This window comes from Musicola paradisiaca NCPPB 2511 (assembly GCF_000400505.1).
Classification (GTDB): Bacteria; Pseudomonadota; Gammaproteobacteria; order Enterobacterales; family Enterobacteriaceae; genus Musicola; species Musicola paradisiaca.
The window spans coordinates 3406401-3464071 of the sequence record NZ_CM001857.1 but is presented as its reverse complement, the minus strand read 5'-3'; the positions used below and the strand labels follow the sequence as shown (position 1 = coordinate 3464071).

At 50.1% G+C, this 57671-nt stretch carries 57 protein-coding genes (2 of these 57 cut by a window edge); 41 read left to right on the top strand and 16 right to left on the bottom strand.

All coding sequences use genetic code 11. The features are described from left to right. Nucleotides 1-105 carry the end of a murein transglycosylase A gene (gene mltA / locus DPA2511_RS15420; RefSeq protein WP_023638427.1) on the top strand. Its footprint begins 1035 nt before the window's first position, so the window shows 105 of its 1140 coding nt (coding positions 1036-1140); its start codon lies beyond the left edge, outside the window; the stop codon is at nt 103-105. A 48-nt stretch (nt 106-153) separates the two neighbouring features. Here mltA and DPA2511_RS15415 read toward each other — a convergent pair whose 3' ends face one another. The 4 genes from DPA2511_RS15415 to DPA2511_RS15400 are packed head-to-tail and all read right to left on the bottom strand — an operon-like array spanning nt 154 to nt 2676. Beyond that, a complete protein-coding gene (locus DPA2511_RS15415) occupies nt 154-660 on the bottom strand; it encodes a GNAT family N-acetyltransferase (RefSeq protein WP_015854678.1) in 507 nt (168 codons plus the stop codon). A gap of 56 nt (nt 661-716) precedes the next feature. Next, complete coding sequence (locus DPA2511_RS15410) at nt 717-1196, bottom strand: GNAT family N-acetyltransferase (protein WP_015854677.1); 480 nt, start codon at nt 1194-1196, stop codon at nt 717-719. 35 nt (nt 1197-1231) lie between these two features. Then, nucleotides 1232-2212, bottom strand: coding sequence for a D-2-hydroxyacid dehydrogenase family protein (locus DPA2511_RS15405; RefSeq protein ID WP_015854676.1), 981 nt, complete (start codon nt 2210-2212; stop codon nt 1232-1234). Beyond that, entirely contained in the window at nt 2209-2676 is a 468-nt protein-coding gene (locus tag DPA2511_RS15400; protein ID WP_015854675.1) for a GNAT family N-acetyltransferase, read from the bottom strand. Before DPA2511_RS15400 ends, DPA2511_RS15405 begins: the two co-directional genes overlap by 4 nt. Before the next feature lie 193 nt (nt 2677-2869). Here DPA2511_RS15400 and tcdA point away from each other — a divergent pair, with 193 nt between their 5' ends. After that, on the top strand, nt 2870-3697 hold the full coding sequence (gene tcdA / locus DPA2511_RS15395; RefSeq protein WP_015854674.1) for a tRNA cyclic N6-threonylcarbamoyladenosine(37) synthase TcdA: 828 nt from the start codon (nt 2870-2872) through the stop codon (nt 3695-3697). Between the two features lie 186 nt (nt 3698-3883). Here the strand turns inward: tcdA and csdE are convergent, their stop codons facing one another. Beyond that, nucleotides 3884-4327: a cysteine desulfurase sulfur acceptor subunit CsdE gene (csdE, locus tag DPA2511_RS15390; protein ID WP_015854673.1), complete on the bottom strand. Its 444-nt coding sequence runs from the start codon at nt 4325-4327 to the stop codon at nt 3884-3886. Nucleotides 4328-4331: 4 nt separating this feature from the next. Next, on the bottom strand, nt 4332-5537 hold the full coding sequence (csdA, locus tag DPA2511_RS15385) for a cysteine desulfurase CsdA (protein WP_015854672.1): 1206 nt from the start codon (nt 5535-5537) through the stop codon (nt 4332-4334). A gap of 173 nt (nt 5538-5710) precedes the next feature. Here csdA and DPA2511_RS15380 point away from each other — a divergent pair, with 173 nt between their 5' ends. The 4 genes from DPA2511_RS15380 to rlmM all read left to right on the top strand — a co-directional run bounded on the left by DPA2511_RS15380 (nt 5711) and on the right by rlmM (nt 8732). Continuing rightward, complete coding sequence (locus DPA2511_RS15380) at nt 5711-5932, top strand: YgdI/YgdR family lipoprotein (RefSeq protein ID WP_015854671.1); 222 nt, start codon at nt 5711-5713, stop codon at nt 5930-5932. Between the two features lie 343 nt (nt 5933-6275). Beyond that, on the top strand, nt 6276-7202 hold the full coding sequence (locus tag DPA2511_RS15375; protein WP_015854670.1) for a transcriptional regulator GcvA: 927 nt from the start codon (nt 6276-6278) through the stop codon (nt 7200-7202). Between the two features lie 41 nt (nt 7203-7243). Then, nucleotides 7244-7630, top strand: a complete 387-nt coding sequence (locus DPA2511_RS15370) for a DUF423 domain-containing protein (RefSeq protein ID WP_015854669.1) — start codon at nt 7244-7246, stop codon at nt 7628-7630. Between the two features lies 1 nt (nt 7631). Next, entirely contained in the window at nt 7632-8732 is a 1101-nt protein-coding gene (gene rlmM, locus DPA2511_RS15365; protein ID WP_015854668.1) for a 23S rRNA (cytidine(2498)-2'-O)-methyltransferase RlmM, read from the top strand. Nucleotides 8733-8737: 5 nt separating this feature from the next. Here the strand turns inward: rlmM and xni are convergent, their stop codons facing one another. Both xni and ppnN read right to left on the bottom strand, forming a co-directional pair. Further along, on the bottom strand, nt 8738-9499 hold the full coding sequence (gene xni / locus DPA2511_RS15360) for a flap endonuclease Xni (protein ID WP_015854667.1): 762 nt from the start codon (nt 9497-9499) through the stop codon (nt 8738-8740). 57 nt (nt 9500-9556) lie between these two features. After that, on the bottom strand, nt 9557-10930 hold the full coding sequence (gene ppnN / locus DPA2511_RS15355) for a nucleotide 5'-monophosphate nucleosidase PpnN (RefSeq protein ID WP_015854666.1): 1374 nt from the start codon (nt 10928-10930) through the stop codon (nt 9557-9559). Nucleotides 10931-11195: 265 nt separating this feature from the next. On the opposite strand from ppnN, the gene syd reads away from it, so the two are divergent. From syd to DPA2511_RS15335, 4 genes are all read left to right on the top strand, one after another. Continuing rightward, nucleotides 11196-11744 (top strand): SecY-interacting protein, encoded by a 549-nt coding sequence (syd, locus tag DPA2511_RS15350; RefSeq protein WP_015854665.1) that lies wholly within the window; start codon nt 11196-11198, stop codon nt 11742-11744. A 633-nt stretch (nt 11745-12377) separates the two neighbouring features. Continuing rightward, nucleotides 12378-12701 (top strand): YqcC family protein, encoded by a 324-nt coding sequence (locus tag DPA2511_RS15345; RefSeq protein WP_015854664.1) that lies wholly within the window; start codon nt 12378-12380, stop codon nt 12699-12701. Between the two features lie 4 nt (nt 12702-12705). Then, complete coding sequence (gene truC / locus DPA2511_RS15340; protein ID WP_015854663.1) at nt 12706-13491, top strand: tRNA pseudouridine(65) synthase TruC; 786 nt, start codon at nt 12706-12708, stop codon at nt 13489-13491. Nucleotides 13492-13509: 18 nt separating this feature from the next. Next, nucleotides 13510-13959 (top strand): flavodoxin, encoded by a 450-nt coding sequence (locus DPA2511_RS15335; RefSeq protein WP_015854662.1) that lies wholly within the window; start codon nt 13510-13512, stop codon nt 13957-13959. Between the two features lie 66 nt (nt 13960-14025). On the opposite strand, the gene DPA2511_RS15330 is transcribed toward DPA2511_RS15335, so the two are convergent. The 4 genes from DPA2511_RS15330 to map all read right to left on the bottom strand — a co-directional run bounded on the left by DPA2511_RS15330 (nt 14026) and on the right by map (nt 19024). Further along, nucleotides 14026-14412, bottom strand: a complete 387-nt coding sequence (locus tag DPA2511_RS15330) for a DUF3461 family protein (protein ID WP_015854661.1) — start codon at nt 14410-14412, stop codon at nt 14026-14028. Nucleotides 14413-14519: 107 nt separating this feature from the next. Further along, nucleotides 14520-15344 (bottom strand): 2,3,4,5-tetrahydropyridine-2,6-dicarboxylate N-succinyltransferase, encoded by an 825-nt coding sequence (gene dapD / locus DPA2511_RS15325; RefSeq protein WP_015854660.1) that lies wholly within the window; start codon nt 15342-15344, stop codon nt 14520-14522. A gap of 97 nt (nt 15345-15441) precedes the next feature. Then, entirely contained in the window at nt 15442-18114 is a 2673-nt protein-coding gene (gene glnD, locus DPA2511_RS15320; RefSeq protein WP_015854659.1) for a bifunctional uridylyltransferase/uridylyl-removing protein GlnD, read from the bottom strand. Between the two features lie 115 nt (nt 18115-18229). Next, complete coding sequence (map, locus tag DPA2511_RS15310; RefSeq protein ID WP_015854658.1) at nt 18230-19024, bottom strand: type I methionyl aminopeptidase; 795 nt, start codon at nt 19022-19024, stop codon at nt 18230-18232. Between the two features lie 374 nt (nt 19025-19398). Between map and rpsB the strand changes: the two genes are divergently transcribed. The 19 genes from rpsB (at nt 19399) to tilS (ending at nt 40868) form a co-directional block, all read left to right on the top strand. After that, nucleotides 19399-20124, top strand: a complete 726-nt coding sequence (gene rpsB, locus DPA2511_RS15305) for a 30S ribosomal protein S2 (protein WP_015854657.1) — start codon at nt 19399-19401, stop codon at nt 20122-20124. 112 nt (nt 20125-20236) lie between these two features. Continuing rightward, nucleotides 20237-21094, top strand: a complete 858-nt coding sequence (gene tsf / locus DPA2511_RS15300) for a translation elongation factor Ts (protein ID WP_015854656.1) — start codon at nt 20237-20239, stop codon at nt 21092-21094. 143 nt (nt 21095-21237) lie between these two features. Beyond that, nucleotides 21238-21969 (top strand): UMP kinase, encoded by a 732-nt coding sequence (pyrH, locus tag DPA2511_RS15295; RefSeq protein WP_015854655.1) that lies wholly within the window; start codon nt 21238-21240, stop codon nt 21967-21969. Nucleotides 21970-22107: 138 nt separating this feature from the next. Then, complete coding sequence (gene frr, locus DPA2511_RS15290) at nt 22108-22665, top strand: ribosome recycling factor (protein ID WP_015854654.1); 558 nt, start codon at nt 22108-22110, stop codon at nt 22663-22665. 195 nt (nt 22666-22860) lie between these two features. Continuing rightward, nucleotides 22861-24054 (top strand): 1-deoxy-D-xylulose-5-phosphate reductoisomerase, encoded by a 1194-nt coding sequence (ispC, locus tag DPA2511_RS15285; protein WP_015854653.1) that lies wholly within the window; start codon nt 22861-22863, stop codon nt 24052-24054. A 184-nt stretch (nt 24055-24238) separates the two neighbouring features. Continuing rightward, nucleotides 24239-25000: a (2E,6E)-farnesyl-diphosphate-specific ditrans,polycis-undecaprenyl-diphosphate synthase gene (gene ispU, locus DPA2511_RS15275; protein ID WP_015854651.1), complete on the top strand. Its 762-nt coding sequence runs from the start codon at nt 24239-24241 to the stop codon at nt 24998-25000. Between the two features lie 9 nt (nt 25001-25009). Further along, the gene (cdsA, locus tag DPA2511_RS15270) at nt 25010-25867 is read left to right on the top strand and encodes a phosphatidate cytidylyltransferase (RefSeq protein WP_015854650.1); all 858 of its coding nucleotides are present in this window, start codon (nt 25010-25012) and stop codon (nt 25865-25867) included. Between the two features lie 22 nt (nt 25868-25889). Then, nucleotides 25890-27245, top strand: a complete 1356-nt coding sequence (gene rseP / locus DPA2511_RS15265) for a sigma E protease regulator RseP (protein ID WP_015854649.1) — start codon at nt 25890-25892, stop codon at nt 27243-27245. Nucleotides 27246-27279: 34 nt separating this feature from the next. Beyond that, nucleotides 27280-29703, top strand: coding sequence for an outer membrane protein assembly factor BamA (gene bamA / locus DPA2511_RS15260; protein WP_015854648.1), 2424 nt, complete (start codon nt 27280-27282; stop codon nt 29701-29703). 150 nt (nt 29704-29853) lie between these two features. After that, nucleotides 29854-30351 carry a molecular chaperone Skp gene (gene skp, locus DPA2511_RS15255; protein ID WP_015854647.1) on the top strand — a complete coding sequence of 166 codons (498 nt, stop codon included), beginning with the start codon at nt 29854-29856 and terminating at the stop codon, nt 30349-30351. Nucleotides 30352-30354: 3 nt separating this feature from the next. Further along, entirely contained in the window at nt 30355-31377 is a 1023-nt protein-coding gene (gene lpxD / locus DPA2511_RS15250; protein ID WP_015854646.1) for a UDP-3-O-(3-hydroxymyristoyl)glucosamine N-acyltransferase, read from the top strand. A gap of 149 nt (nt 31378-31526) precedes the next feature. Next, the gene (fabZ, locus tag DPA2511_RS15245) at nt 31527-31982 is read left to right on the top strand and encodes a 3-hydroxyacyl-ACP dehydratase FabZ (RefSeq protein WP_015854645.1); all 456 of its coding nucleotides are present in this window, start codon (nt 31527-31529) and stop codon (nt 31980-31982) included. 4 nt (nt 31983-31986) lie between these two features. Continuing rightward, a complete protein-coding gene (gene lpxA, locus DPA2511_RS15240) occupies nt 31987-32775 on the top strand; it encodes an acyl-ACP--UDP-N-acetylglucosamine O-acyltransferase (RefSeq protein WP_015854644.1) in 789 nt (262 codons plus the stop codon). Nucleotides 32776-32779: 4 nt separating this feature from the next. Then, entirely contained in the window at nt 32780-33928 is a 1149-nt protein-coding gene (gene lpxB, locus DPA2511_RS15235) for a lipid-A-disaccharide synthase (protein ID WP_015854643.1), read from the top strand. Then, the gene (rnhB, locus tag DPA2511_RS15230) at nt 33925-34521 is read left to right on the top strand and encodes a ribonuclease HII (protein WP_015854642.1); all 597 of its coding nucleotides are present in this window, start codon (nt 33925-33927) and stop codon (nt 34519-34521) included. The genes lpxB and rnhB overlap by 4 nt, the downstream gene beginning before the upstream one ends. 66 nt (nt 34522-34587) lie before the next feature. Then, nucleotides 34588-38070 carry a DNA polymerase III subunit alpha gene (gene dnaE / locus DPA2511_RS15225; protein ID WP_015854641.1) on the top strand — a complete coding sequence of 1161 codons (3483 nt, stop codon included), beginning with the start codon at nt 34588-34590 and terminating at the stop codon, nt 38068-38070. Nucleotides 38071-38082: 12 nt separating this feature from the next. Further along, nucleotides 38083-39042 carry an acetyl-CoA carboxylase carboxyl transferase subunit alpha gene (gene accA / locus DPA2511_RS15220; protein ID WP_015854640.1) on the top strand — a complete coding sequence of 320 codons (960 nt, stop codon included), beginning with the start codon at nt 38083-38085 and terminating at the stop codon, nt 39040-39042. Between the two features lie 100 nt (nt 39043-39142). Then, nucleotides 39143-39532 (top strand): VOC family protein, encoded by a 390-nt coding sequence (locus DPA2511_RS15215; protein ID WP_015854639.1) that lies wholly within the window; start codon nt 39143-39145, stop codon nt 39530-39532. After that, nucleotides 39522-40868 carry a tRNA lysidine(34) synthetase TilS gene (gene tilS, locus DPA2511_RS15210; protein ID WP_015854638.1) on the top strand — a complete coding sequence of 449 codons (1347 nt, stop codon included), beginning with the start codon at nt 39522-39524 and terminating at the stop codon, nt 40866-40868. Before DPA2511_RS15215 ends, tilS begins: the two co-directional genes overlap by 11 nt. A gap of 258 nt (nt 40869-41126) precedes the next feature. On the opposite strand, the gene rof is transcribed toward tilS, so the two are convergent. Both rof and DPA2511_RS15200 read right to left on the bottom strand, forming a co-directional pair. Further along, the gene (gene rof, locus DPA2511_RS15205; protein WP_015854637.1) at nt 41127-41387 is read right to left on the bottom strand and encodes a Rho-binding antiterminator; all 261 of its coding nucleotides are present in this window, start codon (nt 41385-41387) and stop codon (nt 41127-41129) included. After that, entirely contained in the window at nt 41374-41574 is a 201-nt protein-coding gene (locus DPA2511_RS15200) for a YaeP family protein (RefSeq protein WP_015854636.1), read from the bottom strand. Before DPA2511_RS15200 ends, rof begins: the two co-directional genes overlap by 14 nt. Nucleotides 41575-41871: 297 nt before the next feature. Here DPA2511_RS15200 and DPA2511_RS15195 point away from each other — a divergent pair, with 297 nt between their 5' ends. Then, nucleotides 41872-42426 (top strand): YaeQ family protein, encoded by a 555-nt coding sequence (locus tag DPA2511_RS15195; RefSeq protein ID WP_015854635.1) that lies wholly within the window; start codon nt 41872-41874, stop codon nt 42424-42426. Between the two features lie 54 nt (nt 42427-42480). Then, entirely contained in the window at nt 42481-42996 is a 516-nt protein-coding gene (locus tag DPA2511_RS22450) for a copper resistance protein NlpE N-terminal domain-containing protein (RefSeq protein ID WP_015854634.1), read from the top strand. 84 nt (nt 42997-43080) lie between these two features. Here DPA2511_RS22450 and mutS read toward each other — a convergent pair whose 3' ends face one another. Continuing rightward, nucleotides 43081-45645 carry a DNA mismatch repair protein MutS gene (gene mutS, locus DPA2511_RS15185; protein ID WP_015854633.1) on the bottom strand — a complete coding sequence of 855 codons (2565 nt, stop codon included), beginning with the start codon at nt 45643-45645 and terminating at the stop codon, nt 43081-43083. 147 nt (nt 45646-45792) lie between these two features. Between mutS and DPA2511_RS15180 the strand changes: the two genes are divergently transcribed. Genes DPA2511_RS15180 through DPA2511_RS15165 form a run of 5 tightly spaced genes read left to right on the top strand, consistent with a single transcriptional unit; the run spans nt 45793 to nt 51731 of the window. Next, nucleotides 45793-47256, top strand: a complete 1464-nt coding sequence (locus DPA2511_RS15180) for a tyrosine-type recombinase/integrase (RefSeq protein ID WP_015854632.1) — start codon at nt 45793-45795, stop codon at nt 47254-47256. Nucleotides 47257-47258: 2 nt separating this feature from the next. Next, a complete protein-coding gene (locus DPA2511_RS24275; protein ID WP_226376607.1) occupies nt 47259-47636 on the top strand; it encodes a hypothetical protein in 378 nt (125 codons plus the stop codon). Nucleotides 47637-47695: 59 nt separating this feature from the next. Then, a complete protein-coding gene (locus tag DPA2511_RS24270) occupies nt 47696-47902 on the top strand; it encodes a hypothetical protein (RefSeq protein WP_226376606.1) in 207 nt (68 codons plus the stop codon). A 2-nt stretch (nt 47903-47904) separates the two neighbouring features. Next, a complete protein-coding gene (locus DPA2511_RS15170; protein ID WP_015854630.1) occupies nt 47905-49884 on the top strand; it encodes an ATP-dependent nuclease in 1980 nt (659 codons plus the stop codon). Then, complete coding sequence (locus DPA2511_RS15165; protein ID WP_015854629.1) at nt 49884-51731, top strand: UvrD-helicase domain-containing protein; 1848 nt, start codon at nt 49884-49886, stop codon at nt 51729-51731. The genes DPA2511_RS15170 and DPA2511_RS15165 overlap by 1 nt, the downstream gene beginning before the upstream one ends. Nucleotides 51732-51764: 33 nt before the next feature. Here DPA2511_RS15165 and DPA2511_RS15160 read toward each other — a convergent pair whose 3' ends face one another. Then, complete coding sequence (locus DPA2511_RS15160) at nt 51765-52340, bottom strand: hypothetical protein (protein WP_015854628.1); 576 nt, start codon at nt 52338-52340, stop codon at nt 51765-51767. A gap of 344 nt (nt 52341-52684) precedes the next feature. On the opposite strand from DPA2511_RS15160, the gene DPA2511_RS15155 reads away from it, so the two are divergent. The 5 genes from DPA2511_RS15155 to DPA2511_RS15135 all read left to right on the top strand — a co-directional run. Beyond that, nucleotides 52685-53965, top strand: a complete 1281-nt coding sequence (locus DPA2511_RS15155) for a tyrosine-type recombinase/integrase (protein WP_023638425.1) — start codon at nt 52685-52687, stop codon at nt 53963-53965. Further along, on the top strand, nt 53916-55271 hold the full coding sequence (locus DPA2511_RS15150; protein ID WP_015854626.1) for a site-specific integrase: 1356 nt from the start codon (nt 53916-53918) through the stop codon (nt 55269-55271). Before DPA2511_RS15155 ends, DPA2511_RS15150 begins: the two co-directional genes overlap by 50 nt. 5 nt (nt 55272-55276) lie before the next feature. Further along, nucleotides 55277-56935 carry a hypothetical protein gene (locus DPA2511_RS15145; RefSeq protein WP_015854625.1) on the top strand — a complete coding sequence of 553 codons (1659 nt, stop codon included), beginning with the start codon at nt 55277-55279 and terminating at the stop codon, nt 56933-56935. After that, entirely contained in the window at nt 56919-57302 is a 384-nt protein-coding gene (locus tag DPA2511_RS15140) for a hypothetical protein (protein ID WP_015854624.1), read from the top strand. Before DPA2511_RS15145 ends, DPA2511_RS15140 begins: the two co-directional genes overlap by 17 nt. Before the next feature lie 102 nt (nt 57303-57404). Then, on the top strand, nt 57405-57671 hold the 5' portion of the coding sequence (locus tag DPA2511_RS15135) for a hypothetical protein (RefSeq protein WP_015854623.1). Its footprint extends 162 nt past the window's final position; the window shows 267 of its 429 coding nt (coding positions 1-267); the start codon lies at nt 57405-57407; the stop codon falls past the right edge of the window.

Sequence of the window (57671 nt, the reverse complement as noted above, 5' to 3'; positions counted from 1 at the left end):
TATAACCACTATGGTCGGGTTTGGGTGCTGCGTAATGCGCAGGCGCAGAGCGGGATGCTGTTCAGCGCCAATGCCGGAGAGGCGCTATCCCCACAAAGCAATTGATGAATATGCATCAGGCGCTGGATATGCCCGCGCCTGTTAATCGTCGGATTATGTATATCTGTCCGGGCGTATTCTCGCCATGTGGAAAGCATCAACGTAGCGACCGTCACGAAACGCATAGTCTTTGGATTCCCCTTCAACGATAAAGCCGAATTTTTTGTATAGCGCTTGCGCCGGCAGGTTGTCGCAATAAACCGTCAGTTCGATACGACGGATATTCAGCCAGTTATCGGTCAGGTTCACCAGTGCGGCCAGTAACGCGCTGCCGATGCCCCGGCCTTGATAGTCGTCTCTGACGCCCATGCCGAGAGTGCCGACATGGCGTCGGCGCGGGTTGCTAAAGATTTCGAAACGCAAATTGCCGACGAGTTCTCCGTCGGATTCCGCGACAAACGCATATATGTTGTCCGGGATCTTGCCAAGACGGGCTTCCCATTGGGTTGGCGAGGGATAGGGTAATTGCAGCGTTCCGGAATAGGCGTGAATGCCGCTATAGATACGAGCAACGGCGGCGGCATCTTGGGCTTCCGCCCTTCTGATGATTATTTCTTTCATGGCTTCCCCGGCGATGAAATAACGGAACGATCAGAATAACAAGTTAACGCGAAGTGTCAGCCGATACTTTTGATCATCGGGATGCAAGGTAGTGAAAAGCCTCTGGGTGAATGGTATAGACTGGTTTTTTCACCTGAGAAGCCCTGGGCGCGGTAAAACGGCGCGGCATTCAGGGATGCGTCGAGCCGGACTTCCCTCAGCCCTGCGGTGTGGGCCAGTGTTTCCAGATGATGAAGCACTTGTTTGCCGACGCCTTTTCCCATCACCTCCGGTTTGACGAATAGGGCATCAATCATGCCGGTATAAAGGTTGATCATGCCGGTGGCCACGACAACGCCTGTGATTTCAGCAACGTAAAAATGGTGGGTAACAGTATTGGCAAATCCTTCGCTAAGCGGGCCGTCTGTCCAGCGTTGCAGTTGTTCCGCAGAATAATCATTGCGGCAGCCGTGCCGGATAGCGCGATTGCGGATATCAAATGCTGCCGGCGCATCATCCCGGCGTGCTTTTCTTATCGTGATAGTTTGGTGCTTCATCGCCGCTCCCGTCTGTGAATTATCGCAAGCTGAGCTCATTGCCTAAGGCTATCGCCGTTGACCAGATGTTGCGCACGCCCCTCGGCGAATGCGTTGACGTTCTCAAATGCGGTTTTGAAGTACAATTCGTAGCTGTTTTGTTCCACGTACCCGATATGCGGAGTCGCCAGTACGTTCGGTAGCGACAGCAGCGGTTCGACGTCGGGGGTGGCCGGCTCATGGTCGAAAACATCCAGCGCCGCCATCCGGCCGGGGTGTTCTTGCAGTATGCGTAACAGCGCGCCGGATTCGATGAGTTCAGCCCGGCTGGTATTGACGAACAGCGAATCCGGTTTCATTAGCGCCAAATCTTCATAAGCCACGCAGTGGCGGGTGGCTGCGTTCAGACGCAGGTGTAATGACAGTACGTCCGCCTGCCTGAAAAAATCGGCCTTATTCTCGGTGGTCAACAACCCGTGTTGTTTAGCCAGAGCCTTTGAGGATTCACTGCCCCATATGATTACTTTCATCCCGAAGGCTTGAGCGTAACGGGCGATGCGCTGCCCTATTTTACCGTACCCCCAAATGCCGAGTGCCAGGCCCTCCAGCGAGCGCCCCAGCCGATGCCCGCCATTTTGTTGCCATCGCGCGGCGGCCAGTTGGGAAACATACTGCGGCAGGCGGCGCGACGCCGCCATGATCAGCGCCCAGCACAATTCGGACGGTGCCACCGGTGAGCCGGTACCTTCCGCGACCGCGACGCCATAACCTGAACACAGGTCGATATCCAGATGGTTGCTTATCTTCCCGGTCTGGCTGATCAGCGCCAGCTTGGGAAGGCGGGAAAGCAGTTCATCGGTAATGCGGGTTCTTTCCCGAATCAGAACCAGCGCATCGACATTACGCAGTTTATCCGCCAGGGCAGCGGGATCGGCATAACTCTGGTTCAATATTTGTACGTGATGGCCGCTCAGCAGCGAGAAGCAGGAGAGATGCCGAACGGTATCCTGATAGTCATCGAGTATGGCGATGTTCATGCGCTTTCTCCTGCGGCGGCAGAGTCGTCCGGCGTGCGGGTCATGATGAACTCCTGTGCGCCTTCCGAGGTAATACGAAAGCCGAGTCGTTCATAGAGCTTTCTGGCCGGATTGCTTTTCAGCACGCTCAGCACCACGGGATGGTTATGCTTGGCCGCGCGGGCGATCACATCGCTAATCAGCATGCCGCCAATGCCCCGATGCTGATAGTCGGGGTGGACCTGAATTTGCAGCAGATACCAGTGTTGTTGTTCTGCAATGAAGTGGTATTTGAACAGCCCTGCGCGTTGACCGTTTACCATGATGATATTGGCGTGCGCAAACTCATGGCGGATGCGTTGCAGGAAGGCTTCCTTATCGGTTGGCGCGCCGACATCTTCCAGGTAGCGCTTCATCGTCAAGGTTCTCAGATGAAGCAGATAGTCGATGTCGGATTCGGTGGCCGGCAGCAGCTCGAGGTGCATAATCTTCTCCGTTAACAATGACCATTTACGTTGCCACAGCGCCGATTGTGTCGCAATTCTTCGCTGAAGATAAAGGCATATCGCCGCATCGTGTTATGAAATGCGAGCATGATTCCCGATACGGCAATTTTCTCTGCAATTTTTAGCGGCTGGGGTATCATCCCTGCCGTTTGTGGCCGAGTGAAGGTGGTGTATGAGTACGCAATTATCCGAAAGCTATCTGCAACGTTTTGGCGGAACGGCGAGGCTGTATGGTCAAAAGGCGCTGACGTTGTTCGCCGATTCCCATGTTTGTGTGATTGGCATCGGCGGCGTGGGATCCTGGGCGGCGGAAGCATTAGCCCGAACCGGCATTGGCGCGATTACCCTGATCGATATGGATGATGTGTGCGTAAGCAATACCAACCGGCAGATCCATGCTCTGCGTCAGCATACCGGCCAGCCGAAGACGGAAGTGATGGCCGAGCGTATTCTGGCGATTAACCCGGAGTGCCGGGTGACGTGTGTGGATGATTTTATTACCGCCGATAACGTTCAGACGTTGCTCGATCAGCATTTCAGTTACGTTATTGATGCCATCGATAGCGTGCGTCCGAAAGCGGCGCTGTTGGCCTGGTGTCGCCGCAACAAGGTGCCGGTAGTGACGACCGGCGGCGCCGGCGGGCAGATCGACCCCACCCGGATTGACGTCGCCGACCTGGCCAAAACCATCCAGGATCCACTGGCCGCCAAGCTGCGCGAGCGACTGAAACATGACTTCAACATCGTGAAGAACAGCAAGGGCAAATTGGGTATTGACTGCGTGTTTTCCAGCGAGCCGCTGGTTTATCCGCAACCGGACGGCTCGGTTTGCGCATCCCGCAGTACGGCCGATGGCGTCAAACGGATGGACTGTGCCGCCGGTTTTGGCGCCGCCACCATGGTGACTGCTACGTTTGGTTTTGTCGCGGTGTCCCATGCGCTGAAAAAAATGATGGCGAAGGCACAACGGCAGGCGTTATCTGAGACCGGCGTTGCCTGAAATTGGCATTGTCCTGCCGATATGTAGCCGCAATTGGGCTTAACGAACCGGATAGCCAGGTGAGAAATCGGTGGTGGAGGTTGAGGGTTGAGGGTTGAGGGTTGAGGGTTGAGGGTTGAGGGTTGAGGGTTGAGGGGATGCAATGGGGCCGCCGCGGGTAATCGCTAGCCCCACCGTTGAACGTCGCTAGTCTTCCTGGCCGGCGATATCGCGGACTCTGGCGGCCAGCGCCGCCAGCCCGCCGGCGCGGGATGCGCTGAGCTGCTGTTTCAACGCCAGGCGTTCAAACAGCGCCAGTGGGTTCATCTGGCGCAGTTCGGCGGCGGTTTTGCCTTCCACCGAGGTGAGCAGAATGGCGAGCAGGCCGCGGACGATACGGCCATCACTATCGCCATAAAAATGCAGCGTGCCGTCGGTACGCCGTTCGTAGCCCAGCCAGACTCTGTTCTCGCAGCCTGAAAGCGCAATCTGCTCCTGCCGGTATTCATCCGCCAGCGTCGGTAAGGTTTTAGCCAACAGGATAATCTGCCGGTAGCGTTCTTCCCAGGAACGGCAGGCGGCAAAACGTTCCAGCAGCGAGTTTTCGTCAACGGCAGTGCCGAATGGGTGTTGCGGGGTGTGGGTGGTCATTGGTTCAGTCCATCAGTAATTCAAGTGCTTTGCGTGTCGCAGCAACCAGCCGGGTGACATCTTCGGTGCTGTTATAAGGCGCGAAGGCGGCACGAACCGTGCCTGTAACGCCCAGTACAGCCGTCATCGGCTGCGCGCAATGATGCCCGGCCCGCAGGGCGATACCTTCCTCTGAAAGCAGCGTCGCCAGATCGTTGTGGTGGATGCCTTCAAAGATAAAAGGCAGCAGGCTGGCATTCGGGCTGCGGAAACTGCGAAAACCGGGCAGTTGGCTTAGCTGGCGTTCGGCATTCTCGGCCAGGGCGATGCTGTGCCGTTCTGCGCTAGGCCTGTCCTGCTGTTGCAACCAGTTAATCGCGGCCGCCAGACCGATCACACCGGCAATATGCGGCGTTCCAGCTTCAAAACGCTGCGGCGCCGTCAGGGCTTCGAACCCTTCGAAGGAGACGCTGGACATCATTTTTCCGCCGCCGTGCCACGGGGGCATTTGCTCCAGCAATTCGGATTTGCCATACAAGACGCCAATTCCGGTAGGGCCGTATAACTTGTGGCCAGAAAAAGCATAGAAATCAATATCCAGCTCGGCGACGTTCACTGTGCCATGTACTATCCCTTGCGCGCCGTCAACCATGACCACCGCCCCTGCCTGATGCGCCAGCGCGACGGCCTGGTGCAAATCAGGCATGCCGCCGGTGATATTGGACATCTGCGTGATGGCCAGTAGTCGGGTTTTTTCCGTGAGTAAAGCGGGTAGGCGGCGGATATCGGGCAGATGGCGATCATCCAACGGCAGCTTAATCACCCTGGCCCCGGTTTGCTGCGCGACGAGCAGCCAGGGAACCAGATTGGCATGATGCTCCGCTTCGCTGACCAGAATTTCATCGCCGGGTTGAAGGTAGGTGCGGGCATAACTTTGGGCAACCAGATTGATGGACTCCGTTGCGCCGCGCGTCCAGATAATATTGCGGCGACTCTCTGCGCCCAGCAGGCCGACGACGTCATCCCGCGCCCGTTCGAAAGCATCGGAAAGCGCGCGAGCGGCATGGTGTTGGCTGCGGTGCACATTGCCGGATGGGCTGGCATAGCAATCCCGAACGGCATCGATTACCGCAGTCGGCTTCAATGCGGTTGCCGCGCTATCAAGATAGACGCCGGGGTGCTGAAGCGCAGGAAACTGCTGGCGGAAATGGTGAAGGTTAAACGGTGTCATGGCTGTCCTCTGTTGAGGCTTCGATCCTGTCCCATTTTATCGGCTGAAACAAGTTTAGGACGATCCCTAGTCTGATTCTGCTGCGGGCAACGAAGACGTTGCTATGCTTAATAGTGAAGTTTTATCTCAAAAATTTCATTTTTACTGAAATTGGCAATGGTAAGGAGAACTTTATGAAGCATAAAGTATTGGCTACTGTGGCGCTGATTGCTCCATTCCTAATCGCTGGCTGTGCCAGTAACTATGTGCTGACGACCCAGGATGGCGACGCCATTATCGCCGAAGGTAAACCCAGCGTTGACGAAGAGACCGGTATGATCGCTTTTACCGATGTCTGGGGACGCCAGCAGCAGCTCAATAAAGACAACGTGAAGCAGATTGAGAGGGTGAAATAGCAGGAAGCTGAGGTTGTCACAGACAAAAAAAGCACCGCAAATGCGGTGCTGTATAAATTACTTAAGACAGACAGGGTAAATGTACAGGAAATACAGGTAGCTAGGCTACCGCGTCTGAAAATGCAGACAATAAACAAATAGCAAACACAACATCACAACCACAAGCCAAAAGCACGTCAGGCAATCATCGGTACTTTTCGTTCCGGCTCAGGGAAGTGGCGCTACTATAGGTATTTGCTGGTGCATCCTCAACGGACAATTTATAATGCCTCGGATTATAAAAACTAATGACAAACCACGTTTGTCTCCGTCTGAAATTGGTCCTGTTTAAAGAATCCGATGTATGTCGAAACGATTACCGCCGCTTAATGCGTTGCGTGTTTTTGATGCCGCGGCCCGGCATCTCAGCTTTACCAAAGCGGCAGAAGAGCTGTTTGTGACACAAGCTGCCGTTAGCCATCAAATCAAATCCCTGGAGGATTTTCTCGGGTTGAAGCTGTTCCGGCGGCGCAATCGCTCGTTGCTGTTGACGGAAGAAGGGCAAAGTTATTTTCTTGATATAAAAGAAATCTTTTCTGCTTTAAATGAGGCGACTCGCAAGTTGCAGGCGCGTAGCGCCAAAGGCGCGCTGACAGTCAGCTTGCTGCCGAGCTTCGCGATCCACTGGCTGGTGCCGCGCCTGTCGAGTTTCAATTCCGAATACCCGGGCATTGATGTGCGGATTCAGGCCGTCGATCGGGAGGAGGAGCGTTTACCGGATGATGTGGATGTGGCGATTTTCTACGGACGCGGCAACTGGCCGGGATTGAGAGTGGAAAAATTGTATGCCGAGTATCTGCTGCCGGTCTGCTCACCTTTGCTGCTGACCGGTGAACATCCGCTCAAGACGCCGGCGGATTTGGCATGGCACACATTGTTGCACGATGCTTCCCGACGTGACTGGCTGGCTTATACCCGGCAGTTGGGCATTTCGCAGAGTAATGTTCAGCAAGGGCCGATTTTCAGCCATAGTGCGATGGTGTTGCAGGCGGCTATTCATGGGCAGGGGGTGGCGTTGGCTAACAACGTGATGGCCCAGACCGAGATTGAAGCCGGTCGTCTGGTTTGCCCGTTCAACGATGTGCTGGTCAGTAAAAATGCATTTTATCTGGTTTGTCATGACAGTCAGGCTGAACTGGGTAAAATAGCCGCCTTTCGTCAGTGGATTCTGGCGCGGGCGGCCAGCGAACAGGAGAAGTTTCGCTTCCGCTACGATAACGGTTCACGCTGAGCTCCCGGGCTCAGCTTCTTTTTTTGATAATGGAGCGCTTGATGAACAGTCGTTTCATGCTGATATTTGCCGCCGTCAGCGGTTTTGTGTACGTGGCGCTCGGCGCGTTCGGCACCCATGTATTGAGTAAGTCTCTGGGGGACGCCGAAATGGGCTGGCTGCATACCGGCCTGCAATATCAGGCTTTTCATTCGTTGGTGATCCTGGTGCTTTCTGTCGCCATGAGCCAACGCGCCAACGTGTGGTTTTACTGGAGTTCGGTTTCCCTGGCGTTGGGTATCGTGTTGTTCAGCGGCAGCCTGTACTGCCTGGCGTTGTCCAGCTTGAGAATGTGGGTATTTGTTACGCCGGTGGGCGGCGTCTGTTTTCTGACTGGGTGGCTTTTGCTGCTGATTGGGGCGTTTCGCCTGAAGAAGAAGGCTGAATAGCATGAATAAAGTGATTTTGTATTGTCGGCCGGGGTTTGAGAAAGAGTGCGCGGCGGAGATTACCGACAAAGCGGGACGCCGCGATATTTATGGTTTTGTGCGGGTAAAAGATAACAGCGGTTATGTGATTTTCGAGTGTTATCAACATGAAGACGCCGATCGTTTGGTGCGTGAATTACCTTTCCGCGATCTGATTTTTGCTCGTCAAATGATGGTGTGTGGCGAGTTGCTGCGCGATCTGCCGCCGGAGGATCGCATTACGCCCATCGTAGGTATGCTGACTGGCGTGGTGGAGCGCGCGGGAGAATTGCGGGTCGAGGTTCCTGATACCAATGAGTGCAAGGAACTGATGAAATTTTGCCGCAAGTTTACGGTTCCGCTGCGTACCGCGCTGCGGAACGACAAGATTCTGCAGGCGCAGGAGAAACCTAACCGGCCAGTGGTTCATGTGTTGTTTATCGCCCCCGGTTGCTGTTACGTCGGCTACTCCTACAGCAACAACCATTCGCCGTTTTATATGGGGATCCCCCGGCTGAAGTTTCCCTCCGATGCGCCAAGCCGGTCGACGCTTAAGCTGGAAGAGGCGTTTCATGTGTTTATTCCAGCGGATGAGTGGGATGAGCGGCTGGGAAGTGGAATGTACGCGGTGGATCTCGGTGCTTGTCCGGGCGGGTGGACCTATCAACTGGTGAAGCGCAGTATGATGGTGCATGCCGTGGATAACGGCATGATGGCGCAGAGCCTGATGGATACCGGACAAGTTATTCATCATCAGGCGGATGGTTTTCGCTTTGAGCCGCCGCGCAATAACATCTACTGGCTGGTGTGCGATATGGTGGAAAAACCGGCTAAAGTCACCAGCCGCATGGCTGACTGGTTGGTAAACGGCTGGTGCCGGGAAGCGATTTTCAATCTCAAACTGCCGATGAAAAAGCGCTATGAAGAAGTTGCGCTGAATCTGGAAAAATTGACTCAGCGTTTACAGGAGGGCGGCATTAACGCAGAGATTCACGCCAAGCAGTTGTACCATGACCGAGAGGAGGTGACGGTGCATGTGCGGCGGATTTGGAGCGCTATTCCCGGCCGTCGCGACGAACGCTGAGTGTGTCATTCCCCGATTGGCAACCTGAGCTGTTGCAGGTTGCCATTAAGTTCCAGGTCGATTTTTAACGTGGCGACCTGACGACAGCGATACGCCATCTCCTGTTGTTCCACCAGTTTGCGTCGCCATTTTTCAGGGAGTTGTTCTAACTGCTGGTACAGCGCATCCAGCGATCCGGCCTGGTGCAGTAAGCTCGTTGCGGTTTTGGGGCCAATGCCGCTCACGCCGGGGATCTTACTGCTGCTTATCCCCGCCAGCCCCCAGTAATCCGGCAACAGCCCGGGTTCGACACCGAATTCCTGCCTGATGAAGGGCACATCCAGCCAGCGTTTCTGAAAGTAGTCGCGAATCTGAATGGTCGGCGCCAATAGTTGGCAGTAGCCCTTGTCGGTGGATACGATCGTCGCCTGATGGCCCTGTGCCGCGACTTTGCTGGCCAGTGTGGCCGCCAGGTCATCTGCTTCGTTACCCGGCGAGCGCCAGCTATCGACGCCTAGTCCCAGAAAAGCGTCTTTGATTTGTGGCAGTTCCTGACGCAGATTCTCCGGCATAGGCGGACGGCCTGCTTTGTAGTCCGGCAGCAGTTCATGCCGCCAACTTTGCGTGCGCTGTTCGTCGTCAAAGACTGCGACAGCGTGGGTAGGCCGGCTGTGCAGAATCAACTGTTTCAACGCATGCTGGCAGGCGGCCACACAAGGTGAACCCTGCACGGCATGGATCCGGCGGATAAGGTTAAGGGCATCAACAATCAGCAGGTGTACAGGCATAATCCGGCATTCGCAGTGATGGCAGCGGGAAATCACCGCTGCCGATAGGGGAAGAAATCAGGCACAGATTTCATAACAGGGAACGTATATGCTGCCCGGCAGCTTCATCCGTTGCTGAGACATGAAGCCCTGCAGTAGACGATCCATATCGTTCATGATTTCCGCATTACCGCGCAGTTTGTAAGGGCCCAGTTCCTCAATGGCACGAATGCCCGCTTCCTTGACGTTACCTGCAACGATGCCGGAGAACGCTTTACGCAAGGTCGCCGCCAGCTGCTCCGAGGGTTGATCCGGATGCAGATTGAGACTCGCCATGTTTTCATGGGTCGGCTCAAACGGCAATTGCAGTTCCGGTGCGATACGCAAAGACCAGTTGAAACTGTAAGCGTCTCCGGTATGGCGGCGATGCTCTTTCACCAACGGCATGGCTTTCTTCATCTGCCGCGCGACTTCCGCCGCATCGTTGATAATGATCGAATAATAGCGGCGAGCCTGACGGCCCAGCGTGCTGACGATAAACTCATCCAGTACCCGGAAATAATCGGCGCTTTCCTGTGGGCCGGTGAGAATGATCGGCAGTACCTGTTCGCTATTCTCCGGGTTCATCATGATCCCCAGCAGGTAGAGGAATTCCTCTGCGGTTCCCACGCCGCCAGGGAAGATGATAATGCCGTGACCGATACGAACGAATGCCTCAAGGCGTTTCTCGATATCCGGCATAATGACCAATTCGTTCACCAGTGGATTCGGCGGCTCTGCCGCAATGATCGACGGTTCGGTCATCCCGATGAAACGGCCATCCTTGTAGCGCTGCTGGGCATGCCCGACAGCGGCGCCTTTCATCGGCGCCTCCATCGCGCCCGGGCCGCAACCCGTGCAGATGTTCAGCTCGCGCAAACCCAACTGGCTACCGACTTTGCGGGCATAAAGGTATTCCGTTTCATTGATGGAATGCCCACCCCAGCATACGACCATGTTAGGCTCTTCACCCACATGCAGTGCTCTGGCGTTGCGCAGAATCGAGAACACCAGATTGGTAATGTGAACAGAGTCTTCCGGATCCAGCTCCAGGTTCTGGTAGCGGCCTGAGGTGGTGATCTGCGCGTTGACGAACAGGATATCCCGCAAAACGGCGAACAAGTTGGCCTGCAATGCGCGGATGATCTCACCGTCGACGAAGGCGTCTTCCGGTGGGTTGACCAATTCAAGTTTGACGCCACGTTCGCGACGTAACACGTTGATGTCATAGTCCTCGTAGCGGGAGAGTAACTCTTTGCTGTTGTCCGTCTGACTGCCGGAGTTCAGTACGGCAAGGGAACAATTTCGAAATAGCCGATAAAGATCGCTGCTGGCGGTGCTCTTTTTCAGCATATCCACTTCCAGTTGCGACAATAAATCCATGGAACCCAACGGGCTGATATGTGTAATCATACTACTCCCTGATAACGCAATGTGTTTCGACCGTTGTCCAACACGAGTCGGATCGACTCTTTCACCTTAACGTGCGGCAGACCTTTTTGCCAAGGGAAGCGAGGTTCGGCCGACAAAGTTGCGCGACGCTGCGCATTTTCTCATGGTATTTGTCGACGGAATCAGGTGTTGTCGGGATAAAATGATTGCCGTGTTTTTGGTTGGATAGCGTGGTTTGGGTGGCTATGCCTGGTGAACAAATACAGGCCAATTGATGAGAGGTTGAATGGAACATCAGGTATCACAGACATTGCAGGCGTTTACTCAACGTTATGTTGAATTGTGGCGCCGGGAAACCGATCATCCTCCGGCCAGTGCGGCGTTGTATGGCATTCCTTCGCCCTGTATAACGGACAACGGCGATGAGTGCGTTTTCTGGTTGCCGCAATTGCCGGTCGCCGCATCCCGTCTTGATGGCGTAGAGCGGGCACTGGATATTAGCGTGCATCCTGACGCGCATGCGTTCTTCTCCTGCCAGTATGCCGGTGATATGGAAGCCGAGTTCGGCGATATCCGCTGTTCGTTGCTGCAAGTCTGGAGTGAGGAGGATTTTATACGTATGCAGGAAAATCTTATCGGCCACCTGCTGACGCAAAAACGCCTTAAGTTGTCGCCGACACTGTTTCTTGCCAGTACGGATTCAGAAATGACGCTTATCTCTCTGTGTAATATCAGCGGTGAGGTGCTGCTGGAGGAGTTCGGTACGTCTCAGCGGCAAGTGCTTGCTCCCAGTCTGACTGACTTTTTGTATAAGCTTCAGCCAATAATTATGTAATCCGGAATCGTGTTTCGCTTTCCTGTTTGTAAGAGATCTCTCACATTGTGTGTAAGTGATCTCTCATATTTAATATTAAGCTAAGGTTTAAATTTTAATTTTTTATTATTAATTAATGAATTAATGATAGTTAGCCTCTGATACGTCCTTTCAACGGGGGATTGCGCTGTTTGGGTGGCTTGCCGATTCGATTCAATTAATACATCTTATTATTCAGTTTCGTAACACAGTAACGAGGTAGCTCTGGTTTCATCAGGATGATGAGTGAGGTGCCTGGTTGCGACCAGACTCTTTTTTCAGGATGAAATAAGGGACACCTCCAGGACGGAGAATGAGAGCCGGTTTGGGAATGCCGGTGGGGCAGGAGCCTAAAAAGGGAATGAGGTCATGGATGATCAAGAAGGATCGATTGTCAGGATGAAAGAAGGATCGTCAGCAAGGATAGCGGGTTAGGAAAACCAAAAGGAGATTTTTTTCAAGGATGAGCAGGGACGCAATTTTATAGCGGGAGTGCTATAAAGCAGCAGACTAAAAGGGGGTACTGATTCAGTACCCCCTTTTTTCTGTTTCAGTATGTCTGAAAACATGAATGGTGCTATGCTCTGCCGCCTTTTTAGCCCGATGAGATCCCGCATGAGTAATCCCAAAATCCAGGTTCGACAATCCCTGTTTGGTATTGAACAAGCGCTGAAAGCGAGCCTTTTATGGCAGAGCATTCCGCCGGATGACGCGGCTTTCACCAGCATTCAACCTTTTTGTCTTGACTGCATGCAGGCGGAACAGTGGCTACAATGGGTGCTCCTGCCAAGAATGCACGCGCTGCTGGACAGTGATGCGCCACTGCCTGAACGTGTCGCGATTCTGCCGTATTTCGAAGCGGCATTTGACGGCCGAACCGAAAGTATCACGCCGCTGTTGGCTGAGTTGCGTCGGTTTGACGACTTGTTTACCGGGTAAGCCGATGCTGGAAATACTTTATCAGGATGACTATCTGGTCGCCGTTAATAAACCGGCCGGATGGCTGGTGCACCGGAGCTGGCTGGATCGTAAGGAGAAAGTGGTTGTCATGCAGACCGTGCGCGATCAGATTGGTCGGCATGTGTTTACGGTTCATCGTCTCGATAGGCCTACATCGGGTGTGTTGTTGATGGCTTTGTCGCCGGAAGTGGCTCGTATGCTGGCGTTACAGTTTGAGCAGCATCAGATGGAGAAAACCTATCATGCCGTTGTGCGCGGATATGTGGCGGATGAGGGCGTCATCGATTATGCCTTGACCGAGGAGCTGGATCGCATCGCGGATAAGTACGCGGATCCGAATAAAGCCCCTCAGCCTGCCGTCAGCGCTTATCGCGCATTGGCGAGAGCCGAAATGCCGGTTGCGATTGGGCGGTATGAAACGTCTCGCTACAGCTTGCTTGAACTCCACCCCAAAACCGGCCGCAAGCATCAGTTACGGCGTCATATGGCGCATATCCGCCACCCGATTATCGGCGATACCACGCACGGCGATCTGCGCCAGAATCGCGGTATGGCCACGCATTTTTCCTGTTCCAGACTGATGCTGCACGCCAGCCGTTTGCGTCTGAACCATCCGATCACCCATGTTCCTCTGGATATTTATGCCCGCTGGGATCAAAGCTGGCAGGGGGTCATGTCGCAGTTTGGCTGGCAGGGCGGTATCCCTGATGTTGAAAGGGTTGAGTTTGGGTCTGACTGGCGGCAGGATAGCGGGCTGACGTCAGAATAAAACGGGAGAATAGGCGTTATGGCGCGAATCGGTATTTTTGTTGGCACTGTCTACGGCAATGCGTTGCTGGTGGCGGAGGAAGCGGAGAATATTCTGCGCGAGCACGGGCATGAAGTGAAAGTCTTTGAGGAGGCTTCACTTGATGACTGGATGGCTTATCGCAACGACGTCATTCTGGTCGTGACTTCTACCACCGGGCAGGGGCAATTGCCGGAATCCCTCATTCCTCTTTATGGCGCGCTGCGCGACAACGTCGGTTATCAGCCTGAAGTCCGCTACGGCCTGATTGCACTGGGCGACAGCAGCTATGAACATTTCTGCGGCGGCGGCCGTTTGTTTGATGCTCAATTGCAGGAAATGGGCGCCAAACGTGTCGGCGAGGTGCTGGAAATTGATGCGACGGAGCACCCTGAGCCGGAAGTCATTTCTTGTCCGTGGGTAGAAAGCTGGGCATCGTTGGTGTCGTAAAATCAACAAGTGGAAGGATTCGTGTGAGGCGTAGCGTGGAGCCTCACACGGTAGTTCGATGCCGTCTCAGCGTTTGGTCAGCTTTTCCAGATCTGATTCTATTTCATTGATTTTATTAGTGACAACGTTTTCAAGATGGCGTAAATCCGCCAGGATTTTGCGTTTTAAATCCACTTCAGCCTGATCGCGCTGGCAGAGTTGATCCAGTTCATCGACGACATAACGTAGGTTGGGGCTGATCTCGTCAATTTCCTTATAACCTTGGCCATTGCTGTCTGCTGCAATGGTTTTACGTTGGCGCGGATATTTGAATTTGACGCTTTTAGCGAAGAACTCCCCTTTGTCCTTGCGAAAGTAGATCTTAAGAATATCGTTGCTGGCTTCCTGACGAAGGCTATAGCGATCAATATCTTCCGGATTGGTAATCCCCAGACTTTTCAGATTGTCGTACATAGCACCACCTTTTTTGTTTTCGTTGGCCGTAAGCAAAATGGCTGAACGCCGTGTGGGTGTGTGGCCTGAGGCCGTAAAAAATGGCGGGTTATTACCCGCCAATTAGTTTAGTCGATGGTGCGTAATAACTCATTAATTCCCACTTTTCCGCGGGTTTTGGCGTCCACTTTTTTCACGATCACCGCGCAGTACAAGCTGTAGCTGCCATCTTTGGAGGGCAGGTTGCCGGAAACCACTACGGAGCCCGCCGGTACGCGACCGTAATGGATTTCGCCGGTCTCGCGATCGTAAATCTTGGTGCTCTGACCAATGAATACGCCCATGGAGATGACGGAACCCTCTTCTACGATCACACCTTCCACCACTTCGGAACGCGCACCGATGAAGCAATTGTCTTCGATGATGGTCGGATTGGCCTGCAGCGGCTCCAGTACGCCGCCGATGCCGACGCCGCCGGAAAGATGAACGTTTTTACCAATCTGCGCGCAAGAGCCGACAGTCGCCCAGGTATCTACCATGGTGCCTTCGTCAACATAAGCGCCGATGTTGACGTAGGAGGGCATTAATACGGTATTGCGAGCGATATAGGCACCCTGACGCACGCTGGCGGGAGGTACGACGCGGAAGCCTTCGCGCTGGAAGCGCGCTTCGTCGTAGTCGGCGAATTTCATCGGTACTTTGTCATAGTAGCGGGTTTCCGCACCTTCCAGCAGACGGTTGTCATTGATGCGGAAAGAGAGCAGAACCGCTTTCTTCAGCCACTGGTGAGTGACCCATTGACCGTTGATTTTTTCAGCCACACGCAGCACGCCGCTATCCAACTGGCTGATAACCTGATTGATCGCTTCTCGCGTTACGTTGTTCACGCTGGTCGGAGTGATTTCTGCGCGACGTTCAAACGCGGTTTCGATGATGTTCTGTAATTGCTGCATCCTGTTTCTCTTTCGTAATTAACAAAAACAGGCCACGTCATGCATGAGTCGCAAGTTGCATCTCATGCCGGGCGCGGCCAGACATTCAAGTTAGGGGTCATTTATCGTTTGGGTTGAGGGCTTCTGTCAACCGTTGCTGCAGTTTGAGACGTAATTCGGGGCTTAATGCCCGTCTTTCTCCATCTGCCAGAATAAATAAGTCCTCGACTCGTTCCCCTATGGTGGAAATCCTGGCGCCATGCAGCGACAGATTGAGGTCGGCGAAGACTTCGCCTACCCGCGCCAGCAGGCCGGGCTGATCGAGTGCGATCAGCTCCATGTAACTGCGGCGATCGGTATGCGTCGGCAGGAAGCTGACCTCGGTCGGCACGCTGAAATGACGCAGCTTGGGGGATGGCCTGCGAATGCGGGGGTGTTGATAGTCCCGCTGCGTCAACGCTTGCTCGATGGCATGCCGGATCATGTCATGGCGGTCGGGAGCCAGCGGGTTGCCGTCCGGCTCCAACACGATGAACGTATCCATCGCCATACCATCACGACTGGTGAAGATCTGGGCATCATGAACGCTCAGATTGCGGCGATCCAGCTCGCCGGCCACCGCGGCAAACAGATACGGGCGGTCGGGGCTCCAGATAAAGATCTCCGTGCCGCCGCGACTGGCTTGATGGCTGATCAGCACCAACGGTTTGTTGACATCGTGTTCCAGCAGATGGCGAGCGTGCCAGGCCAACTGATTCGGCGAATGCCGTAGGAAGTAGTCTGCCCGACAACGGCTCCAGATGGCATGCAGCGCCTCTTCGTTGATGTTGTCCATCCGCAGTAGCGCCATGGCTTGCAGACGGTGGTGCCGCACGCGCTCCCGTAGATCCGGGGAGTTCTGCATCCCGCGGCGCAACTGTTTTTCGGTCGCCAGATAGAGTTCGCGCAACAGGCTCTGTTTCCAGCTGTTCCACAATGTTTCGTTGGTGGCGCAAATATCCGCTACCGTCAGGTTGAGCAGGTAGCGCAAACGGGTTTCGCTCTGTACCTGTTCGGCGAATTGCTGGATGACCGCCGGATCCTGAATATCGCGGCGTTGCGCGGTGACTGACATCAGCAGGTGGCAGCGCACCAGCCAGGAAACCAACTGTGTTTCACGGGAGTTGAGGCCATGCAGCGCGGCGAATTCCAGGGCGTCTTTCGCGCCCAGCTCTGAATGATCGCCGCCCCGGCCCTTGGCGATATCGTGGAACAGTGCGGCCAGCAGCAGCAGCTCCGGTTGCGGCAGACGCGGATAAAGCTCTACGCACAACGGGTGTTCTTTACGGGTGGCCTCTTCGGAGAAGCTTTCCAGATTCAATAATACGCGGATGGTGTGCTCGTCCACGGTATAGGCATGAAACAGATCGAACTGCATCTGGCCGACAATATTTCCCCACTGCGGCATATAGGCCCACAGTACGCTGTGCGTGTGCATCGGCAACAGCGCTCGGCTGACGGCCTTAGGGTGACTCAGAATAGTCATGAACAGATTGCGTGCTTCCGGGATGGTACACAGCGGCTGTTTGAGGTGGCGACGCGCGTGGCGCAGCAAACGTAATGTGGTGGAGTAAATGCCGGTGATCTCCTGATGGCGAGCCATCAGATAGAACATACGCATAATGGATTCGGGCTTGTGCTCGAACAAGGTGGCGTCGCGTAAATCGATCAGCGTGCCTCTGAGCTGGAATTCGTCATCCAGCGGGCGCGGTTTTTCGCTGGTTTCCAGCGCCAGGATCGCCTCGTCGAACAGCTGCAGCAGCATTTGGTTCAACTCGCCCACCCGGCGAGTGACGCGATAGAAATCTTTCATCATCCGTTCGACCGGCGCGTTGCCTTCCCCCTGATATTGCAGGAGTTGGGCGACGTTTAACTGGCGATCGAACAATAGGCGGTTGTCGTAGCGGTTCAGTATCAGGTGCAGGGCGAAGCGGATACGCCACAGGAAACTCTGGCACTCGTTCAGTTCGTTTCGTTCCGCTTTGGTAAGAAAACCGAAACCCACCATCTCGTTGAGCGAGGTGGCGCCGAAGTGGCGGCGAGCGACCCATAGCAACGTATGGATATCCCGCAGCCCGCCGGGGCTGCTTTTGATATCAGGTTCGAGATTGTAGCTGGTGCTGTGGTAACGCTGATGGCGTTCCCGCTGTTCGGCGATTTTGGCGGGAAAGAACGTTTCCGAAGGCCAGAAATCGTCGCTGAATATCTGTTTCTGCAAGGAAAGGAACAGCGCCACGTCGCCACATATCATGCGGGACTCAATCAGGTTGGTGGCTACGGAAATGTCGGCGATGCCTTCTTGCAGACACTCTTCCAACGTGCGCACGCTGTGCCCGACCTCCAGTCTGAGATCCCACAGCAGGGTGATGAAGGCGCCAATCGTTTGCGATTGGGTTTCAGTCAGTTTGTGCTGGCTCAACACCAGTAAGTCGATGTCCGAGAGCGGGTGCAGCTCGCCGCGTCCGTAACCACCGACGGCCACCAACGCCGTTTGTGGCACATGTTCAAAACCGTAGAATCGCCACAGGCGCTGCATCAGGTGATCGATAAACAGGGTGCGCGCGTCTACCAGGTTTTCGGCGCTGATGCCGGCCTTGAATTCGTCGGCCAGCCAGTTCTGGAACGTTTCCAGATGTTGCCTCAGGATTTGGCATTCCAACATGTCGTCGCTGAACGTCAACGGTGAGGCGGGCGGGGGATTGATCGAACCCGTGGTGCCGGGAAGTTCATGCGAAAGGTCTCTGTCGATCATGATATACAGCTCGTTAAGATGGCCAGGAGTCGTGTGGATGTGTTTGCCGTATACGGCCGGCGGGAAGGCAGCCAGGATTATGGTTATAAAAAAGCCGGCGGACGCCGGCTTAGTTTTATTCCTGATGCGTGATGATGTTGGGAATGGTGTCGTCCTTTCGCAACGTCATTATTTCGCAGCCGTTTTCTGTCACCACAATAGTATGCTCGTACTGCGCCGACAAGCTGCGATCCTTGGTTTTTACCGTCCAGCCGTCTTTCATGGTGCGAATGCGATAGTCGCCGGCATTGACCATCGGTTCCACGGTGAACGCCATGCCCGGTTGCAGCACCACGCCGCCGTCATCGGCGTCATAGTGCAGTACCTGCGGTTCTTCGTGGAATCCTTTGCCGATACCGTGGCCGCAGTATTCGCGCACTACGGAAAAATCATGAGCCTCGACGTACTTCTGGATTTCGCGTCCCAGCGAACGCAGACGAATGCCGGGTTTGATCATGCGCAGCGCCAGATACAGGCTTTCCTGCGTGACTTTGCAAAGCCGTTCTCCCTGGATAGTCGGTTTGCCGGCGATGAACATGGTTGAGGTGTCGCCGTGAAAACCATCCTTGATGACGGTGACGTCGATATTCACGATATCGCCGTCCTTGAGAATTTTGTCGTCGCTGGGGATACCGTGGCAGACCACTTCATTGACGGAAATACACACGGATTTCGGGAAACCGTGGTATCCCAGACAGGCAGAAACCGCTTGCTGGTTATTGACGATATGCTCATGGCAGCGTCTGTCCAGCTCCCCGGTACTGACGCCTGGCACCACATGGGGTTCAATTATTTCAAGCACTTCGGCGGCCAACCGGCCGGCCACACGCATTTTTTCGATATCTTCAGAGGTTTTGATTGATATTGCCATTGAACGTTGTCCGCAGGTGTCGTTTTCTTCATCGAAAACGAAAAATCGGTAAGTTAGTGATTTATGGTATCAGCCCTGCCGGATGCTGCCAAACATGATTCTTTTACGCGGTTGTCATATGACGCGCCCTATTGCCCGGTAACATACAACAAAAGTTGGTGTCTGACGGTGGTTTGTGGTATAAAGCGCGCCGGTGATCCGGCGGCTATTTTCTGGCTTCGGTCTGGATTTATCTGCTGGTTCGAACTGAACTCACTATGTGTATAACACACACGTATCGACACATCCGCCGGGGTGCCCGGGTGGCGTTTCATCAGGGTCGGCGAATGGGATACGTGGAGGCATAACCCCACACTTAATTTATAGAGGTAATCATGGCAACTGTTTCCATGCGCGATATGCTCAAGGCGGGCGTACACTTTGGTCACCAGACTCGTTTCTGGAACCCGAAAATGAAACCGTTCATCTTCGGTGCTCGTAACAAAGTTCACATCATCAACCTTGAGAAGACGGTACCAATGTTCAACGAAGCTTTGGCTGAATTGAGCAAAATCGCTTCCCGTAAGGGCAAGATTCTGTTTGTTGGTACTAAGCGCGCAGCCAGTGAAGCGGTAAAAGAAGCGGCCGTCAACTGTGATCAGTTCTTCGTGAACCACCGTTGGCTGGGCGGTATGCTGACTAACTGGAAAACCGTTCGTCAGTCCATCAAGCGTCTGAAAGATTTGGAAACCCAGGCTCAGGATGGCACGTTCGACAAGCTGACCAAGAAAGAGGCGCTGCTGCGTACTCGCGAACTGGATAAGCTGGAAAACAGCCTGGGCGGTATCAAGGATATGGGCGGCCTGCCTGACGCGCTGTTTGTCGTTGATGCCGATCACGAACACATCGCCATCAAAGAAGCAAACAACCTGGGCATTCCGGTATTCGCCATCGTCGATACCAACTCCGATCCGGATGGTGTTGACTACATTATCCCGGGTAACGATGACGCCATCCGCGCTGTCACCCTGTATCTGAGCGCTGTGGCTACCGCTGTTCGCGAAGGCCGTTCTCAGGATCTGGCTGAACAGGCTGAAGAGAGCTTCGTCGAAGCCGAATAATAAGGCCAGCTCTGTTGAGCCCTTATTAACCAGGTATACATATGTTGGTTAGGGGGCCTGTTATGGCCCCTTTTTTACTTATCTCTCACGCGAGATAACCGAGGAAAAGATAATGGCTGAAATTACCGCTGCCCTGGTAAAAGAACTGCGCGAACGTACCGGCGCAGGCATGATGGAATGTAAGAAAGCTTTGGTTGAAGCCAATGGCGACATCGAGCTGGCTATCGACAACATGCGTAAATCTGGCCAGGCTAAAGCTGCGAAAAAAGCAGGTCGCGTTGCTGCTGAAGGTATCATCCTGACTAAAATTGCAGCAGACGGCAAATACGGCGTCATCCTTGAACTGAACTGCGAAACTGACTTCGTGGCCAAAGATGCCGGCTTCAAAGCCTTTGGCGAAGAAGTGGCTACCGCCGCTCTGAATGAGCGCGTTTCCGACGTCGAAGTGTTGAAAGCGAAATTCGAAGAACAGCGTACCGCTCTGGTGGCTAAGATCGGCGAAAACATCAATATTCGTCGTATCACCGTTCAGACTGGCGATGCTTTGGGGGCTTATCTGCACGGTGCGCGCATTGGCGTTCTGGTTTCGGCTTCCGGCGCCAACGACGAGCTGATCAAACACATCGCCATGCACATTGCCGCCAGCAAACCCGAGTACGTTAATGCAGACGACGTACCGGCCGATGTGGTTGCACGCGAACACCAGATTCAGCTGGATATCGCCATGCAGTCCGGCAAACCGCGTGAAATCGCGGAAAAAATGGTTGAAGGCCGTATGCGTAAGTTTACCGGTGAGATCTCTCTGACCGGCCAGAACTTCGTTATGGATCCGAACAAGACCGTTGGCCAGTTGCTGAAAGAAAGCAATGCGTCTGTCACCAGCTTCGTGCGTTTCGAAGTGGGTGAAGGCATCGAGAAAGCCGAAGTTGATTTTGCCGCCGAAGTCGCGGCGATGAGCAAGCAGTCTTAAGATGCAAAAAAAGGGCCGCCAGTTGGCGGTTCCTTTTTATCCAGCCAAACTGAATTTCATATATCGGGCGATCCCTTCTCCTTCGCCGGGTATGGCAGTAACAAATCCCCAATACGATGACAGCCTGTTAGGACAAATACACCATGGCAACCAATGCAAAACCCGTATATCAACGTATCCTGCTCAAGCTCAGTGGCGAAGCGCTGCAGGGAACCGAAGGTTTCGGTATTGATGCGAGCATTCTTGATCGCATGGCTCAGGAAGTTAAAGAATTGGTTGAACTGGGTATTCAGGTCGGCGTAGTGATCGGCGGGGGCAACCTGTTTCGCGGCGCGGGCCTGGCCAAGGCGGGGATGAATCGTGTTGTGGGCGACCACATGGGGATGCTGGCGACAGTAATGAATGGCCTGGCGATGCGTGATGCCTTACACCGTGCTTATGTGAACGCCCGCCTGATGTCCGCCATTCCGCTGAACGGCGTTTGCGACAACTACAGTTGGGCGGAGGCGATCAGCCTGCTGCGCAACAACCGTGTGGTTATTTTCTCTGCGGGAACCGGCAACCCGTTCTTTACGACGGATTCCGCCGCCTGTCTGCGCGGCATTGAAATCGAAGCTGACGTTGTGTTGAAAGCCACCAAGGTCGATGGCGTATATTCCGCTGATCCGGTGAAAGATCCCTCCGCAGTCCTCCACGATTTCCTGACTTATCAGGACGTCTTGGAGCGAGAACTGAAAGTGATGGATCTGGCCGCCTTTACTCTGGCCCGTGATCATAATCTGCCGATCCGGGTCTTTAACATGAATAAACCGGGTGCTCTGCGACGTGTCGTGATGGGCGAAAAAGAAGGGACGTTGATCAGTAATAACGGCTGACGTCTATTTTAAGGTAATATCCTGTTTTGGCGACATAATGCGGCGCCAGGCATCGCCAGTCATGCTGGCGGAAATGATTCACCGGGTCATGCCGAAGCGTGACCTGATAGGCCAATCAGTTTTCAAGGGCTCATAAACGTGATTAACGAAATCAGAAAAGATGCTGAAACACGCATGGATAAATGCGTAGAGGCTTTCAAGAGCCAGATCGGTAAAATCCGTACCGGCCGCGCTTCTCCCAGCCTGCTGGATGGTATCCATGTCGAGTATTACGGCAGTGCGACTCCGCTGCGCCAGCTGGCGAATATCGTAGTTGAAGACGCCCGTACACTGGCGGTGACGGTTTTTGACCGCACGATGGGGCCGGCGGTGGAAAAAGCCATCATGGCTTCCGATCTGGGTCTGAATCCGATGTCTGCCGGCACGGTTATCCGTGTTCCGCTGCCGCCGCTGACGGAAGAGCGTCGTAAAGATTTGATTAAGGTTGTGCGTGGCGATGCCGAACAGGGCCGTGTCTCGGTTCGTAATGTTCGCCGCGATGCCAACGACAAATTGAAGGTATTGTTAAAAGACAAAACTATCAGTGAGGATGAAGAACGTCGTGCTCAGGATGAAATCCAGAAACTGACCGACAGCTTCATCAAGAAAGTCGATGCGGCACTTGCCGATAAAGAAAAAGAGTTGATGGACTTCTAATTGATGTAGTCCGGTGCGCCGTTGGTGGGAAGGGAATTGTGCGCCTTCCTTCCACGGCGCTTTGTTTTTTCGTTTCCCGTACTTGCGTTTTGTGTAACGCCACGCATTTCAGAATGTGAGAAGTCGACAGTTCGACGCTTGCGCTACAGACTGGCTCAACGCCCGTAATCAAACGCAGTTTCTCAGAGCATACTCATGAAGCAACTGACCATTCTTGGTTCCACTGGTTCTATTGGCGTCAGCTCTCTGGCGGTGGTAAGAGCCAATCCGGACAAATTTTCGGTAAAAGCGCTGGCAGCTGGTCGTAATGTTTCCCGTCTGTTGGCGCAGTGTCTGGAGTTTCAACCCGCTTTCGCTTCAATGGTTAATGAATCAGATGCAAGAGAGTTGCGGCAATGTCTGCGGCAGCAAGGGTGCCATACCGAGGTGTTATCAGGCGAACAGGCCGCTTGCGAGTTGGCGGCGTTACCGGATGTGGATCAGGTCATGGCGGCGATTGTCGGCGCTGCCGGGCTGATGCCGACGCTTGCCGCTATTCGGGCCGGGAAGCAGATCTTGTTGGCCAATAAAGAGTCTCTGGTGACCTGTGGGCGTTTATTCATGGATGAGATCCAGAGGTATGGTGCTCGGCTATTGCCTGTCGACAGCGAACACAATGCCATTTTCCAGGGGCTGCCCGAACCGGTACAACGCCAGTTGGGTTCTGCTTCTTTGGCGTTACACGGAGTTGATCGGATTGTTCTTACCGGTTCCGGCGGGCCATTTCGCGAAACACCGGTAGCGGCGCTGGCTTCGGTCACGCCCGATCAGGCCTGTGCTCATCCCAATTGGTCCATGGGCCGCAAGATTTCCGTAGATTCCGCCACCATGATGAACAAGGGGCTGGAATATATCGAAGCCCGGTGGTTGTTCAATGCATCGGAAGCTGAGATGGAAGTCATCATTCATCCCCAATCAGTCATTCATTCGATGGTGCGTTACCGTGACGGTAGCGTTTTGGCGCAATTGGGCTCGCCGAATATGTGCATTCCTATCGCTCATGCCATGGCTTACCCTGAACGGGTTTTTTCGGGTGCGGCAACGCTTGATTTCTGCCAGATCGGCGCATTAACTTTTTCGGCCCCGGATTATCAACGTTATCCTTGCCTGCATTTGGCTATTGAGGCTTGCAATCAAGGGCAGGCAGCAACAACGACGTTGAATGCGGCTAATGAGGTTGCCGTCGCGGCATTTTTACGTTCAGAAATACGGTTTACGGATATTGCGGCGGTAAACCGTCATGTTCTGGATCGCTTGTCGTTGCCGGAGCCGGACAGTGTTGAGGATGTGCTGGCGATCGATTGCTGGGCAAGAAAATACGCCAATAAAGCGTTGCAGCATTATCAATAAGCGGATGTCGGCATGTTTGTTCACATGCCCTTGAAATGGTATAGTCTGCGCCGCGATACCGGTAGTGATGCCTGTAAAATCACGGTGGTGAAAAGCTGTGCGGGTTCACGGCTTTTTTTATGGCATCAGACTCGGCAGCTACAGCAATTTATTGTTTTCTTGCTTGGGGAAATCAAAACACGTTATGCCTTCTGAAAATCAACAAGACAGTCAGAACTTGTTACCCAAAGGTCCCAGGCATGTTGCGATTATTATGGATGGCAATGGCCGTTGGGCTAAGCAACGGGGAAGGTTGAGGATCTTCGGCCATCAGGCGGGAGTGAAATCGGTACGGCGGGCGGTAAGCTATGCGGTCAGTCATCATCTGGAAGCGTTAACGCTATATGCTTTCAGCAGTGAGAACTGGAATCGGCCGGCACAGGAAGTGGCGTCACTCATGGAGCTTTTCGTTCGTGCGCTAGACAGTGAAGTAAAAAGTCTTCACAAGCATAATGTACGGCTGCGTGTGATTGGCGATATCAGCCGCTTCAGCGCTCGTTTGCAGGAGCGTATTCGTCGTTCCGAATCCCTGACCGAGAAGAATAGCGGGCTTACATTGAATATTGCTGCGAACTATGGCGGCCGCTGGGATATCATCAACGGCGTTAAAAAAATTGCCGAGCAGGTACAGGAAGGCGTACTGCGACCTGATAATATCGATGAGTCAACGCTGTGCCGCTATGTCTGCCTCAGCGACCTCGCACCGGTCGATCTGGTGATCAGAACGGGAGGAGAGCATCGAATCAGTAATTTCCTGCTGTGGCAGATTGCCTATGCCGAACTCTATTTTACGGATGTGCTTTGGCCCGATTTTGATGAACAAACCTTTGAAGGTGCTATTAATGCCTTTTCTCAACGAGAGCGTCGCTTCGGGGGAACCGAAGCTATTGATGCGCGTGCGTCGTAGGGGGCTCTTTTGCTGAAGTATCGCCTAATCACTGCCGTCATCTTGATCCCATTGGTGATTGCCGCACTGTTCTTTTTGTCGCCGTTGGGATTTGCTTTGGTCACGCTGGCGGTGTGTATGCTGGCTGCCTGGGAATGGGGACAGTTTGCTGGTTTTGTATCCAATACTCAGCGGGTGTGGTTGTCCATTATCTGCGGTTTTATTCTGGCGTTGATGTTATTGACGCTGCCAGATTATCACTATTCGGCATCAACGCCTCCCATCTCTATTTCTCTTTGGATCTCAGTGGTCTGGTGGTTCGGCGCACTGATTTTGGTGCTGTTTTATCCCTCGTCCGCCGCGCTCTGGCGGCAATCGCGATTACTGCGTCTCGGTTTCGGCCTGTTTACCATCGTGCCTTTTTTTTGGGGGATGGTTTCCTTGCGCCAGTTCGATTATGACGTTAATCCGTTTACCGGTGCATGGTGGCTGTTGTATGTCATGTTGCTGGTCTGGGGCGCTGACAGCGGAGCCTATCTGTTCGGTAAATTATTCGGCCGACACAAGCTGGCACCCCGGGTATCTCCGGGGAAGACCTGGGAAGGTTTTGTGGGCGGTTTGCTGACTTCGGCCGTTATCGCACTACTCTTCAGTTATTATATGCCGTTGGCCATTTCTACCCGGACATTGCTTATCTGTTCGGTGATAGCGGCGCTGGCGTCGGTACTCGGTGACTTGACCGAAAGTATGTTTAAACGCGAAGCGGGCATTAAAGACAGTAGTCATTTGATTCCCGGACACGGAGGCGTTCTGGATCGTATTGATAGCCTGACGGCGGCTATTCCGATATTTTCCTGCCTGATGCTATTGTTGTTCAAGGCTGTCTAGGGCTGTTACGGGGCGGATATTTATGTTGAGTGTTCTCTGGAATTTGGCGGCGTTTATTATTGCTCTGGGTGTATTGATTACAGTCCATGAGTTTGGCCATTTCTGGGTCGCCCGGCGTTGTGGCGTTCGCGTGGAGCGCTTTTCCATCGGCTTTGGAAAGGCGCTGTGGCGTCGAAGTGATCGTCATGGCACGGAATATGTTATCGCTCTGATTCCACTTGGCGGCTACGTGAAAATGCTGGATGGTCGCCAGAGCGATGTTCCCTCCGAACTTGCACATCAGGCTTTCAATAACAAGACGGTTTGGCAGCGGGCGGCGATCGTGGCTGCGGGGCCGATGGCGAACTTTGTGTTCGCCGTGTTTGCATACTGGCTGGTCTTCATGATTGGCGTCCCAGGCGTGCGTCCGGTCGTCGGTGACGTATTACCCGGTTCGATCGCTGCCCAAGCGCAAATTTCTTCAGGCATGGAACTAAAAGCGATCGACGGCATCGAAACGCCTGATTGGGATAGCGTTCGTCTGGCGTTGGTGGGCAAAATTGGCGATCCGGAAGTGGTTATTGACACAACGTCGCCGGGAGTGTCCTTCGGTACTCAACGACGTCTCGATTTGCATAACTGGCATTTTGACCCGGAACGACAGGATCCGGCCGTTTCATTAGGCATCGTTCCTAAAGGTCCGTTAGTAGAAGCTGTTCTGACACAGGTTCAGGCGCATTCAGCAGCGGAAAAAGCAGGTTTGCACGTCGGGGATAGGATCGTTAAAGTCGGTGCTCAACCGTTGACGCAGTGGCAGCAGTTTGTGCTGGCTGTACGTGACAATCCAGGTAGAACACTGGATGTTGAGGTTGAGAGAGGGGGTAAAACACAGTCGTTATCCCTTACGCCAGACAGTAAATCGGTAGGCAAGGGTAGATACGAGGGGTTTGCCGGTGTGGTGCCCAAAGTAACGCCGTTGTCTGACGAGTACAGAACAGTGCGTCAGTACGGGCCGTTCAACGCCATTTATGAAGCTGGGGATAAAACCTGGCAGTTGGTGAAGTTGACGGTCAGTATGATAGGCAAGCTGATAGTTGGTGACGTAAAACTGAATAACCTGAGCGGACCAATCTCAATTGCACAGGGTGCAGGAATGTCAGCGGATTATGGTTTGGTGTATTACCTGATGTTTCTGGCGCTGATCAGTGTCAATCTGGGAATCATCAATCTGTTCCCTTTGCCCGTGCTTGATGGTGGTCATCTGCTCTTTTTGGCGGTAGAGAAGCTGAAGGGCGGGCCGGTTTCTGAGCGTGTGCAGGACGTTAGTTATCGCATTGGCACGGTATTGCTGATGATGTTAATGGGGCTTGCACTTTTCAATGATTTCTCCCGCCTGTAGGCGTGGATTAAGTTAGGAAAAACGCATAACAACGATGGCGATGAAAAAGTTGCTCATAGCGTCGCTGCTGTTTGGCAGCGCCACCGTATACGGTGCAGACGGGTTCGTAGTGAAGGATATTCATTTCGAGGGCCTGCAGCGGGTTGCCGTCGGTGCGGCATTGCTCAGTATGCCAGTCAGGGTTGGCGATACCGTTACCGATGAAGATATCGGTAACATTATCCGGGCCCTGTTTGCGACCGGGAATTTTGAAGATGTCCGCGTTCTTCGTGACGGTAATGCTCTGCTGATCCAGGTTAAGGAACGGCCGACCATTGCCAGCCTCACTTTTTCCGGCAACAAATCGGTGAAAGAGGAGATGCTCAAGGAAAACCTGGAGGCATCCGGCGTTCGTGTCGGTGAGGCACTGGATCGCACTACACTGTCGAATATTGAAAAAGGCCTGGAAGATTTTTATTACAGCGTTGGTAAATACAGCGCTACCGTCAAGGCGGTTGTCACACCGCTGCCCCGCAATCGTGTCGACCTTAAACTGGTCTTTACCGAGGGGATTTCGGCCAAAATCCAGCAGATCAATATCGTCGGTAATAAGTCTTTCAATTCCGATGAACTGATTTCCCGCTTCCAATTGCGTGACGAAGTGCCATGGTGGAACGTGGTCGGCGATCGGAAGTACGAGAAGCAGAAACTCTCTGGCGACCTGGAAACCTTACGCAGTTTTTACCTCGATCGTGGTTATGCGCGTTTTAATATTGACTCCACCCAGGTGAGCCTGACGCCGGATAAGAAAGGCATCTATATCACCATCAATATTACCGAAGGCGATCAGTACAAACTTTCCGGCGTTGTTGTTCGGGGCGATCTGGCTGGTCATGCGTCGGAAATCGAGGGGCTGACGCGCATTCAGCCAGGTGAGCTGTACAACGGCACGAAAGTGACGCGCATGGAAGAGGACATCAAAAAGCTGCTGGGGCGTTATGGTTATGCCTATCCTCGCGTGGTGACTCAGCCGGAAATTAATGATTCAGATAAAACCGTTCGTCTCAGTATCAATGTGGATGCCGGTAATCGCTTTACCGTGCACCGTATTCGCTTTGAGGGCAACGATGTCTCCAAAGACTCCGTATTACGTCGCGAAATGCGCCAGATGGAAGGTGGCTGGTTAGGCAATGATCTGGTTCAGCAAGGTAAAGAGCGTCTGAATCGCCTGGGGTATTTCGAAAGTGTTGATGTTGAAACCCAGCGCGTGCCGGGAACTCCCGATCAAGTCGATGTGGTGTACAAGGTCAAAGAGCGTAATACCGGTAGCCTGAATTTCGGCATTGGTTTCGGTACGGAAAGCGGCGTCAGTTTCCAGGCGGGTGTTCAGCAGGATAACTGGTTGGGTACCGGTAATTCCGTCGGGATCAGTGGTACGCGCAACGCTTACCAGACCTATGTCGAACTGTCGATGACCGATCCCTATTTCACTGTGGATGGGGTAAGTCTGGGCGGCCGTATCTTCTATAACAACTTTAAGGCTTATGACGCTGATCTTGCGGATTATACCAACCGCAGCTATGGGGTCGGCTCTACGTTGGGCTTCCCAATCAACGAGAACAACTCGCTGCGTCTGGCTCTGGACTATGTACATAACGACCTGTCGGACATGAAACCTCAGGTCGGGATGTGGCGCTATCTGGATAAAGTCGGTACGCATCCGGAAGTTGTGACGAGCAGCAATTCGTCTACCTCCAACTACGCCGCCAATGACTTCTTCCTGACGCCGGGCTGGACCTACAATGATCTGGATCGCGGCTATTTTCCGACTGCGGGGAACCGTGCGTCGTTGAACGTCAAAGTGACGGTGCCTGGTTCGGATAACGAGTATTACAAGGCGACGTTTGATTCAGCCAGTTACTTCCCACTGACTGAGAGCAAAAACTGGGTGTTGATGGCACGTACCCGTGTTGGTTATGGGGATGGTCTGGGCGGTAAGGAAGTGCCGTTCTATGATAATTTCTTCGCCGGCGGTTCAAGCTCTGTGCGTGGTTTCCGCTCAAATACCATCGGTCCTAAGGCGGCTTACTACCAGTGTTCCAGTTCGGATTCGTCTTACTCTACCTGCCCTGTATCCAAGTCTAGCGATGCGGTAGGGGGGAATGCGATGGCGGTTGCCAGTGCTGAATTTATCGTACCAACACCGTTTATCAGCGATAAGTACGCCAGTTCCGTTCGTACCTCGTTCTTCGTTGATACAGGGACGGTGTGGGATACCCACTGGGAAAACACGGCGGCCACGATTGCTGCCGGCATACCTGATTACAGCCAGCCGGGCAATATCCGTATGTCGTCTGGTATTGCCGTACAATGGATGTCCCCGCTCGGGCCATTGGTATTCTCCTACGCCCAGCCGTTCAAGAAGCATGAAGGGGATAAATCAGAGCAATTCCAGTTTAACATCGGCAAAACCTGGTAAACGGAATACCCGGTGGGTATGAGATGTAAAAATGCGCGGCGGTCAGAGCCTTCTGAACATGTGATAGTGGCGCATGTGAATTGACGTTGAACGCCGTGTTCACGATAAGCGCATTAAGCGCGAATATTAGTCTAGGGTGAGGAGTTTATAGTGAAAAAGTGGTTATCTGCCGCGGGCTTGGGCCTGGCATTGGCTGCTGCGGCAAGTGTTCAGGCTGCTGACAAGATTGCTATCGTTAACGTTTCCAGCGTATTTCAGCAGATGCCGCAGCGTGAAACCGTGGCGAAACAGTTGGACAACGAGTTCAAGGGCCGTGCTTCCGAAGTGCAGTCCATGGAGCGTGAATTGCAGGATAGAGTGCAAAAATATCAGCGCGATGCTTCTACCATGAAAGCCAGCGAACGCAGCAAAGTGGAGAAAGATCTGTCTGTTTTGCGCGATCAGTTGAATACCAAAGGGCAGGCTCTCGAGCAAGATAGCCGTCGCCGCCAGATGGAAGAGCGTAACAAGATCCTGAGCCGTATCCAGGATGCAGTTAAATCCGTGGCGACCAAGCAGGGTTATGACGTGGTTATCGACGCCAATGCCGTTGCTTACGCGGATAATGCGAAAGATATTACTGCTGATGTGCTGAAACAGGTTAAATAATCCATGCTTTCAATTCGACTGGACGCCTTGGCTCAACAGTTGGATGCACAGTTGCACGGTGATGGCGATATCGTCATCACCGGTGTGGCTTCGATGCGGTCCGCCCAGGCAGGTCAGATTACTTTTTTGTCCGATACCCGCTATCGTGAGCAACTGGCGAGTACGAATGCTTCGGCGGTTGTACTGACAGAGGCCGATGTGCCTTTTTGCAATGTTGCCGCTCTGGTGGTGAAGAATCCTTATTTGACCTATGCGCGTATGGCACAGTTGATGGATACAACGCCAACGCCGGCACAGGACATTTCGCCTTCTGCGGTGATTGCTCCTGATGCGCGTTTAGGAGATGGGGTTTCTGTTGGCGCCAATGCTGTTATTGAGTCTGGTGCGATACTGGGCGAGGGTGCAGTGATTGGCGCTGGCTGCTTTATTGGTAAACAAGCCCGTATCGGGGCTGGCACCCGGTTATGGGCAAATGTAGTGGTTTACCATAATGTTGTTTTGGGTGAGCAGTGTTTGATCCAGTCTGGCGCTGTGATTGGTTCGGATGGCTTTGGCTATGCCAACGATCGCGGCAATTGGGTCAAAATACCACAACTAGGGACGGTTATAATCGGTGATCGCGTTGAGATCGGGGCAAATACCACCATCGATCGCGGCGCATTGGATGATACGATCATCGGCAATGGTGTCATCATCGATAACCAATGTCAGATTGCACACAACGTTGTGATTGGTGACAATACCGCAGTTGCTGGTGGTGTGATTATGGCCGGAAGCTTGAAAATCGGTCGTTATTGCATGATTGGTGGTGCCAGCGTGATTAATGGTCACATGGAAATTTGTGACAAAGTCACGGTGACGGGAATGGGGATGGTCATGCGGCCTATTACCGAACCTGGAGTGTATTCTTCAGGCATTCCATTGCAGCCCAACAAAGTCTGGCGTAAGACCGCAGCACTGGTAATGAATATTGATGATATGAGCAAACGGCTCAAAGCTCTGGAGCGTAAGCTTCAGGAGGATTAAGTCACCCGTATTCATGACCTCAGCGTTTGACAAGCAAGGCTGGCGCTGGCGCGCCTGAGCCTGATTTGCGGCCTGCATCGTATTCCTCATGTTGAGGTTTCGGCGGGCCGTGTTGTTGATGACATCATTTTATGGACAGGAAGAGTATTTTGAATACAGACACCCATACTCTGGATATCGGAGAGATTCTGGATCTATTGCCGCACCGCTACCCGTTCCTGCTGGTAGATCGCGTACTGAATTTTGAAGAAGGGAAATTCCTACGCGCGGTGAAGAACGTTACGGTGAACGAGCCCTTCTTTCAAGGGCACTTCCCGGGCAAGCCCATCTTCCCAGGTGTATTGATTCTGGAAGCCATGGCGCAGGCCACCGGTATTCTGGCGTTCAAGAGCGTAGGTAAGCTTGAGCCGGGCGAGTTGTATTATTTCGCCGCAATTGATGAAGCCCGTTTCAAACGTCCGGTTCTGCCGGGAGACCAGATGATTCTGGAAGTCGAATTTATTAAAGAACGTCGCGGTGTGGCTCGTTTTCGTGGCGTAGCTAAAGTAGATGGTGAAGTAGCTTGCGAAGCGGAAATGATGTGCGCTCGCCGTCGGGAGGCCTGATAACGTGATTGATCAAACCGCCTTTATTCACCCCAGTTCCATTGTTGAAGACGGAGCAGTGATAGGCGCTGGCGCCTATATCGGGCCGTTCTGCTATATCGGCGCTCAGGTAGAGATCGGGGCTGGAACCGTGCTCAAGTCCCATGTCGTGGTAAATGGCATTACGCGCATTGGCTGCGATAATGAAATCTACCAGTTTGCCTCTATCGGTGAGGTCAATCAGGACTTGAAATACGCCGGGGAGCCGACCCGTGTCGAGATTGGCGACCGTAATCGGATCCGCGAAAGCGTGACTATTCACCGCGGTACGGCGCAGGGCGGTGGGTTGACTAAGGTCGGTAGCGATAACCTGTTGATGATCAATACGCATATCGCTCACGATTGCATCGTCGGAAGCCGTTGCATCCTGGCCAACAATGCAACGCTGGGCGGGCACGTCTTTGTCGATGATTTTGCCATCATCGGCGGGATGACGGCGGTACATCAGTTCTGCGTTATCGGTGAACACGTTATGGTCGGTGGGTGTTCCGGCGTGGCGCAGGATGTTCCCCCTTATGTGATTGCACAGGGAAACCACGCAACGCCGTTCGGCATCAATATTGAAGGCTTGAAACGTCGCGGTTTTGATAAGGAAACGCTGCAGGCGATTCGCGCTGCCTACAAACTGATCTACCGTAGCGGCAAAACGCTGGACGAAGTCAAACCCGATTTGGAAGCGCTGGCGGCTGAACAACCGGCCGTGCAGGCCTTCCTCGATTTCTTCGCCCGCTCAACGCGCGGCATCATCCGCTGATTTTATGCCGCAGCGTCCTCTTACTATAGGCCTGGTCGCCGGAGAAACCTCCGGCGATATTTTGGGTGCCGGGTTGATCCAGGCGTTAAAGACCGCAGTGCCCGATGCGCGCTTCGTCGGTGTCGCCGGCCCGCGTATGCAGGCTGCCGGGTGTGAAGCCTGGTATGAGATGGAAGAGTTGGCCGTCATGGGCGTGGTTGAAGTGCTGGGGCGTCTGCCCCGGTTGTTGAAGATCCGCCGCGACCTTACCCGCCGTTTTACCGAATTACAGCCTGATGTGTTCGTCGGCATTGATGCGCCGGACTTCAACATTACCCTTGAAGAACGCCTAAAACGCAGCGGCATCAAGACTATCCATTATGTTAGCCCATCAGTCTGGGCGTGGCGTCAGAAGCGGGTCTTCAAGATTGCGCGCGCTACGCACATGGTGTTGGCGTTTCTGCCTTTCGAAAAAGCATTTTACGATCGTTTCGATGTCCCTTGCCGTTTTATCGGGCATACCATGGCAGATGCCATGCCGTTACATCCCGACAAGTTGGCTGCACGTCGTATGCTGGGGCTTCCAGAAGCATCGCGCTGTCTGTCCTTATTGCCAGGTAGCCGCAGCGCTGAAGTGGACATGCTGAGCGCGGATTTCCTGAAGACCGCAGCGCTGTTGCGTCAGACTTGGCCGGATATGGAGGTTGTGGTGCCGCTGGTGAATCAGCGACGCCGCGAACAGTTCGAGCACATCAAGGCCGCAGTCGCGCCGAATTTGGCGGTTCGTTTGTTGGACGGTCATGCGCGTGAAGCCATGATCGCCAGCGATGCGACGCTGCTGGCATCGGGAACAGCGGCGTTGGAGTGTATGTTGGCTAAAAGCCCGATGGTGGTGGGGTATCGAATGAAACCTTTCACTTTCTGGCTGGCGAAACGGTTGGTAAAAACCCCTTGGGTATCGCTGCCGAATCTGTTGGCTGGCCGGGAGTTGGTCACTGAATTGCTGCAGGACGACTGCACGCCGGAAAATCTGGCGGCCGCATTAATGCCATGGCTACAGGGTGGCGAACAGGTCAATGTGCTGCAACAGACTTTTCTGCACCTGCATGAGCAGATCCGTTGCAATGCCGACGAGCAAGCTGCCCAGGCGGTACTGGAGTTGTCACGATCATGAGTGAGATTTTTGTCTATCCGCAGGCAATTTGTATTGCCGGCGTGGATGAAGTCGGCCGCGGGCCGCTGGTCGGCGCGGTAGTGACCGCCGCTGTCATTCTTGACCCGGCCAAACCGATTGCCGGTTTGGCAGATTCCAAGCAGCTCAGCGAGAAACGTCGCCGGGTGCTGTATGACGAAATTCGGGAAAAAGCGCGGGCCTGGAGCCTTGGGCGTGCCGAACCGGAAGAGATCGATCAGTTAAATATATTGCATGCCACCATGCTGGCGATGCAGCGTGCTGTGGCCGGGTTGCCCGTCACGCCGGACTATGTGCTGATTGACGGCAATCGGTGTCCTTCGCTGCCTATGCCGTCAATGGCGGTGGTCAAAGGGGATAGCCGGGTCGCCGAAATCAGCGCGGCGTCCATTCTGGCGAAGGTCACGCGCGATCGTGAAATGGAAGAGCTGGATAAGCTGTTTCCTGAGTATGGATTTGCACAGCACAAGGGCTATCCTACAGCCTATCACCTGGAAAAACTGGCGACGCTTGGCGCCACCCTCCACCACAGACGCAGTTTTGCCCCGGTTAAGCGGGTGTTGGGTCTGGCATAACGCAAACGCATGAGCAGCCTGATATTTTCGTCAGGCTGATTACTGAAGAGATTATGGGATCTGAAAATGGCCGAACCACGTTTTGTACACCTGCGTGTTCACAGTGACTATTCCATGATCGATGGGCTGGCGAAAGTCGGCCCGTTGGTAAAGAAAGCGGCGGCGCTGGGAATGCCTGCGATAGCGATCACCGATTTCACCAATCTTTGCGGGCTGGTGAAGTTTTACGGCGGCGCCCATGGCGCGGGTATCAAGCCGATTATCGGCGCCGATTTTTATCTGCAAAGTGAAGAGTTGGGGGATGAGCTGGCGCGCCTCAGCGTGCTGGCGATGAATAACGACGGTTATCAGAACCTGACGTTGCTGATTTCACGCGCCTACCAGCGCGGCTATGGCGCAGCTGGGCCGACGATCGAGCGAGAATGGCTGGTGGAGCATCAGGCCGGATTGCTGTTGCTCTCCGGAGGACGGCAAGGCGACATCGGCAAGTTCCTGCTGCGCGGCAACCAGACGCTGGTGGATCAGTGTGTGGCGTTTTATCAGCAGCACTTTCCTCAACGTTTTTATCTGGAACTGATACGCACCGGCCGCCCTGATGAAGAGAGTTATCTGCACGCAGTGGTTGCTCTGGCTACGGAGCGCGGTTTGCCGGTGGTGGCCACCAACGATGTGTGTTTCATCAGTGAAGATGACTTTGATGCCCATGAGATCCGCGTCGCCATCCACGACGGCTTTACGCTGGACGACCCCAAGCGCCCTCGCAACTACAGTCCCCAGCAATATATGCGCAGTGAACAGGAAATGTGCGAACTGTTCGCCGATATTCCTGAAGCGCTGGAAAACAGCGTAGAGATCGCCAAACGGTGTAACGTCACCATCCGTCTGGGTGAATATTTCCTGCCGCAGTTCCCAACGGGCGACATGACGACGGAGGATTATCTGGTCTTGCGGGCCAGAGAAGGGCTGGAGGAGCGGCTTGTTTTCCTGTTTCCCGATGAAGAGGAGCGCGCCAATCGCCGGCCTGAATACGATGAGCGCCTGGAGATTGAACTCAATGTCATCAACCAGATGGGGTTTCCCGGTTACTTCCTCATCGTGATGGAGTTTATCCAGTGGTCCAAGGACAACAATGTGCCGGTTGGGCCGGGGCGAGGCTCGGGGGCGGGCTCGCTGGTGGCCTATGCGCTCAAAATTACCGATCTGGATCCGCTGGCGTTTGACCTGCTGTTCGAACGTTTCCTTAATCCGGAACGTGTGTCGATGCCTGACTTTGACGTCGATTTCTGTATGGAAAAGCGTGATTTGGTGATCGATCACGTTGCCGACATGTACGGCCGTGATGCGGTATCCCAGATCATCACGTTCGGTACCATGGCCGCGAAGGCAGTTATTCGGGACGTTGGGCGCGTACTGGGGCACCCTTACGGTTTTGTCGATCGTATTTCCAAACTGGTGCCGCCAGATCCTGGGATGACGCTGGAGAAAGCCTTTGCCGCCGAACCGCAACTGGGCGAGATCTATGACGCGGATGAAGAGGTCAAGGCGCTGATCGATATGGCGCGCAAATTGGAAGGGGTCACTCGTAACGCAGGTAAACACGCCGGCGGCGTGGTGATTTCGCCGACCAAGATCACTGATTTCGCGCCGCTGTATTGCGATCCGGAAGGGCATCATCCGGTGACTCAGTTTGACAAGAGCGACGTGGAATACGCCGGTCTGGTGAAGTTCGACTTCCTGGGATTGCGCACCCTGACCATCATCAACTGGGCGTTGGAGATGATCAACCCCCGCCGGGAAAAGCAGGGGCTGGAACCGGTGGATATCGCTGCGATCCCGCTGGATGATAAAAAAAGCTTCGATATGCTGCAACGTTCGGAAACCACGGCGGTGTTCCAGCTTGAATCGCGCGGCATGAAGGATTTGATTAAACGTCTGAAGCCTGACTGCTTCGAGGATATGATCGCGCTGGTGGCCTTGTTCCGGCCAGGGCCGTTGCAATCCGGCATGGTAGATAACTTTATCGACCGTAAGCACGGACGCGAAGAGCTCTCCTATCCGGATATCCAGTGGCAGCATGAATCGCTTAAGCCGGTGCTGGAACCGACTTACGGCATCATCCTGTACCAGGAACAGGTAATGCAGATAGCCCAGGTGCTGGCAGGTTATACGCTTGGCGGGGCCGACATGCTGCGCCGTGCGATGGGTAAGAAAAAACCGGAGGAAATGGCGAAGCAGCGCTCGGTGTTCAAAGAGGGCGCGGAGAAGATGGGCGTCGACGGCGAGTTGTCGATGAAAATCTTCGATCTGGTGGAGAAATTCGCCGGTTATGGTTTCAACAAGTCACACTCGGCGGCTTATGCGCTGGTGTCGTACCAGACCCTGTGGCTGAAGGCGCATTATCCTGCTGAATTTATGGCGGCGGTGATGACCGCGGATATGGACAATACCGACAAAATCGTCGGTCTGGTCGATGAATGCTGGCGTATGGGGCTGAAAATCCTGCCACCGGATATCAACAGCGGTCTGTATCATTTTCATGTTAACGATGCGGGAGAGATCGTTTACGGCATCGGGGCGATAAAAGGTGTGGGCGAAGGGCCGATTGAAGCCATTATCGAGGCTCGCAATAACGGCGGCTATTTCCGCGATTTGTTCGATCTTTGCGCCCGTACCGATATCAAAAAGCTGAACCGCCGGGTACTGGAAAAACTGATCATGTCCGGCGCGTTTGACCGGCTGGGCCCTCACCGTGCGGCGCTGATGAACTCATTGCCCGATGCCATGAAGTCCGCCGAGCAGCACGCCAGGGCGGAAGCCATTGGGCAGTCGGATATGTTCGGTGTATTGACGGAATCGCCGGAGCAGGTTGAACAGTCGTACAGTACGGTACCGCCGTGGCCGGAGCAGGTGGTGTTGGATGGCGAGCGCGAGACGTTGGGACTGTACCTGACTGGACATCCGATCAACCAGTATCTGAAAGAAATTGAACGCTATGCCGGAGGCGGGCGTTTGAAAGACATGCATCCCACGGAGCGGGGAAAAGTCACCATCGCCGTCGGGTTGGTGCTGGCTGCGCGTGTCATGGTGACTAAACGAGGCAACCGTATCGGCGTGTGTACGCTGGACGATCGTTCTGGTCGCCTGGAAGTGATGCTGTTTACCGACGCACTGGAGAAATATCAGCATCTGTTGGAGAAGGATCGCATTCTTATCGCCAGCGGACAGGTCAGCTTTGATGACTTTAGCGGTGGACTTAGAATGACTGCCCGGGAGTTAATGGATATCAGCGAAGCGCGGGAAAAATACGCGCGCGGACTTGCTATCTCGCTGACCGACAGGCAAATTGATGACCAGCTATTAAACCGTCTCCGTCAGTCGTTGGAACCCCATCGATCGGGGACGATTCCGGTGCATCTTTACTACCTGAGAGAGGATGCGCGAGCCCGGTTACGCTTTGGTGCCGCGTGGCGTGTTACGCCTACCGACGGGTTGCTGAATGACTTACGCACTCTGGTTGGTAGTGAACAGGTAGAACTGGAATTTGACTAATATAGGAATACTATGAGTCTGAATTTTCTTGATTTTGAGCAGCCGATTGCAGAGTTGGAAGCGAAGATTGATTCCCTGACCTCAGTTAGCCGCCAGGACGAAAAATTAGATATTAATCTGGACGAGGAAATAAAGCGTCTGCGAGAGAAAAGCGTAGAACTGACGCGCAAAATCTTCTCCGACCTCGGGGCATGGCAAGTCGCCCAGTTAGCGCGCCACCCGTTGCGTCCTTATACGTTGGATTATGTGCAGCACATCTTCACCGATTTTGACGAGCTGGCGGGGGATCGCGCCTTTGCCGACGACAAAGCGATCGTTGGGGGCATCGCCCGGCTGGATGGGCGTCCGGTGATGATCATCGGCCATCAGAAAGGCCGTGAAACCAAAGAAAAGATTCGCCGTAATTTCGGCATGCCGGCGCCGGAAGGCTACCGTAAGGCGCTGCGGCTGATGGAAATGGCTGAACGTTTCAAAATGCCGATCATCACCTTCATCGACACGCCGGGAGCCTATCCGGGCGTAGGCGCGGAAGAGCGCGGGCAGTCCGAGGCTATTGCCCGCAACCTGCGTGAAATGTCTGGGCTGAGCGTACCGATTGTTTGCACCGTGATCGGCGAAGGCGGTTCTGGCGGCGCGCTGGCGATTGGCGTGGGCGACAAGGTCAACATGTTGCAGTACAGCACGTATTCCGTGATTTCGCCGGAAGGTTGCGCATCCATTCTGTGGAAGAGTGCGGACAAGGCGCCGCTGGCGGCTGACGCCATGGGGATTACGGCACCGCGCCTGAAAGAGCTGCAACTGATCGACGCAGTGATTCCCGAACCGCTGGGCTCGGCCCACCGTGATGTGGAAGCGATGGCCGCCTCGCTGAAATCTCAACTGTTGTCGGATCTCGCTGAACTGGACACGCTGAGTGAACACGAATTGCTCAACCGTCGCTATCAGCGTTTGATGAACTACGGCTACTGTTGATCGTTAGACCACATAATGCTTGTCCGGAAAGTCCGCTATTGGCAACGATAGCGGGCTTTTTTGTTATGATGGCGGTCTGATCTGTCCCGGATTGACACCCATGTTGAAACTGCAGGATATCCACCATATAGCGATCATCGCTTCCGATTACGTCCGAAGTAAGCGTTTTTATTGCGACGTATTGGGTTTTACTCTGATCAATGAAATCTATCGTTCGGCCAGAGACTCCTGGAAAGGCGATCTGTCGCTCAATGATCGTTATCTGATTGAGCTGTTTTCCTTCCCTGCTCCACCTGCGCGGGTGAGTCGTCCGGAAGCTTGCGGTCTGCGGCATTTGGCGTTTGCGGTGGAGGATATCGGGCAAGCGGTGGCCGAACTGAATGCCGCGGGCGTGGATTGCGAGCCGGTTCGCACTGATGAGATAACCGGGCGTCGTTTTACCTTTTTCGCCGATCCTGATGGATTACCCCTGGAACTTTATGAGCGCTGAACATGTGCCGGAAAACGATCTCCTGGCGTTGTTGCGCCGGCAGATCGACGCCGATAGCCGTTTTTTGGTGGCATACAGCGGTGGGCTGGATTCCTGCGTACTGCTGCATCTGATGATGCGCTTGCAACAGCAATTGCCGATTGAGGTGCGGGCCGCTTACGTTCATCACGGGCTTAATCCGCGTGCGGATGCCTGGGCTGACCACTGTCGTCGCCAATGCCAGTTATGGCGGATTCCGTTTGAGGTGTTGACCGTCCACGTTGATGCGCGGCGTGGCGGTATTGAAGCCTCCGCTCGCGAGGCGCGCTATGCCGCCCTGAGGACGTCGCTGCAACCGCAGGAAACCTTGCTGACGGCGCAGCATCAAGACGATCAGAGCGAGACATTCCTGCTGGCACTCAAGCGGGGCAGCGGCCCTGCCGGGCTCGCCAGCATGGCGGCGTTTTCGGCAAGCGGAGCGTTCAGACAACGGCGGCCTTTGCTGAACATGTCGCGCGAGCAACTGGCGTGCTATGCCAACACACACCAATTGCGTTGGATTGAAGATGACAGCAATAGCGATGAGCGATTTGATCGCAATTTCCTTCGTCTGCGGATCCTTCCCTTGTTGAAACAGCGATGGCCGCACTTTCCGTCCGCCGTGGCGCGCAGCGCCGAACTGTGCGCGGAGCAGGAACAATTGTTGGATGAACTGCTGGCGGAGGCTTTGGCGGGGATGTGCAATCCGCAAGGCGGGTTGGCTATCGGTGCTTTACGCCCATTGAGCCCGGCGCGTCGTTTCGCGTTGCTACGTCGCTGGCTGGCGTCGCGTGGGGCGAAAATGCCCGCGCGGGATCAACTGTCGCGTTTGTGGCTGGAAGTCGCCTGCTGCCGGGAGGACGCTGAACCATCGCTCCTATTGGGGCGTTGGCAAGTACGGCGATTCCGGGGCGATTTGTACCTTTTGCCGGTAATGAACTCGGTGAAGGCGTGTGTTCTGGCGTGGCAGCCGGAAATCGGGGCATTGCCGTTGCCTGATGGCTTGGGAGAATTACGGTTGTCGTCTGAGAAAACCGGCGCCTGTATCCGTCGTCCACAACGCCATGAAACGGTGACGGTGAGATTCAGTGCTTCCGGCGACGTGCATATTGTCGGGCGCCAGCATGGGCGTCATATCAAGAAGTTGTGGCAGGAATTGGGCGTGCCGCCCTGGCTTCGTGACAGAACGCCGATGATTTTCTACAACGATGTGCTGATCGCCGCGCTCGGGCGTTTTGTGACCCAGGCCGGGCAACCAGAATCAGAGAGTGGTGGCTGGTATGTTGACTGGCATTTACCGGGGGAGGGCGATGAATAGCCCAATGTCGGTCGCGCCGGTATGCCATCTCGGATGGATGTGTTTCTTTGAAAGGGATTGCGACGACGTTTGCTCTGTTGCCGCCCGGTTCTTTCACTGCCCGTTTCTACTGTTCCGGAAGTTTGAAAGCGTAAGGATCGGGTAAGAGAGCACCAAACCGGTGTGTGTTCATGTCGCCTGGACGCGGTTTTCCGTCGGCAATAAAAAAACGGACAACCTGGGTTGTCCGTTTGGCTGCATTTACCGGGCAGAATTCCGTCAGGATTCGCTCACCACAACTTTGCCGATTTCGGGATGGCTGAAGCTCAGTATATGGTCAAGGCGAAGTTCACGAGTTTTTCCCGAGGCTTCAATCACCAGATATTCAACACTTTTTCGAGAGATCATATCGCTGGCAGTTCCGACGACGACCTCCCCGTCGCGCAATTCAACGGTCAGCGTCAGCTTCTGCTGGCAAGTGGCTTCCAGATTATCGTAGTCATCACAATTGATGGGTTGATATTCATTACTCATTGACATAATCGCTCACCAATAAGTTAGCAGCGGCATAAGCCGCTTGTTCCCTGACAGAGGATGGCAATTCGCTGTCGGCGGCAATGCCATCCAGGGTTCTCAATACACAACCCAGAGCGTCGGGTATGAAACCCAGATCACCGCTGGCGATCTCCGCATAAAGACGGCGTACTAATTCACTGTATTGTTGCACAATATCCTCCCTTAGAGCTTAGCCCGGTAGACATTCATGCGTTTGTCGTCGTTATCGTGGCCGAGAATATAAATCTACGAAGATAAACTCTAATTCTATTTTCGACTATAGCACAGGCCATTACGGGTTATCAGCATATGCAAGCGCCATATTCCGTGCTTATGGTATTGATTGTGAGGGCGTCCTCGGTTCAGACATAAACAGTCTGCGCAGACGGAATGGTGTTTTGCCATGGAATGCGTTGGGTGGCATCGCGCGCTTCGGGTACACTGTCGCGTCTGTCGAAAGGGGGAAAACATGGCATTGAAAGCAACGGTTTACAAAGCGAGCGTTAACATTGCGGATATGGACCGATCTTTTTTTCATGATGCCAGCTTGACCATCGCCCAGCATCCTTCGGAAACCGATCAGCGGATGATGCTCCGTTTGTTGGCATGGGTATGTCACGCCGATGAACGTTTACGTTTCACCAAGGGGTTGTGTGCCGATGATGAACCGGAAATCTGGTTGCATGACGATGCGCAACAACTGCAACTGTGGATCGAACTGGGGCTACCGGATGAAAAACGGTTGAAAAAAGCCTGCAGCCTTGCGCCTACCGTCGTGCTGTATGCCTATGGTGAGCGGGCGGCTCGAGTCTGGTGGCAAAACATCGCTGACAAAGTCGCTCCTCTGCGTAATCTGACCATCCGCTTTTTGGATGATCGGCAACTGGGTCTGCTGGCCTCTCTGGCGACTCGTAATATGACGCTGCAAGCCACGCTGCAGGAAGGAACGATCTGGTTTTCCGATGATAAGAATAATCTGGAACTCGCTTTTGACGACTGGAAAACTGCCATTCATCAAGGATGATGGCACTCGTTGTGCAACGTTATGTCGAGCCGACTCGACGCAGGAGAGGAATGGATGAAGCAATGGATCACTGGGGGCGTGTTGATTGTCGCACTATCGGGATTAATCGGCTGCCATTCTTCGCCCAAAGGGAAGGAAGAGCAACTGAGGCCAATGGCCCAGCACTATCGCGGTAAACTTCCCTGCGGTGCGTGCGGCGATATCGAAGCCGCGTTGTTTCTGGATGCAGACGGCAGTTTCGTCATGCAGGAGTCCTATCGTGATCGCACTGGCGGCCAGGTGATGGCCGAAGAGTCCGGCCGCTGGCGCCGTACCGCCGAACAGCTCATATTGACCGACAATCACGGCGATAAACATTACTTCCGTGCCAGAGATGCCTACCTGGAAGCGCTGGGGCAGGATAAAAACCCGCTATCTGATCACCGTTATCGTCTGTTTGCGGTCGATTTCATGACCACCCCCGTATCCTGGCACGGCGTAGCAATCGGCTGCGATAGCCGCATCATGAAGACATTTGCACTTCATGTTCGTCGTGACGCCGGACTCGAACCGGCGGCACGCCGCGTCTGAACCGGCGGTTTATCCGCCGGGCCTTTTATCCGGCCGTATCTGGCGAAAACAGCGGTGCCTCGCCTGACACGGCTTCCGTGCTAGTTACAGCATATTTTTCAGCTTATAGAGCCATTCCAGCGCTTGGCGCGGCGTCAGGCTGTCCGGGTCAATGGATTCCAGCGCTTCAACCGCCGGCGACGGTTCTTCAGGGCTGAGCAACGCCAGTTGTGAACCGTCCACATGACTGCTGGAAGCATGGCCGGCGAGAGATTCCAACTCCTTCAGTTTTTGACGGGCCCGCTTGATGACGTCTTTGGGCACGCCGGCCAGCGCGGCGACCGCCAGACCATAACTCTTACTGGCCGCACCGTCCTGCACGCTGTGCATAAACGCAATGGTTTCGCCGTGTTCCAACGCATCCAGGTGGATGTTGACCACGCCTTCCATCTTTTCCGGCAAATTGGTGAGTTCAAAATAGTGGGTGGCGAACAGCGTCATCGCCTTGATTTTGTTGGCCAGCGTTTCCGCACAGGCCCAGGCCAGCGACAGGCCGTCGTAGGTGGATGTACCGCGCCCGATTTCATCCATCAGCACCAGGCTGTGTTCTGTGGCGTTATGCAGAATATTGGCGGTTTCCGTCATTTCCACCATGAATGTAGAGCGTCCAGATGCCAGATCGTCGGCGGCGCCGACACGGGTGAATATGCGATCTACCGGGCCGATGCTTGCCTGTTCGGCTGGGACGTAGCTGCCGATATGCGCCATCAGTACGATCAACGCTGCCTGACGCATATAGGTGCTTTTGCCGCCCATGTTAGGGCCGGTGATGATCAGCAGGCGACGTTGCGGCGACAGCGACAGCGGGTTGGCGATGAACGGTTCGCTAAGTACCTGCTCCACCACCGGATGACGGCCGCCGGTGATTCTGATGCCGGGTTTGTCGCTTAAGGTTGGGCAAACGTAATTCAGCGTATCAGCGCGTTCGGCCAGATTGGCGAGTACATCAAGCTCCGCCAACGCGCTGGCGCTTTGCTGCAATTCGGCCAAGTGCGGCAGCAGCAGATCGAACAACTCGTCATAAAGCGCTTTCTCCAACGCCAGAGCCTTGCCTTTAGACGTCAGAACCTTGTCCTCATATTCCTTCAGCTCCGGAATAATGTAGCGTTCCGCATTTTTCAATGTCTGGCGGCGGACGTAATTCATGGGTACCAGGTGGCTTTGGCCGCGACTCACCTGGATATAGTATCCATGAACGCCGTTGAAGCCGACTTTCAGCGTATCTATGCCCAGCCGTTCGCGTTCGCGGATTTCCAGTTTATCCAGATAGTCACTGGCGCCGTCCGCCAGTCGCCGCCATTCGTCCAGTTCCTCGTTGTAGCCGCTGGCGATGACGCCGCCGTCGCGAACCAGTACCGGCGGGGACTCGATGATGGCGCGCTCCAGCAGGGCGCGCAGGTCATCAAACTGGCCGATTTGGGCATCCCGTTGTCGGATGAAGTCGACGTCTACCCTGGCCAGCAGGGCATGGATATCCGGCAGTTGCTGGAAGGCGTGGCGCATTCTGGCTAGATCGCGTGGGCGGGCGGTTCGTAGCGCCAACCGGGCGAGGATACGTTCCAAATCGCCGATCTGGCGCAAGAAAGGCTGTAGCTCATGGGCGATATCCTGCAAGGCGCCCACTGCCTGTTGGCGTTGCATCAGCAAGTGGGCATCGCGAACCGGCATATGCAACCAGCGTTTCAGCATACGGCTGCCCATCGGTGTGACAGTGCGATCCAGCACTGCCGCCAATGTATTCTCCGTACCGCCGGAAAGATTTTGCGTCAGTTCCAGATTACGCCGGGTGGCGGCATCCATGATGATGCCATCCTGTTGCCGCTCCATGGTGATGCTGCGGATATGCGGCAAAGAGGTACGCTGCGTGTCTTTGGCGTATTGCAACAGGCACCCGGCTGCCCGCAGCCCCATTCGGGACTGTTCAACGCCGAAACCGGTGAGATCGCGGGTCCCGAACTGAAGATTCAGCTGCTGCCGGGCGGTATCCAGCTCGAATTCCCAGAGTGGGCGGCGGCGCAGGCCATGCCGATGCTCAATGAGCGGCATGGCCTCGAAGTTTTCCGGGTACAGCAGTTCGGCCGGATTGGTGCGTTGCAGTTCCGCCGCCATGGTTTCCCGATCGGCGGGCTCCGCCAATTGGAAACGGCCGGAGCTGATATCCAGCGTGGCGTAACCGAACCCTTTGCCGTCCTGCCAGATGGCGGCCAGCAGGTTGTCCTGTTTTTCCTGCAGCAATGCTTCATCGCTGATGGTGCCGGGCGTGACGATGCGGACGACTTTGCGCTCAACCGGCCCTTTGCTGGTGGCGGGATCGCCGATCTGTTCGCAAATCGCTACGGATTCGCCAAGGCTAACCAGTTTTGCCAGGTAGTTTTCCACCGCGTGGTGCGGAACGCCCGCCATCGGGATCGGTTCACCCGCCGATGCGCCGCGCTTGGTCAACGAGATATCCATCAGCTGCGAGGCGCGTTTTGCATCGTCGTAAAACAGCTCGTAAAAGTCTCCCATACGATAGAACAGCAGAATGTCAGGATGCTGCGCCTTCAGCTTTAGGTACTGCTGCATCATCGGCGTGTGGTCTGATAGATCCTTGTCAATAGACTCATTCATATTGATTTTACTCGTTTTTTAAGTCTTTTGGGTACTCAGGTGGCCCCATGTGAAACCCTTTAAAACCCATGTGAATCGTTAAATTTGTATACCAGAAGTATTCTAGCTACTATCTGGTATACACACTTGAACTGCTGGTATACATCGATGAAAATGACACTCAATCAGTCGATTATAATCAATAAGTTATCTATCGACGTCAAACCAAGTCTCGATCAAGATGGGCGAGTAGTGTACTTACCCAACATAGATAGAAAACCTTATCTTATCACTGACAGCCATCGTGATTCACCAGTCGGTTTCGGTGTCAAAATCAGTGCAACGAAAAAGACCTATATCGTTCAGCGACGAGTGTCTTCTCCTGGCAATCGCCCTAAGACAGGGGGGAAATCTCCATCGGAGGTTATCAGGTCTACAATTGGCAATGTCTCTGATTTCGCTAACATCGATCAAGCCCGCGAGGTTGCTCGCAATTTAGTTCAAACCATGAAGTTGACCAAAAGGAATCCTAACAAGATAAAACGGGAGTCCGATGCTTCTGAACTCACTATCAGTGAAGTGTTTGCTCAATACCGCCAGCATCTGCTGGGTAGAGCGAAACCAGCTAAACCCAACACCTTGGCTGTATTAGATAAAGCAGAAAACAGGCTTTCTGAGTGGGCTGGTTTGCGAGTTAAAGATCTTACTGGTAATGAAATTCTTCGGAAGTTTGATGAGATTGCTTCAAGAGCTAGAACAGCAGCGGAACAGACCTTTAGGTGGATCAATGTTGCTGTCAGACATGCAATCGAAATTGAAGCCAGCAATGCCCAGACCCAGCAACGACAACCCTCCTTGTCCTACAATCCATTCTCTATCTTGAAAGTTCAGAAGAAGTTTAGGACTCGTTCTGAGCTTGAGGATAGCTATCGTGCGAAAGGTGTTCGAAACCCACTTTCTCCGAAAGATACACTTGGTCGGTTCTTGACTGCATTACATAATAAGAGAAGCTTCAACCGCCTTGGGTGCGATTATCTGCTACTCACCGTTCTCTTAGGTGCTCGTAAGGAAGAAACAGCATCTTTATGTTGGAGGGAAGCTCTAACCAATGAAGAAGCAAAAACGACAAGCTATGTTGACCTGAGTAACAGAACTATCCGTTTTTACGACACTAAGAATCGAAACGATCACGAGCTTCCGATTTGTGATGCCGTCAAAAGAATTTTGGAAGATAGAAGAGACATAGTAAACGATACGGGAACCCGGAAGGACAAACAGAAGTGGGTTTTCCCGGCCCGTTCTTCTCGAAGTAAAGTTGGTCACTATTCCGATAGCAAAAGTCTAAGAGAATATATCTGCCAAGAGGCGGGAATCCTGAAGCTTGGTATGCATGATCTACGAAGGACATTTGGTAGGGTTGCTGAAGAACTTGTTTCATATGCCGTCGTTAAGAGATTGCTCAATCACAGAAATACAACAGATCCAACAGAAAGGTATGCAGAACCTGATCAAGAACGGATTTTTGAAGCATTACAAAGGATTGAGTTGCATATGCTTATGACTGCTCCTAAATTATACAATGTGTTACTTGCTTCGGCTAAGTATCCTCCATTACCTGAAACGAGGGAGTGAAGATGAGTGTGGTGGAAGTTTTGCGGGAGTATTCAGAGGTATGGAAACTATTTGGTCAAATGCCTGATTCTGCCACTGTAAATAGTGAGCTTGCTTCTGTCTTTCTTGGCATAAGCATCAAAACCCTTGCCCGATATAGACAAAATGGGGGAGGACCACCTTATATCCAATACCAAGCAGAAGATACGAAAGCGAGAAATCAGCGGGTTCTCTATGTATTAGGTGATCTGCGAGTTTGGAGAGATATCCATAAAGTAAGTAGTTCAATGCATGGTGCTCAGGTTCGTGGTTTGGCTTTTACATCATTGACCGACTTTATAGAAGAACATCCTTTTATCGTCAGAAGTAAAATTATTCAAAAAAGAAAATTAAACGGTTAGGAGTTAGCAAATCAGAAACTGAGATATACGATGATGTTATCTTAGGGCATATACTCTGTGTGGAAGAAACAGTTTTAACAGGTGAATTATCTAATAACGGTTTGCAAGTTATTTGGATTTCAATTGAAGAAGCTTTAAAGAAACATTGGGAACATAAAGATGATAAAAATATATTCTTAAAATGTTTTAAGTTGTGCGCAGAAGAAATTATTACAAATGCAGAAATAATTAGCGATTATGATTTTTTAAAACAGCAATTGAGGTGATAATGAAAATTACACAAATGGAGATCAAAGGTTTTAAGAGCTTTGATAATGTAGGGCAAACTATAAATATAAATTCATTCACCAGCTTAATTGGAGGGAACGGAACAGGGAAAACGGCAGTTTTACTCGCATTAACAAGAATGTTTGGCGTCAAAAGCTCCGATAGAATTATTCAAGTTGATGATTTTTATGTTCCTCCTGGGGATGAAATCGATACTCAAGATGAAAGAGAGCTATCAGTTCGTGTAAAATTCGAATTCGCAGATTTGGAAGATGGTGAGGACAATACAGTTGCAGATTTCTTTAAGCATTTAGTTTCAAGTGAAGCGGCAGAGATCCCATACTGTACTGCAAAATTAAAAGCAAAATGGACAAAGACTAACCTTGCAGAAGGAGATATAGAAAGCGACCTAGTGTGGGAAATCGGGGAGTATGAAAAAAATATAACAGCATATGAAAGATCGAAAATTCATGTTCATTATGTCCCTGCATACCGAGATCCTGCCCAACAACTGAAGCAAACAGCCGGAACCATCATGCACCGTCTGATAAATGCAGTTGAATGGTCTGATCAAATGGCGTCAACAGTTGATGAGGTTGCTGTATCAATCGGAAACCAGTTCCAAGAAGAAGTTGGGGTTCAGACGATAACATCGTCATTAGGTAGAAATTGGAAAACCCTCTTCACTGGGGGTTACTTTGAAAAGCTTCAAATTAAGCCAGTAGTGAATGGAATTGAAGATGTATTAAAACATATCGACACTGTCTTTTTACCCAGTCCAGATACACAACCATTACCAACTGAAAGATTGAGTGATGGTATGAAATCATTATTTTATTTATCTTTAGTCAAATCTGCGTTTGACATTGAAGATGAGATAATCAATTCTGATGGGAAACAGTTATCAATATCAGTAGAAGCATTAGCCCCCCCAAATCTAACTATAATATTAATAGAAGAACCTGAAAACCACCTTTCACCTCAATATTTAGGAAGGATAGTTAAACTGTGTGAAGAGATATCAGAGAATGATCGGGCACAGGTAGTTTTGACTACACATGCACCATCTTTACTTAATAGGGTGGAGCCAGAGAATATAAGATATTTCCGTCTTCATGATAATAAAAATACAATTGTCAAAGAAATATTATTACCAAGGGAAGATAAAGATGATGCCGAGAATGTTGATACTTTTACATATGTTAAGGAAGCTGTAAAAGCATATCCGGAAATTTATTTTGCAAAAGTTGTTATACTTGGTGAAGGTGATAGTGAAGAGATCGTCATTCCTAAAATAGCACAAGTAAATGGAATAGAGATTGACACTTCATTAATAACATTTGCACCATTGGGTGGTCGATATGTTAATCATTTTTGGAAACTTCTAAATGAGCTTTCAATTCCTCATGTAACTCTTCTCGATTATGATTTCAGGAGAGGGGGTGGAGGTTGGGGAAGGATTAAATACGCGGTAAAACAACTTATTTCAATTGGAGTAGACAAGAATATATTGCTTAAAATGAGTGATGGGGTTTTGTCTGACGAAGATTTAGAAGTAATGCATTCATGGGATGAAGATAGGGATGAAGAAATTGCATGGATAGAGTCGTTAAAGGAATATGGTGTGTACTTTTCCTTCCCTTATGATTTAGATTGGCTAATGCTAAATGAATTCTTTGAGGATTACAAAAAATTTGCACCTGAAAATGGAGGACCAAGATTGCCAAAGGATGATGATCCTGAATATAACAAGAAAGTTAAAGCTGCAATAGCTTCAGTTTTGAAAAAAGAAGAAAAAGATATTGATATTAGTAAGTTTGATGACTTCGAGAAGTACTTTTGGTACCGCTACTTATTTTTAGGAAGAGGTAAGCCATTATCGCATAATTATGTTCTATCAAAAATGGAAGACGATAAGTTAAGAGATAACAGTCCTGAAGTTCTCAATGAACTTATCGAAACAGTAAGAGGTCTTCTGTGATGCCAATAATAAAAGATGATGATTGGGTTCTAAAAGACATCCAAGAAGTAGAAGACGAGGCTATGAAAGTAATACGGAATAGCACAGAACATAATCTTGTTCTTGCTGGTCCCGGTGCAGGTAAAACCGAGTTATTAGCTCAGAAAGCATGTTTCTTAATTGAGACAGGAAAGTGCAGGGATAAAAGAATAATTGCATTGTCCTTTAAAAAAGATGCTGCGCAAAATCTTCAAGATCGAGTTAACTCACGACTTGACTTGAAATATAGACAAAAGTTTGAGTCAACGACATTCGATGCATTTTGTAAAAGCATTGTAGATAGATTTAAGAGTACACTTCCAGTGGCGTATCGGCCTTCAGATGATTATGAAATATATTTTCCTGAAAATAAAAAATTCGTAGAAGAGGTTAAACGAGATGCCGTTGGTTTTGAGGGACTAACTGCGGAGGAACTTAAGAAATTAAAACATAACAATTTCGAAAATAATTATATTGTTAGGCCTTATAAAAAGGGTGAAGAGCATTCGGTAGATGCTCGTATTAAACGATTTGTTTGGTATCGTTTATTGGAGGGAAAATCCAAAGTTTCGTTTAAAATGATAAACTTCCTTGCGAATTATATCATAAGAAACAATAAGTTCCTTTCAAATGCTATTAATTCGACTTACGAATATGCTTTCATTGATGAGTTTCAAGATACTACTTATCAACAATACGAAATTTTCAAAAGTATTTTTTTAGATAAAAAAATAAAAATAACAGCTGTAGGTGATACTAAACAAAGAATAATGGGATGGGCGGGAGCATTGCATAGTGCATTTGAGATTTTTAAAAATGACTTTGCGATTGAACATCATAATGAATTATTAAGTAATAGAAGATCGCTGAAAAATCTTATAAGTTATCAACGCATGATGGAGGCATTCATGAATCATGCTGATAACAAACCTGAGATGGAGTTAATCGAGAATGAAGGTTCAGCAAAGTTAATACAATTTGATGAAAGCAATATAGAAGGGGCATACATAGCATTATGTATCCAAAAATGGATTGAAAAAGGGGTTGATGAAAGAGAAATATGTATCTTATTCAGAAATCCGTCTAAACATTACACGGATAAAATCATCTCATCTCTACAAGACTTGGATATAAAGTGCCGCATCGAGAATACCTATCAGGAATTACTCAATGAAGCAATAGTTCAGTTAATCTTAAAAATGCTAATGTTTACCTGCGATAAAAAGTCTATTGAAGGCTGGAATTCTACAATGGAACTTTTATGCAACATAAGAGGGGTAAATAAAAGCAGAGATATTACTCGTTTGGAAAAAGAGCTTAGTCGTTTTATAAAATCGAACAAGGACATCAATGGAAATGTTGTTGATTATATATATGGATTAATAAGTATATTTGGTATCGATGAGATCAAGTCTTACTTCCCACAATATATAAATGGAAATGGCTTGGACTATACTATTAATTCTCTTTCACAACATCTGGAAACTTTAGGTATCAAAGATAATAAATTAGCAGCTATTGATATGTTACTCGGAAATAAAACGATACCACTTATGACGATTCATAAAAGTAAAGGTTTGGAGTTTAAAAAAGTCATCGTCGTAGGTCTTGAACCTGGTGCGTATTTTGGCGATGAAGAAGAGCAGATAGAAAATCAAAAAACAGTCTTTGTGGCATTTTCACGAGCGATTGAAGAGGTCATATTAACTCGCTGTGCAAAAAGAGCTAACTGGTGGGATGAAGTATGTTCACAAAATTTTTCTGAGATCCCATTGATAACGGATATGCTAACCTATTGTGGTCTTGAAGCTGAGATTTATAAAGATTAATCATGGGATGGCGATTTTATATCGCCATCAGACTTAGTTTGCTTTGTGCATGTTAAACTTAAAATTGTTTCCTATTTCGTTAATAACTTCCAGTGTTAACTGACTCTTTGTGGTTTGAATTATTTTATAGGCTTGGTTTTTCCCATCTGCCATACTCTCCTCAATAGTTGGTAACTTTTTATTGTTTACCACCTCTATTTTCAGTGGATCAAGATCTTTGTTATTTAAAACCAGCTTCATGGGTTTTGTTTTTAAGCTATTTAATGATGTAATTAACTCATTATCATATAGTTGCCAATCACCAGCACCGTCAGAAAGATAGTCTATGAATATATGATCACCTGGAGCATAAGAGTCAATAGAGATACTGCCATGAAAGTTGTATTTTCCATTAGAGAAGAAGGTCGTTTTTCCATTAACCCTAACGGTATTACCTTTTACAGTGTAAGAGTAATCAGATAGCCAGCTTCCTACAATGCTGTCATATCTCTGAGTAGAAGGGGAGGTCGGGTTGTAGTGCGCATAGATTGCGAATGCTGTCGCAATAATCCCGCATAAAGAACCTATAACTCCTATTAACTTTAAAAATGCAGAAGTTTTTCGTCCCATGAAACATTGCCCATATAATATAGCTCGTTAGATCAGTGATTTTAACATCATATAGTGTCCATTAACATAGTTGTTTAAATTTTCGTACACCGTACATTTCAATATTTACTAATTCCTGATTTGTACTTTACAAAACAAATTACACTTTTCTATTATTCATTTTATATCAATAAGTTACTAACTAAGGTAAATATAGGGGACTATATATTCACCTTAAGGTGAATATATGGCCGATTCGTTATTGGAGCCGCAATTAATAAGGTTGTTGAAAATAATGAAAAATAAATTTGTAACTTGCTAAAAAATTATGTTACCTATAAATAAAAATAAATTATGGGGTAACAATGAAGAGTGAATATTTAGTTAAAAAGATAATGACGAAAGGGGGAGAAAGATTTTGTATGATATTAAATTCAAACTCTGGCCTGCCGTTATACTATCAAAATATATATCTTGGTTTGCTTGGGCGACAGAAAAATAAGTCGTTCAATACTATATTGAGAAACGCCTATGTTTTGATCCTTTTTGAAAAATACTTGATTAAGGAAAATATAAGTATACTCGAAAGAGTAAGTAACAAGACTTTTTTAAGCTATACAGAGTTATATTCATTATCAGAGTTTCTTAGAGTGAAAAGGAAGAAACGTAAAATAATTGATATGGTGACATACAAAAAGGTTAACGAAGAAAATCTACATTATCGACTTACAGTTATTAGCGACTATATATCATGGATTTATGATTCGTTTTATAGAGGTTCTGTGTATGAAACAAATTCATTGCTAAAATTCATTAAATCCAACTTTCAAAAGCATAAACCTAAGATAACTTCATATTCTTATATGAGCGATAATTTCAAATCTTTAGAAAAAGAAACTGTAGAAGCTCTACTGGAATGTGTCAGTCCTGAAAGCGAATACAATCCATTTGAGAGGAATTGTCGGAAAAGAAATCAACTTGCTATATTAATACTTTATGAAACTGGAATGCGAGGAGGGGAGCTTTTAAACTTAAAGATATCAGATTTTAAAAGAAAGCAAAGATATCTGAAAATATCAAAAAGAATAAATGACCCAGAAGATCCCAGAGTATTTCAACCACTCGTAAAAACGGTTGAGAGAGAGATTAATATCAGTGAAAGGTTATGTATGCAGATAAGTTCATATATTGAAGGTGAGAGATCATATCATGCTAAATGTAAGAATCATGATTATATATTAGTTACTCACAAATCCGGAGTTACAGAGGGATTACCATTAACCATAAGTGCATATAACAAAATTATGAGAAAAATAAAAGAAATTGAATATGAAGGAAGCTCTTTCAGTCACTTCACTGGACATTGTTTACGACATACATGGAACTATATATACAGCTTAAAGTATATAGGTGTAACAGACCCATATAAATTAAACGAGTTAGATAGAATCCGGTGCATTAGAATGGGTTGGAAAGTAAACTCAAAATCAGTTCTGATTTATAATAATAGATTTATAAGCGAAGAGGCTTCCAGGGCTTTCCAGGAAGCAGATTTACTGAAAGAAGAAAAAATAAATAATAATAAAGGAGGAGTGAATGGAGAAATCGATTTTAGAAAAGCTCTCGGTATTAAAAGTAAAAGATAGCGGATTTGAATTCAATGTAAAGGATAATGTTTGGGTTCTCAGTAAAGACATAAAGTTGAATTTGTTATATTTAGAAAATACAATCAACTTATCTTTATTATCACTTGTAAAAGAAACTCTTGCATATACCGCTGTACATTTTAGCTCTGCTTATACGAGAAAGTTCTACTTTGCCATTAAGAAATTAATTGTATTTAATAATGGTGAGTTGAAAGAGTTTGAGTGTGGTTTGTTGAAACGGTTCTACAATACATTCTTAAAAATAAACTATACGCATGTAGAAAGTATGAAATACTTTCTAATAAAATTTCATGAGTTACACAATAAAGTCTTAAAACAAGAGGTTATAGATTTAATCTCAAAATGGAAAGTCGCAAAACCCAGGACAACTACGGCCTATAATGAAAGGCAAAAATACTTAAGGCCACTGCCTGATAATGAAATGAAGCACTTAATATTTAGTATTACAAAAGAATATAATGAAGGCAACATAACCATGAATGATTATCTTTTGGTTATGCTACTAATTTATACTGGTCGAAGACCAATGCAGATAGCACAACTTAAGAGAAAAGACCTTTATATTAAAAATGAAGGTAATTATTTAAATATTCCGAGATTAAAACAAGGTGGGAAGTTTCGAACTGATTTCACTGAATTGAAAATTAGTGATAATTTATTTGATTCATTATCCGAGCTTAAAGCCATAGTTAAAGCTTTTGTACAAAATGAAGCTCAGGATAAATTAAGCAAAGAAGAATTAGATAATCTCCCATTATTTATTGACCCAAGCTTTTTTAATTCTGGTTATAAGATTAACGAATTTTATGAAAATAACTTTGTAAACTTGCATATGAGTTCAAAGACAATTACAAGTCGATTGCAATCTGTTCACCGTAGAGTTAGTGGTAATAAAAATTCTACAATAAACTCCCGACAGTTAAGGATTACTCTGGCAACAAGACTTGCTCAAAGAGGATATGGGTTAAGTACTTTAGCTAAAGTTCTGGATCATACAAATTTGAAATCCGTACTATCTTATGCGAAAAATAACGAGGAGTTTTCGTTCAGAATAGAACAAGCAATTAATGAATCAATAAGCCCCTATGCTTCTTCATTTCTAATGGATAGTGAGGGTATCACATTCAAAATGATTGAGGATTTGATTAATATAAAAAAACTAACTAATCAATTAATATCCAATCATTCAAAACAATCAGAAGTAGAACTATTGGTTGCTTTATTCACAAGTGTAGAGAGTAAAATCAACACAATAATAAAGTTTCTTAACAGTGAAGAGGAATAAATACCATGTATTTTAAAAATTATGATTTTTTCGCAAATGAAGTAAGAGTTCAAGCAGAAAGAGACAATATAATAAACTGGAGTAGCCTATCATGGGGGAAAGGAGTGGCTTTCAAAAAGTTTAGTTATAAAATAAATGATATAAATATGGGGGAGCATTTTCAACAGTTAGCGAAAGTCCTTATATATAGAGAATGTTTCCCTAATGTGCATAAATCACTGATTTATCTGACAACAATCAAGCTTATGGAATATTCATATATGGAATTAAATGTTGATCTTCATATCGTTAACTTAAATTCAGAAATTATATTCAATATTGTAGATCAAGCTGAAAAAAATTACTCAATCAATCGTGCATGTGCAATAGAAAAAACACTGAAAGAAATTTTAGAAGTCTTAGCAACAAAAAACATAATAAACCCAAGACTCAGCAGGTTTAACACCAGGTTGAGAGGGATTTCAAATAAATCAGCAAGGGATATTTCAGAACAAAATAATGTTAAAAAGAAGTTACCCGAAGACGATGTGATTGATTTTATAGGTAGAGTATTTCGTTCTGATGATAAAAGTGAACGAGATATATTTACCTCCTCTATTATAGCTTTACTTCTTTGTGCCCCTACACGAATATCTGAGATCATAAACCTTGAAGTAGATTGTGAAGTTGAAGGGACTGATTCTGAGGGGAAAGCTACTTATGGCATTCGCTATTTCTGTGCAAAAGGGTATGGTGATAGTATTAAGTGGATTCCCAGTAATATGAAACCAATAGCCAGATTAGCTATCCAAAGGTTAAAAAATTTATCTCATACAGCAAGGGCTATCGCTGCTATCCGCGAAAATGGTGAATTAGAATTTTACAACCTGTTAGGAACAGAACCAGAGGCAAATGATTTTTATACAAAGCTGTGCGATATCTTGAATATAAAAAACAAAAACTCCTTTAATATCAGGACACAAAATGTCTTGGCAAAGGTCGAAGAGAAGAGAATTAGTGCAAAAGAATTTTGGAACGAAGTTTTAAATTATGAGGAAAAAACAGATCATTGGAATGATTTTTTTATTCCTACCAAACTCAGCAATAAACTCTTACTGTTAGCTAAAGATCAATTGCATATGAAAAAGGGAAGTGACTTATTTCATGTTGCACCTGCAACTAAAAAATTATTTTTTGCAGACTTCAAGAAAAGATCAGGTGCAGGGAAAGATAGTGCTTTAAATTTCTTTCAAAGGCATAAATCGTTACAACCAGATGGTATGAAAGAAGTGTTTAGAAGCCATCAGCCAAGGCATCTTTTGAATACGCTTGCTCAAAGGGCTATGTTATCTGAGGTGGAAATAGCATTTTGGTCAGGAAGACGAAGTGTTGAACAAAATAGTGTTTATGACAACAGAAGTTGGGAAGAATTGAGAAATATCGAGAGGAAGGTGTTATTTTCCGAAGAAATGTTATCTGATTTAGGAGAAGGAGTTAGATTTGAACTAATTGCTAAGATCAAAGAGAATTTAGAATCACTGCGCAATGATTATGAATTATATAAAAGCCAGCATGATAATCAACGAGTGAAAATACTTGTTAAGGAAATTAAAGAAATCGATAAAATCATAAACCATATCATTAGATATTACAATAAAGGTGACGAACATGAGCAAAAAGTTTAGTAGTAAAGATATTGAGTTTATTCTTGATAGAATAAACAGCTGGGAAGGAGATATAACTTGGGTTGGGATTTGTGACTCACTTGAAGAACATTTTGGGAAAAAACCATCACGACAAGCTCTTTCAAGACATACCGCTATAAAATATGCATATAACCAGAAGAAGAAAAATAAATATTATACTGTTACGAATATTAAAAAACCTCAGAGTCTCGCTTATGCTTCGAATAAAATTCGAACATTAGAATCTGAAAATGCGAGATTACTAAATGAGAATAATAGACTTCTTGTTATGGTTAGAGACCTTCAGATGGTCGCATACAGCAAAGGTCTTAGAGAAGATCAAATTTTTCCCCAAAACAAAAAATAATTTCAATATTAATAGGTTTTGTCTATTGATATTTTTTAAATGTGTGGTAATTATATATGTATTGTCAGGAAGACAAAATCAAATTTTGCAAGGATGCAACTTATGAACAAAAACAATTTTGATTCAGTAATGACACTTGAAGAGCAGCTTGTTGTCATCGTAGATAAATATATATCTAAACGATACCAGCCCGGAGATAAAAGTTTCTCTCACCAACTCTACCTGGTGTTCGTTGGCTATCACTTAAAGTATTTCTATCCGAAACGGATATACACCCGATCTAACCGAAACATAGACAACATTATGGCGATGTTCAGTTCTGTGTATAAATGTCTGACAGGTAATCTGTTACGACGATTAAACAACAAA

Excerpts from the sequence above, each read along its gene's own strand:
- DPA2511_RS15415 (WP_015854678.1), bottom strand. The coding sequence starts at position 660 with ATGAAAGAAATAATCATCAGAAGGGCGGAAGCCCAAGATGCCGCCGCC.
- DPA2511_RS15410 (WP_015854677.1), bottom strand. The coding sequence starts at position 1,196 with ATGAAGCACCAAACTATCACGATAAGAAAAGCACGCCGGGATGATGCG.
- DPA2511_RS15405 (WP_015854676.1), bottom strand. The coding sequence starts at position 2,212 with ATGAACATCGCCATACTCGATGACTATCAGGATACCGTTCGGCATCTC.
- DPA2511_RS15400 (WP_015854675.1), bottom strand. The coding sequence starts at position 2,676 with ATGCACCTCGAGCTGCTGCCGGCCACCGAATCCGACATCGACTATCTG.
- tcdA (WP_015854674.1), top strand. The coding sequence starts at position 2,870 with ATGAGTACGCAATTATCCGAAAGCTATCTGCAACGTTTTGGCGGAACG.
- csdE (WP_015854673.1), bottom strand. The coding sequence starts at position 4,327 with ATGACCACCCACACCCCGCAACACCCATTCGGCACTGCCGTTGACGAA.
- csdA (WP_015854672.1), bottom strand. The coding sequence starts at position 5,537 with ATGACACCGTTTAACCTTCACCATTTCCGCCAGCAGTTTCCTGCGCTT.
- DPA2511_RS15380 (WP_015854671.1), top strand. The coding sequence starts at position 5,711 with ATGAAGCATAAAGTATTGGCTACTGTGGCGCTGATTGCTCCATTCCTA.
- DPA2511_RS15375 (WP_015854670.1), top strand. The coding sequence starts at position 6,276 with ATGTCGAAACGATTACCGCCGCTTAATGCGTTGCGTGTTTTTGATGCC.
- DPA2511_RS15370 (WP_015854669.1), top strand. The coding sequence starts at position 7,244 with ATGAACAGTCGTTTCATGCTGATATTTGCCGCCGTCAGCGGTTTTGTG.
- rlmM (WP_015854668.1), top strand. The coding sequence starts at position 7,632 with ATGAATAAAGTGATTTTGTATTGTCGGCCGGGGTTTGAGAAAGAGTGC.
- xni (WP_015854667.1), bottom strand. The coding sequence starts at position 9,499 with ATGCCTGTACACCTGCTGATTGTTGATGCCCTTAACCTTATCCGCCGG.
- ppnN (WP_015854666.1), bottom strand. The coding sequence starts at position 10,930 with ATGATTACACATATCAGCCCGTTGGGTTCCATGGATTTATTGTCGCAA.
- syd (WP_015854665.1), top strand. The coding sequence starts at position 11,196 with ATGGAACATCAGGTATCACAGACATTGCAGGCGTTTACTCAACGTTAT.
- DPA2511_RS15345 (WP_015854664.1), top strand. The coding sequence starts at position 12,378 with ATGAGTAATCCCAAAATCCAGGTTCGACAATCCCTGTTTGGTATTGAA.
- truC (WP_015854663.1), top strand. The coding sequence starts at position 12,706 with ATGCTGGAAATACTTTATCAGGATGACTATCTGGTCGCCGTTAATAAA.
- DPA2511_RS15335 (WP_015854662.1), top strand. The coding sequence starts at position 13,510 with ATGGCGCGAATCGGTATTTTTGTTGGCACTGTCTACGGCAATGCGTTG.
- DPA2511_RS15330 (WP_015854661.1), bottom strand. The coding sequence starts at position 14,412 with ATGTACGACAATCTGAAAAGTCTGGGGATTACCAATCCGGAAGATATT.
- dapD (WP_015854660.1), bottom strand. The coding sequence starts at position 15,344 with ATGCAGCAATTACAGAACATCATCGAAACCGCGTTTGAACGTCGCGCA.
- glnD (WP_015854659.1), bottom strand. The coding sequence starts at position 18,114 with ATGATCGACAGAGACCTTTCGCATGAACTTCCCGGCACCACGGGTTCG.
- map (WP_015854658.1), bottom strand. The coding sequence starts at position 19,024 with ATGGCAATATCAATCAAAACCTCTGAAGATATCGAAAAAATGCGTGTG.
- rpsB (WP_015854657.1), top strand. The coding sequence starts at position 19,399 with ATGGCAACTGTTTCCATGCGCGATATGCTCAAGGCGGGCGTACACTTT.
- tsf (WP_015854656.1), top strand. The coding sequence starts at position 20,237 with ATGGCTGAAATTACCGCTGCCCTGGTAAAAGAACTGCGCGAACGTACC.
- pyrH (WP_015854655.1), top strand. The coding sequence starts at position 21,238 with ATGGCAACCAATGCAAAACCCGTATATCAACGTATCCTGCTCAAGCTC.
- ispC (WP_015854653.1), top strand. The coding sequence starts at position 22,861 with ATGAAGCAACTGACCATTCTTGGTTCCACTGGTTCTATTGGCGTCAGC.
- ispU (WP_015854651.1), top strand. The coding sequence starts at position 24,239 with ATGCCTTCTGAAAATCAACAAGACAGTCAGAACTTGTTACCCAAAGGT.
- rseP (WP_015854649.1), top strand. The coding sequence starts at position 25,890 with ATGTTGAGTGTTCTCTGGAATTTGGCGGCGTTTATTATTGCTCTGGGT.
- bamA (WP_015854648.1), top strand. The coding sequence starts at position 27,280 with ATGGCGATGAAAAAGTTGCTCATAGCGTCGCTGCTGTTTGGCAGCGCC.
- lpxD (WP_015854646.1), top strand. The coding sequence starts at position 30,355 with ATGCTTTCAATTCGACTGGACGCCTTGGCTCAACAGTTGGATGCACAG.
- lpxB (WP_015854643.1), top strand. The coding sequence starts at position 32,780 with ATGCCGCAGCGTCCTCTTACTATAGGCCTGGTCGCCGGAGAAACCTCC.
- rnhB (WP_015854642.1), top strand. The coding sequence starts at position 33,925 with ATGAGTGAGATTTTTGTCTATCCGCAGGCAATTTGTATTGCCGGCGTG.
- dnaE (WP_015854641.1), top strand. The coding sequence starts at position 34,588 with ATGGCCGAACCACGTTTTGTACACCTGCGTGTTCACAGTGACTATTCC.
- accA (WP_015854640.1), top strand. The coding sequence starts at position 38,083 with ATGAGTCTGAATTTTCTTGATTTTGAGCAGCCGATTGCAGAGTTGGAA.
- DPA2511_RS15215 (WP_015854639.1), top strand. The coding sequence starts at position 39,143 with ATGTTGAAACTGCAGGATATCCACCATATAGCGATCATCGCTTCCGAT.
- tilS (WP_015854638.1), top strand. The coding sequence starts at position 39,522 with ATGAGCGCTGAACATGTGCCGGAAAACGATCTCCTGGCGTTGTTGCGC.
- rof (WP_015854637.1), bottom strand. The coding sequence starts at position 41,387 with ATGTCAATGAGTAATGAATATCAACCCATCAATTGTGATGACTACGAT.
- DPA2511_RS15195 (WP_015854635.1), top strand. The coding sequence starts at position 41,872 with ATGGCATTGAAAGCAACGGTTTACAAAGCGAGCGTTAACATTGCGGAT.
- DPA2511_RS22450 (WP_015854634.1), top strand. The coding sequence starts at position 42,481 with ATGAAGCAATGGATCACTGGGGGCGTGTTGATTGTCGCACTATCGGGA.
- mutS (WP_015854633.1), bottom strand. The coding sequence starts at position 45,645 with ATGAATGAGTCTATTGACAAGGATCTATCAGACCACACGCCGATGATG.
- DPA2511_RS15180 (WP_015854632.1), top strand. The coding sequence starts at position 45,793 with ATGAAAATGACACTCAATCAGTCGATTATAATCAATAAGTTATCTATC.
- DPA2511_RS24275 (WP_226376607.1), top strand. The coding sequence starts at position 47,259 with ATGAGTGTGGTGGAAGTTTTGCGGGAGTATTCAGAGGTATGGAAACTA.
- DPA2511_RS15170 (WP_015854630.1), top strand. The coding sequence starts at position 47,905 with ATGAAAATTACACAAATGGAGATCAAAGGTTTTAAGAGCTTTGATAAT.
- DPA2511_RS15165 (WP_015854629.1), top strand. The coding sequence starts at position 49,884 with ATGCCAATAATAAAAGATGATGATTGGGTTCTAAAAGACATCCAAGAA.
- DPA2511_RS15160 (WP_015854628.1), bottom strand. The coding sequence starts at position 52,340 with ATGGGACGAAAAACTTCTGCATTTTTAAAGTTAATAGGAGTTATAGGT.
- DPA2511_RS15155 (WP_023638425.1), top strand. The coding sequence starts at position 52,685 with ATGAAGAGTGAATATTTAGTTAAAAAGATAATGACGAAAGGGGGAGAA.
- DPA2511_RS15150 (WP_015854626.1), top strand. The coding sequence starts at position 53,916 with ATGGAGAAATCGATTTTAGAAAAGCTCTCGGTATTAAAAGTAAAAGAT.
- DPA2511_RS15145 (WP_015854625.1), top strand. The coding sequence starts at position 55,277 with ATGTATTTTAAAAATTATGATTTTTTCGCAAATGAAGTAAGAGTTCAA.
- DPA2511_RS15140 (WP_015854624.1), top strand. The coding sequence starts at position 56,919 with ATGAGCAAAAAGTTTAGTAGTAAAGATATTGAGTTTATTCTTGATAGA.